We start from the raw sequence: 57,671 nt of genomic DNA, 5'->3' as shown, positions 1-57,671 counted from the left end.
AGGCCATGGTCACAATAGTCTCTTGCTCGATACCCAGCAGGTGGCAGAGACGGTTAGGATCGCGCACCGCATCAGCCAGGGTGTACTCGCCCAGCACTTCGAGGAAGGCGTTCATGGCGCGGCGCAGAATGCCCTGAATGCGGCAGCCACCGGAGAGACGGCAGTTTTCACGCTTGCAATCAACCGGACAGAGCACATGCTCCATGTCCATCACCACATCCCGCAGGTTGATGGAGACTGCAGAGCGACCGAGGCGGATGCCACCGTGCTTGCCGCGTACCGTCTCGATGTACCCCTTGATGCCAAGCTGGTGCACAATTTTGACCACGTGGTTGCGAGAGATGCCGAAGGTATCGGCCACTTCAGTAATGGTCGACAGACGATCCCCCGGCTGAACCGCCAGGAAGGTCAGGGTACGCAGGGCGTAGTCGGTAAATCGTGTCAGTTGCATGGTCGCACTTGCCTCTTACTACAAGCCAGGAATCAGGACGACAACATTGAGCTAAGAGGCAGGAGACAACCGGTTTGCCTCTGTTTGCCCATTGGTTCGCCAGAGGGGGGCCTGTCTCTTAATCTGAGTTGCGGAGTGACAGGTTAAGAGCAGCACAACCGGGTGTCGATGAAGATGCACATAAATCGACACTTTCTTTGATTGATCGCAAACTTGCCGGGTTAGCCCGGCGTTTACCCGCTTTATGGCGGGTAAATCTCCCGAATAGTCCCCCTCACCAAGCCCCTTCGACCAGCAGCCATATGGCCCGCAAACCGCCCCTCAATCGACCAGTAGAGAAGTGGTTCAGTGGGGTTGTTTCAGCCAGTTTTTCAGCGCGACCGAGGGAATGGAGCTCTCGGAGGCGACGGCAAACGCGCCCCAGTCCACCGCACACTGCAACGCATCCTTGATGGCCATGCCCCGCGCCAATCCGTGTATCAATCCGCCAGCGAAAGCATCTCCCGCCCCCGTGGTATCGACCACCGAGACGGGCCGAGCGGCAACCCGGATCTGCTCATCGCCGTGGATGGCCACTGCGCCCGCCTTCCCTTCGGTCAGCACCAGCCATTCGAGCTGCTCCCCCGCCAGCTGACGGGCATGTTGCCAGGGGTCGCTCACCTCGCCGAGATCGGAGCGGGAGGCCACCAGCACGTGGCAGGGACGGCGTGCCTGCCCCCCCTTGGGATACTGGGCCACTACAAAGCTCTTGCCGAGCATCTGGCGCATGTAGCTGATGATGGAGGTACCGGGATAGTTCACATAGAGGCAATCCACCCCCTCCAGCGGCAGGTCGCCGGGCAGATCGGGACGCCGCGGGCGGCGCAGTATGGTGCGCTCGCCGGTGGAGTCCACCAGAATGAGCAGCTCGCCGGTCTCGCCGCCAAAGCGCTCCACATGGCTGCAATCCAGCCCGTAACCGGCCGCCTGCTCCAGCAGCCAGTCGCCGGTCTCGTCCAGCCCGATACGGGAGGCGATGGTCACCTCATGGCCCGCCCATACCAGCCCGATGCCAGTGTTGGCGGCGCCGCCTCCCAGCCTGCGTCCCTGATCCACGTATTGCAGCCGGGCCCCCGCCACCAGCGGTTCGGAGAGGGAGAGCACATGATCACAGTTGAGATTGGCAAGCAGCAGAATGCGGGACATAGAGACCTCGGACGATGGAGATAGCCCAAAAGAGACAGGCTGAACCCCGAGTAGAGCCCAGCCTGACAGAAGAGACAACCGGCAGCGATCGGGAATCCGATCGGGATCAATAGATGGGCAGCTCCACCCCGGCCAGCAGCTCGTCGATACGCGCCTGACTCGGCTGCTGCATCACACTCTGGATCACCTCTTTGGTGAGGTGGGGCGAGAAGGAGCTGATGAAGTCATACATGTAGTTCTGCAGCAATATGCTCTTGCTGAAACAGATCTGCGCCGGACAGGGTTTGAACAGGTGCTCCAGATTGATGGAGACCAGCCCGGGGCTGTCGGTGTCGTTGGCCACCAGCGAGGAGATGATGCCGATGCCAAAGCCCAGCTCCACGTAGCGCTTGATCACCCCGGCGTCCATCACCGTCATGTAGTAGCTCGGGGTGAGACCGGCGGCATGGAACACCTCGTCCTGCACCTGACGGCCAGTGGCGCCACTCTCGTAGCTGAGGATCGGGTAGTGGCAGAGCTGCTCCAGCGTCGGCTTCTTCACCTTGGCCAGCGGGTGATCCTGCGGCACCACCAGCGAGAGGGTCCAGAGGTAGGCGGGCAGCGCGATCAGCTCCTTGTCGAAGCCAATTTCGTGGGCAACGATGGAGAAATCGGAGTAACCCTTGCTGATCTGCTCCTTGCTCGCCGACATTACCGGATGGAGGTGGAACGAAATCTTGGGATACTTCTTGGTGAAGTAGGTAACCGATTTGGGCAGCAGATAGCGGGCTATGGTGTGGGTGGTGTGAATATTGAGGGTGCCCACCGTCGGATCCAGATACTCGCGGGAGATCGCCTTGATCTTGCTCTCGATGTTGAGCATCGCCTCGGCACACTTGATGATCTCCTCCCCCACCGGCGTGATGCGGTGCAAATGCTTGCCACGGCGCTCGAAGATCCGCACCCCCAGCTCGCTCTCCAGCAGGCCAATCTGTTTGCTGACCCCGGGCTGGCTGGTATAGAGCGCATCGGACGCCACCGAGACGTTGAGGTTGTGGTCCCGGATCGCGATCAAATACTTCAATTGCTGTAGTTTCAAGGCTTCACCCTCTCAAGCTGGTGCGGCGATCACGCCAGACAAACAGGCCGCCACAAAGGGCGGCCAGTGTACCATCCGATCCCGACATCTCAGCGCTTGATCCTTCATTTTGCTACAAAATCTAGCATCCGAAGGGGTGGCTGACAAACCGGGCTCAGGCCGCGCCAGCCCGCAGCGGCAGGATCCCCAGAAACTGCAGCAGCCACTGCATCATGGTCGCCGAATCCACCTCCCCCTCCAGCGAGGAGAGGCTGCTCTGGTAACGCTCGTCGGGCAGCAGGCCACGGCGCCGTTCGATCAGCGCCCGGTTGTACTCCACCGAGAACTCGGGGTGCCCCTGAATGGCCACTATGTTGTTCCCCTGCAAGAACATGAAGTTGGGACAAAAATCGTTGCCCGCCAGTCGGGTCGCCCCCGGCGGCAGCAGGGCCACCTGATCCTGATGACTGGCCAGAATGCGGATCTGATCCCGCGCTGGCGCCATCCAGGGCTCATCTGCCAGCATGGGGTGCACCGACACACCCAGCCCCCACCCCTTGGTAGACTTCACCACCTCTCCGCCCAGTGCCTGGGCGATCACCTGATGACCGAAGCAGACACCGGCCAGCTTGACGTCGGCATCGTGCGCCTGACGGATCCACGCCCGCAGTGCCTGAATCCAGGGGATATCGCTGTAAGCATCGTGGCGCGAGCCTGTGATGAGCCAGGCATCGCACTCGTGCAGATCCTCCGGCAGCTCCCCATCGAGAGCCGACCAGACCCGAAATTCCAGTTCGGGGGCCAGGGCCGCAAAGCCCCTGATAAACATCTCGGAGTAAACGGGGCCAAAACGATCCGCCAGATCGGGATCGAGCCGGTCACAATCGAGAATTCCCAATCGCATCTGTTGTTCCTTTACAGAGTTCGCCCCCGCCAATCATTGACCGGCGAGGGCAAGAGGTTAGGCCATGAGCACGCGCCAGCGCGTCACTTCATGGTCGGCATGGAGAACTCGGCACCACTGCGCAGGCTCTGGGGCCAGCGCGCCGTCACCGTCTTCATCCGGGTATAAAAGCGAACCCCGTCCGGCCCGTGCATGTTGAGCGGCCCGAAGATGGAGCGCTTCCAGCCGCCAAAGCTGTGAAACGCCATCGGCACCGGAATGGGGACGTTCACCCCTACCATACCGACCTGCACCCGCGCCGTGAAGTCCCGCGCAGTGTCGCCGTCACAGGTAAAGATGGCGGTGCCGTTGCCGTACTCGTGCTCGTTGATGAGCCGCAGCGCCGTCTCGTAGTCCGGTACCCGCACGATGGAGAGCACAGGGCCGAAGATCTCCTCGCGATAGATACGCATCTCGGGGGTCACCTCGTCAAACAGGCAGCCCCCGATAAAGTAACCCTCGTCGTGGCTCAGCGTGCGACCATCGACCCGCAGCGCGGCCCCTTCGGCCACCCCCTGATCCACGTAGCCACGCACCTTGGCCAGATGCTCCTTGCTGATGAGCGGCCCCATCTCGTTCTCCGGGCTCTGGCCCAGCCCCGGGCCCACCCGCAGTTTTTCCACCAGCGGCGTCAGTTTGGCCACCAGCGCATCGGCGGTCTCGTCACCCACCACCACAGCTACCGAGATCGCCATGCAGCGCTCGCCCGCTGCCCCATAAGCAGCCCCCATCAGGGCGGAGACCGCCTGATCGAGATCAGCATCTGGCATCACCACCATGTGGTTCTTGGCACCGCCCAGCGCCTGCACTCGCTTGCCGTGGGCCGAGGCGGTGGCATAGATGTACTGGGCGATGGGGGTGGAGCCGACAAACGACACGGCTCCGACCCGCGGGTCGGTCAGCAGCACATCCACCACCTCCTTGTCACCGTTCACCACGTTGAGCACGCCATCCGGCAGACCGGCCTCCTTGAGCAGCTCGGCCATCCGCAACGAGAGGGAGGGATCCTTCTCGGAGGGCTTGAGAATGAAGGTGTTGCCGCAGGCGATAGCGACCGGGAACATCCAGAGCGGCACCATGGCCGGGAAGTTGAACGGGGTGATACCGGCGCAAACCCCGACCGGCTGCATCATGGAGTAGCTGTCTACCCCACGGCCGACGTTGAGGGAGTGCTCCCCCTTGAGCAGATGGGGAATGCCGCAGGCAAACTCCACCACCTCCAGCCCGCGGGTCAGCTCACCCTGCGCATCGGAGAAGACCTTGCCGTGCTCGCGGCTGATGAGCTCGGCCAGCTCGTCCCTGTGCTGCTCCATCAACTCCTTGAAGCGGAAAAAGACCCGGGCCCGCACCAGCGGCGGGGTTTGCGACCAGTCGGCAAAGGCGCGCTCGGCGATGGCGATCGCCTCCTGACACTCGGCGGCGCTAGAAAGCCCGACGCTCCCCTGCTGGTTGCCGCAGGCGGGATTGAAGATGGCACCCTGGCGCTCGCTGCGACTCTCCTGCGGCTGGCCGTTGATGAAGTTGCTGACCCTGTATGTCATGTATCCTCCGTGATAACTGATGTGGTAAATGCGCTGAGCAAACCAACGCAAGGCCCCGCCAGTGCGGGGCCATCAAATGGGTTAGGGTTGTGCCTGCAGGGCATCCTGCAGCAGGGTGAAGAGATCGTCGATCTGGCTGCGCTCGATGATGAGGGGCGGCGACAGGGCGATGATATCGCCGGTCACCCGGATCAATGCCCCCTTCTCGAAGCAGCGCACGAACACCTCATAGGCGCGCTTGCCCGGTGCATCCGGCATCGATTCCAGCTCGATACCCGCCACCAGCCCGTAGTTGCGCACATCCTTCACATGCTTGCAGCCCTTCAGCGAATGGGCCGCCTCCTCCCAGTAGCCCGCCAGATCGGTGGCACGGCTGAGCAGGTTCTCGTTGCGATAGATCTCGAGGGTCGCGAGCCCGGCGGCAGCAGCCACCGGGTGACCAGAATAGGTATAGCCGTGGAACAGCTCGATGGCCCCCTTGCCTGCCGCCATCATGTCGTCATAAATGTGCTTCTGCACCAGCACCGCCCCCATCGGGATGGCGCCGTTGGTGAGCCCCTTGGCGCAGGTGATCATGTCGGGAATGACATCGAACTCCTGCGCGGCGAAGGGGGAGCCAAGGCGACCGAAACCGGTGATCACCTCGTCAAAAATCAGCAAGATGCCGTGCTTGGTGCAAATCTCCCGCAGCCGCTTGAGGTAGCCTTTGGGGGGCATCAGCACGCCGGTACTGCCAGCGATGGGCTCGACGATCACCGCCGCAATATTGCTGGCATCGTGCAGAAAGACGATCTTCTCCAGCTCGTCGGCCAGCGCTACATCCTCCTCGGGCAGCCCTTTGGTGAAGGCATTCTTGGCGATGTTGAGGGTATGGGGCAGATGATCCACCCCGGTCAGCAGGGAGCCGAACCACTTGCGGTTGCCGGGAATCCCCCCCACAGAGATGCCGCCAAAGCCGACCCCGTGATAGCCACGCTCGCGGCCAATCAGCCGGGTGCGGGTGCCCTGACCGCGAGCCCGCTGCCAGGCCAGCGCGATTTTGAGCGCGGTATCGACCGACTCGGAACCGGAGTTGGTATAGAAAACGTGGCCAAACCCCTTGGGAGCGATCTCCACCAGCCGGTTGGCCAGCTCAAACGGCAGGGGGTGGCCCATCTGGAATGTGGGAGCGAAATCGAGGTGGGAAATCTGCTGGGAGACCGCCTCGGCAATCTCGCGCCGACCATGGCCCGCGTTGCAACACCAGAGTCCGGCTGTGCCATCCAGTATCTTGCGGCCATCCTCTGAGTGATAATACATCCCCTCTGCCGACTTCAGGATACGCGGCGCCGCCTTGAACTGCTGGTTGGCGGTGAACGGCATCCAGAACGCGGACATGTCGGAGGGCGTATTGATGTCGCTGATCGGTTTCATGGTCACCTCATCCTTAAGGTGTTTAGCAACTGTCGGCCAATGCCTATTAAATTAAACACCTAAATCCATAAAAAAGGGCCCGTTATCGCCCTGTCTGGTGCCACCCCTAGCTAGACGCATCAGCAGGGTGGTGTAAGATATTTAACACAATTTTAATAATAGTAAACAGTCAAGGAGTGTCTATAGATGGATATCGGTCACCGCCTCAAGGCGGTTCGCACCAAGGCAGCCCTCTCCCAGCGCGAGCTGGCCAAGCGCTCCGGTGTGACCAACGGATTTATCTCCCAGATCGAGAAAAATCAGGTGAGCCCCTCTGTCGCCTCCCTGCGCAAGGTGCTGGAAGGCATCCCCATGTCGCTGGCCAGCTTCTTCACCGAAGAGACCGAAATGGGCACCGAAGTGATCTTCCGCGCCGCCGATATGCCGGATCTCGGCACGCATCCCATCAGCTACCGGCTGGTCGGGCACAGCCGTGCCAACCGCGCCATCGGCATGTTGCAGGAGGTGCTGCCACCGGGCGCCGACACCGGCGACGACATGCTGAGCCACGAGGGTGAAGAGTGCGGCATCGTCATCAAGGGCGAAGTTGAAGTGACCGTGGGCGAGCAGATCTACCTGCTGGGCGCCGGGGATGGCTACTACTTTGACAGCCGCACCCCCCACCGTTTTCGCAATAGCGGCGAGCAGGAGTGCGTGCTGATCTCGGCCAACACCCCCGCCAGTTTCTGACATTCAGACGCGCATCGGCAGGGGAGCAGTGTTTAATGAATTGTTACAAGATGGATTTACAAGCGGCAGGATGTTTAGCATATTGATACGCGAAAACTGACTTTTGCCGGTTCAAGGAGTGAACATGAGTGACCTTACCCTGGCCCAGTGGCAACACAAGGCCGCCCATCTGACCCTGCCCTCGCAAGCCTTTATCAACGGCAGCTATCGGGATGCCGTCAATGGCGCCACCTTCGATTGCATCAACCCGGCCAACGGCAAGCTGCTGACCAAGGTGGCAGCCTGCGATTCCGCCGATGCCGAACTGGCGGTACAGGCTGCCCGTGACGCCTTCAACGACAAGCGTTGGAGCGGCCTGCCGCCGAAACAGCGCAAACAGATCATGCAGCGCTTCGCCGAGCTGATGCGCCTCAACAAGGTGGAGCTGGCGCTGCTGGAGTCGCTGGATATGGGCAAACCCATCGGCGACGCTATGGGCTATGACGCCCCCGCCGCCGCCAACTGCATCGCCTGGAACGCCGAAGCGATCGACAAGATCTACGATCAGGTCGCCCCGGTGGAGGAGTCAGCACTGGCGCTGGTGACCCGCGAAGCGCTCGGGGTGGTTGCCGCCATCGTGCCGTGGAACTTCCCGCTGGTGATGGCCTGCTGGAAGCTGGGCCCGGCGCTCGCTACCGGCAACTCGGTCATTCTCAAACCTTCCGAAAAATCGCCCCTGACCGCCCTGCGTATCGCAGGTCTGGCCAAGGAGGCGGGTATTCCGGACGGCGTGTTCAGCGTGCTGCCGGGCTTTGGTCATACCGTGGGCGAGGCGCTAGCCATGCACATGGATGTGGACTGCATCACCTTCACCGGCTCCACCAAAATCGGCAAACATCTGGTGGAGTGCTCCGGCAAGTCCAACCTCAAGCGCGCCTTTATGGAGTGCGGCGGCAAGAGTCCCAACATAATACTGGCCGACGCACCGGATCTGGACGCTGCGGCCAAGAGCGCCGCTGGCGCCATCTTCTACAACCAGGGCGAGGTGTGCACCGCCGCCTCTCGGCTGCTGGTGCAAAACAGCATCAAGCCGCAATTCATGGAGCGACTGCTGGCCCATGCCCGCGAGTGGATCTCGAGCAACCCGCTCGACCCTGCGACCCGTATCGGCGCCATGGTGGATCACATCCAGATGGAGCAGGTGCTGCGCTATATCGAGATTGGCAAGCAGGAGGGGGCCAAGCTGCTGCTGGGTGGCAACCGCACCAATATGGAGAGTGGCGGCTTCTATATCGAACCCACTATTTTCGACGACGTGACCCCGCAGATGCGCATCTTCCGCGAGGAGATCTTCGGCCCTGTGCTGGCGGTGACCGGCTTCGATACGCTGGAGGAGGCCATTGCGCTGGGTAACGACACCGACTATGGGTTGGCGGCGGCGATCTGGACGGCGGATCTCAACAAGGCGGTGAAAGGCTCCCGCGCCCTGCGCGCTGGCACCGTGTTCGTCAACAACTGGGACGGTGGTGACATGACCATGCCATTTGGCGGCTTCAAACAGTCCGGCAACGGTCGCGACAAGTCACTTCATGCGCTGGAGAAGTACACCGAGCTGAAAAGCACCTGGATTCAGCTGGAATAACACGACAAAGCAGCAGTATCGGATCAAAAAGGGGGAGAAATCCCCCTTTTGCATTTTTGGCCTTCCATCACCGGGCTCAATCCTTATAATGATAAAAAAGCCAACATGTTAAATATAAAGACAAAAATGCTATTTTTTCTGGGAAGCGTACTTTTTCTGGTGATCGGTTTGCCCCTGCTGTTCTTCGTGCTGGGGCACGGCGAGGCCTACGTGACCTGGGGCCCCTGGATCTCCGCCATCGCCCTGATGTTGTGGCTGTTGATGGACGTCGACAAGATCCGCCGCGGTAAAGGCTGACCGGCCAGTCACCCACCTCCTATCCCTCAAACTTTGTTTATTCGCTTCTTTCCCCGCAAAAGGATCGCTACACTGATTTTTTGCGATGTTTTCCCGCATCCAACGCAGTAAAGGTCATCCGCATGCCGCAACAGATCCAGCGTCAGGGCGTCATCTACGCCCTGTGCGCCTATACCCTTTGGGGCATAGCCCCCATCTATTTCAAGACCATCTCTGCCGTCCCGGCCGCCGAGATCCTGACCCACCGGATGATCTGGTCCTGCGTGCTGCTGATGGTACTCACCCTGGCAGGACGCCAGTGGCACAAGGTGCAGGCGGTGCTGCGCCAGCCAAAAGTGTTGCTCACCCTGGCGTTTACCTCGGTTACCGTCGGCGGCAACTGGCTGCTGTTCATCTGGGCCATCAACAACGGCCATATGCTGGATGCCAGCCTCGGCTACTACATCAACCCGCTGTTCAACGTACTGTTGGGAATGGTGTTTCTGAGCGAGAAGCTGCGCCGCCTGCAGTGGTGGGCGGTGGCGCTGGCCTTTGCCGGGGTGGCCATCCAGCTTATCGCCTTTGGCTCCTTGCCCTGGATTGCGCTGGTGCTGGCGTCGAGCTTTGCCATCTATGGGCTGGTGCGCAAAAAACTGGCCCTCGATGCCCTCACCGGTCTGCTGATCGAAACCATGATCATGCTGCCGCCAGCGGCCATCTATCTGTGGGGCTTTGCCGACAGCCCCACCAGCCATCTCACCCAGAACGACTGGCACCTCAACCTGCTGCTGATCGCCGCAGGCGCCGTCACCACGGCCCCCCTGCTCTGCTTCACCGCCGCCGCGACCCGGCTCAAGCTCTCCACCCTGGGCTTCTTCCAGTACATAGGCCCCAGCCTGATGTTCATCCTCGCGGTCACCCTCTATGGGGAAGCGCTGGCGATGGACAAACTGCTCACCTTTGCCTGCATCTGGAGCGCGCTGGTGCTGTTCAGTCTGGATGGGCTGCGCAGCGGCAAAGCCGCGCCAAGCCGGACCTGACACCGCCTCACCACCATCGACCCCGGCTCATCAGCCGGGGTTCTTTTTCGTGTCACCAGCGGTCTTCTGACTGCGACTTCCCCTTCTCCAGAGCCGACTCGCCATCAACAAGCCATACCCGAGTCGCACCATCCCGCCAGAGAGCTATGCTATCCATGGAACGGAGCCGAATGGAGGCAACATGCTCAAGCACATTCACGACAGATCCCTGCTTTTTGGTCAGGTTCTGGGGATCATGGTCATAATCACGCTGATCTCCATCAGCTTTTTCGGGCTTTATTCGGTCCGGAGCGCAGCCGATCAGATGGGACAGGGGAAGGATGTGGTAGCCGATATTCTGCCGCCGCCTCTCTACCTCATCGAATCCCAGTTGCAGGTCTACACCCTGCTCCATGCCAAACCGGAGGAGCGGGAGGCCCTGCTGCAAACCCTCGCCCGACTGCAGCAAGAGTTCGAGAGCCGTAACCGCTTCTGGCAAGAGAGCAGCCTGAACGAGCCCCTCAGGGAGCTGCTGCTGGGAGAGCAAAAAGTGCAGGGGGAGCTGTTCTGGCAGTTGCTCAACGACAAGTTTGTCCCCGCCATCAAGGCGGGGGATCTGGCGCAGGCGGGCGCGATTGCGGCGCGCCTGCACACCCTCTACAACGCCCACCGGCTAGGGGTGGACGCCACCGTCATCCGCGGCAACGAGTATGCCGCCGAGCAGATGGCCCATCTCGCCAACACCACCCGACTCTGCTACGGACTGCTGTTGTGCGCCGCACTGCTGGGGGCCGGACTCATCTTCTGGCTGGGACGCCCCACCCAACAGCGGCTGCTGGCCGCAGGCAAAGCCACCGCCGCCATCGCCGAAGGGGAGTTGAACCGCCCCATGCCGGAGCCGGGCCTCGATGCCATCGGCGAGCTGATCCGCCAGATCGGGGCCATGCGTGACCAACTGGCAACCCTGGTGGAGTCCCTGCAACGCAGCGCCAGTACGCTGGATGATCGCGCCACCAGCCTGACCGCCATGGCACAACGGCACACCGATGACAGTCAGGCTCAGGTCGGGGCAGCCCACCATATCGAACAGGCCATCGAACAGCTCACCCACTCCATTGAACAGGCGGGTAGCCAGCTGCATCAGGTGGGGGAGCAAACCCTGCAGTCAGCAGAGCGGGCACAAGAGGCGACACTCGCCATCCACACCGTGGAACAGGTGATCGGGGAGCAAGTCACGGGAGTGAAGCAGGTCTCCCAGACCATTTCGGATCTGGCTGGCCTCTCGCAGCAGATTGCCGGGCTGGCGGGTGCCATTCACGATATTGCGGAGCAGACCAATCTGCTGGCGCTGAACGCCGCCATTGAAGCGGCGCGGGCAGGCGAACAGGGACGCGGTTTTGCCGTGGTGGCCGATGAAGTACGCTCGCTGGCGACCCGCACCGGCAGCGCCACCACCGAGATCAACACCATCATCGGCAAGATCCAGGATGTCAGTCTGCGCGCCGCCAGCGAGATGGATACCGAGCTGGCCCGGGTCGAACAGGCGGTCACTCACACGATGACAGCGCGCCAGAGAGTCGCCCGGATCGCGCAGAGCTGCGAGGAGATCAACCAGCACATCGCTCAGGTCGATCAGTTGATGAGCGATGAGACACGGCTGGTGCAGGGGATCCACCATCAGGTCGGGGAGATGTCGCGGTTGGCGGCCGAAGTCAATCAGAGCGCCAGCCACGCCGCCGAAGAGGCGACCATGGTCGCCCAGCACGCCCGCATCCTGACCAGGCAGACTCACCACTTCCATCTCGACACCACCCGCCATTGATCCCCGGCGCTGACGGGAGTCAGCGCCCCCCTTTTTCTCTGCATTGACTAAATGGGTAGCATTGGACTCCACGAGGGAATAGGATCCGCCCCTCTGAAAACCAACTGCAAGGATCAACAGACATGAATCGAAAATGGTCGCTCCCCATCGTGGCAATCGCGGGGGGAGCGTTACTCTGGCTTGGCAACACCTTTGGTATGAAATGGGCTCTGATGGCCCTGATCGGATTCGGCTTCGGCTTCACCCTCTCCTTCAGTCGCTTCGGCATCGTATTCGGTTGGCGCGAAATGCTGACCAAGCGCAACAGCTACTACGTGCGGGTTCACCTGCTCACCATCGCCATCGAAATTCTGCTGTTCACCACCTTTCTCTCCTTTAGCCACGCCCTCTTTGGCGATGCCATGGTGGGTAACGTGATGGCTATCGGCATTCCCTTCATCGTCGGTGCCTTCCTGTTCGGCATCGGCATGCAGCTGGCTGGCGTCTGCGCCACCGGCACTCTTTACTGCTGCGGTGAGGGGCAACCCCGCTTCTGGCTGGTGCTGATCTGCTACGGCATTGGCACCCTCATCAGCAACCAGTTCCGCCCCGAACTGGAGGCTACCTTCTCCAGCCATGTGGTATTGGCCCGGGATCTGACCGGCAATATCTGGAGCGGCATGCTGCTCAACCTGGCGCTGGTCGCCGCGCTGTTCCTGCTGTTTCGCAAGAGCGAACTCAAGCGCACCGGCGAGCTCAAGCCCCTCTTCAGCGGCGGCAACCTGTTCTGGCGCGATGGTCGCTTCACCGTGCTGACCGGCGGCATCATCATCGCCCTGCTCAACTCGTCCGTGGTCGCTCTGCACGGCTCGGCCTGGACCATCACCGGCGCCGTCTATGACATGGCGCTGCGCGGCGCCTCTCTGTTCGGCCTGTTCGAGGGGAACCCGAAACTGGCCCAGCCGCTCTTTATCAACCCCATGGTCGGCATGTTCTGGCTCGGAATTCTGGGGGCCATGCTGGCGCGCAGCCTGAGCGGTGGCGGCAACTTCGCCCCGATGCGGCTCGGCAACAGTCTGGCCTCCATCCTCGGCGGCCTGCTGATGGGAATGGGCGCCATGTACGCCGCCTGCAACCTCGGCGGCTTCTTCGATGGCACCGCCTCTGGCAGCCTGCACGGCTGGGTCTGGATGCTGATGGCCCTCGCTGGCAGCCTCATCGGCATCCGCCTGCGCCCGCTGTTCGGGCTCTGAGGCACGACATCGTAAACACCCCATAAGAAACGGGAGGCCAAGCCTCCCGTTTTTACATTTATTGCTCCCGTCGCTCTGCTTATTGGACAGGCTGGGAAACCCCTTCCAGATGGATTTCTACCCGGCGATCCGGTGCCAGACAGGCGATCAGCTCCTGCTTGGAGCGGCTGGCACAGCTGCTGCCAGTGACCGGATTGGCCTTGCCACGTCCCTCGACTCGTACCTTGTCGGCATACAAGCCTTTGGATACCAGATAGCTGGCCACGCTCTGGGCCCGCTTCTCGGATAGCGCCAGGTTGTAGTTGTCGGAGCCGATCCGGTCGGTATAACCGATGACAGTTGCGACGCCATCTTTCGGATTGGCCGCCACAATCTGGCTGAACAGGGCATCGAGCGCCTGATTGGCAGCCGGCTTCAGGGTCGCCTTGTTGAACTCGAACAGCACATCGGAACTCAGACTGAAGGTCTTGGGCTCAACCACGGCTACAGGTGCCGGTTCGGCGGCCGGAGCGGGCGCCGGTGCAGCGACCTCGCCACCTTGCTGACCGAAACGATAGAGCATCCCGAACGAAATCAGGCCGTTATCCATCTCGATACCGGAGCGATCGAGAGACGCATCACCCAACGGCGTAGTGTACTGGTACTCCAGACGGGCAGCCCAGTCACGATCGATGGCATATTCGGCACCCAGCGCACCAACGAAGGCGGCGCCATGCTTTTTGCCGGTCTCGCTGGTATTGGCGAAGCTGATCTCGCTATCCGTCCAGGCATAGGCGCCGCCCAGTCGGCCATAAAGATCGAGCACGTTCGTTGCCGGGAAGCTGATCTTCATGGTGGCCTGAATCATCTGGCTCTTGGCTTCGGTCTTGAGGGTATTGGCGCCAGTGCCCGAAGTGGTGTCGTATTTGCCAAGCCAGTCATAACCCAGCTCGAAACCCAGGTTGGGGTTGAGCTGGTAACCGGCGAACAGGCCCAGACCCAGATCATCCGTGTTCTCGCTGGTATTACCCAACGTCTGGGCAATCGACTCGGCATACTGGTTGTGGTCAACGCCATAGTAATTGGACCAACCGGCCTTGCCACCGACATACCAGGTATTGTCCTGAGCGGCGGCCTGTACGGCTCCGGCCGCCAGCAAACCACTGACCAATACGGCAAGCATGGATTTATTCATATTTTCGCCTCTGCAATAAGTCGTTATGGGCGCCTGAGTGCGCACTTTCCCTGTGTGAAGCCGTCAGGCGGCCTCTCCGCTATTCAGGGTATCCCATCCGAACGCAGCCTCAAATGACCAAGCCATCAGGAGTGTGAGCTTGCCAGCAATATCCGGCGTAAAAATCACCTGTGTACCTATTCACACTGTTTTGCCAGTTAAACCATGACTTTGCGTCGTACGGAGTGGACCTATCCACACGCAGCAATAGAAAAGGGAGGCATAACGCCTCCCTCCCGGTGAGTTGTTGCAGCCCCCTTGCTCAACTAGCCAGGAATAAACGGTAGGCGGGGTCGTCGCTCACCTCTTTCCAGCCGTAACCAATCTCGCGCAGGTAGTCGTGGAAGGCGGCCACGTCTTCGTCTGGCAGCTCAAAGGCACACAACACCCGGCCGTAGTCGGCACCGTGGTTGCGATAGTGGAACAGGCTGATGTTCCAGCGACAGCCCAGAGTCTCGAGGAAGCGCATCAGGGCGCCCGGCTGCTCCGGAAACTTGAAGCTGTAGAGCCGTTCACCAAGGGGCCGGGCCGGGCGGCCGCCAATCATGTAACGCACGTGGTTCTTGGCCAGCTCGCTCTCGGTCATGTTGACCACCGGGTAGCCGTTGCCACCGAGCTGATCGATGATCTGGCCCAGCTCCTCGTCACCGCCGGTGAGGCGCACCGAGACGAACAGCGACGCCTGCTCGGCATCGGCGTAGCGATAGTTGAACTCGGTCACCATACGGGGGCCAAGCTGACGGCAGAAGTCGAGGAAGGCCCCCTTACGCTCGGGGATGGTCACCGCCAGCATGCCCTCGCGCTTCTCGCCGATCTCGCAGCGCTCCGACACGTGGCGCAGGCTGTGGAAGTTGACGTTGGCACCGGAGAGAATGGCCGCCATCCGCCCCCCTTTGACCTGCTCCCGCTCGCTGTAGGCCTTGAGGCCCGCCAACGACAGGGCGCCCGACGGCTCGGCAATGGCGCGACAGTCGTCGAAGATGTCTTTCAGCGCGGCGCAGATCTGGTCGTTGGAGACGGTCACTACCTCGTCCAGATACTGGTTGCACAGGCGGAAGGTCTCCTCGCCGATGCGCTTGACCGCTACACCATCCGCAAACAGCGAGACCCGCTCCAGATTGACCGGCTCGCCAGCAGCCATGGCTGCCTTGAGACAGGCGGAGCCTTCAGCCTCCACCCCGATCACCTTCACATCCGGCAGCAGCTGTTTGATGTAGACCGCCACCCCGGCGGCCAAGCCGCCGCCACCCACCGGCACGAACACGTGGGTGAGGTGGGTATCCTGCTCCAGCAGCTCCTTGCCGATGGTGCCCTGCCCGGCGATCACCTCAACGTCGTCAAACGGCGGGATCAGGGTGTAGCCCTCAAGCGTGGAGAGGCGGCGACTCTCGCCATAGGCCTCGTCGAAGCTGTTGCCGAACAGCATTACGTTGCCGCCCTGACGGCGTACCGCATCGATCTTGATGTCCGGCGTGGTCTTGGGCATCACGATGATCGCCTTGATGCCGAGCTTGGCGGCAGACAGGGCGACCCCCTGCGCGTGGTTGCCCGCAGAGGCGGCGATGACGCCGCGCGCCTTCTGCTCCTCGGTCAGGGTGGCGATCTTGTGGTAGGCACCGCGTAGCTTGAAGGAGTGGACCGGTTGCAGATCCTCCCGCTTCAGGCTGACGTGGTTGCCGAGCCGCTCGGAGAGTTTCTTCAGGGTTTGCAAAGGGGTCACCCGCGCCGCCTCATAGACGGGGGAGAGCAACACCTTGCGTAGATAATCCGCCGCAGAGACCATGATTTATTCCCCCAGCATCGAGCGATCGCGCACCGCGCCTTTATCGGCGCTGGTGGCGAACATGGCGTAGGCACGCAGGGCAAAGGAGACCTGACGCTGACGATCGAGCGGCTTCCAGCCACGGGCTTCCACGGCGATACGGCGGGCGACCAGCACGCTGTCGGCCACCTCCAGCACCATGCTGCGGGCCGGGATGTTGATGCTGATGATGTCGCCATCCTCCACCAGACCTATGGTGCCACCAGAGGCAGCCTCCGGCGAGACGTGGCCGATGGAGAGGCCCGAAGTACCGCCGGAGAAGCGGCCATCGGTGATCAGGGCGCACGCCTTGCCGAGCCCCATGGACTTGAGATAAGTGGTGGGGTAGAGCATCTCCTGCATGCCGGGGCCCCCTTTCGGCCCTTCGTAGCGGATCACCACTACCTCGCCCGCTTTCACTGTGCCATCGAGGATGCCGCTCACCGCGCTCTCCTGACTCTCGAATACCCGGGCCGGGCCACGGAAGGTGAGGTTCTCCTCATCCACTCCGGCAGTCTTGACGATGGCACCGTTGACCGCGAGGTTGCCAGAGAGCACCGCCAGACCGCCCTCCTGGCTGTAGGCATTTTCCAGCGAGCGGATGCAGCCCTCGGCGCGGTCCAGATCCAGCTCCGGCCAGCGGCAATCCTGACTGAACGCCTTGGTGGTGCGGATCCCAGCCGGGCCAGCGCGGTAGAAGTCCACCACCTCCTGACTCGGCTGGCGGCTGACGTCATACTCATTGAGCTGTTCGACGAGGGAGCAACCCAGCACGGTACGGGTATCCCCATGCACCAGACCCGCTTTTTCCAGCTGGCCCAGAATGGCGACCACACCGCCGGCGCGGTGCACATCTTCCATATGGTATTTCTGGGTGGAGGGCGCCACCTTGCAGAGCTGTGGCACCTTGCGCGACATGCGGTCGATATCGGCCATGGTGAAGTCGACGCCCGCCTCCTGCGCCGCCGCCAGCAGGTGCAGCACGGTATTGGTGGAGCCGCCCATGGCAATATCGAGCGCCATGGCGTTCTCGAACGCCGCCTTGGTGGCGATATTGCGCGGCAGGGCGGTCTCGTCATCCTGCTCATACCAGCGCTTGGCCAAAGTCACGATGCGCTGGCCCGCCAGCTTGAACAGCTGCTCACGATCGGCGTGGGTCGCCAGCATGGAGCCGTTACCCGGCTGGGAGAGACCCAGCGCCTCGGTCAGGCAGTTCATGGAGTTGGCGGTAAACATGCCGGAACAGGAACCGCAGGTGGGGCAGGCGCTGCGCTCCACCTGTTCGCTCTGGGCGTCCGACACCTTGGGATCGGCGCCCTGGATCATGGCATCCACCAGATCCAGCTTGATGATCTGGTCGGAGAGCTTGGTCTTGCCCGCTTCCATCGGGCCGCCGGAGACAAAAATGACCGGGATGTTGATGCGCAAGGCGGCCATCAGCATCCCCGGGGTGATCTTGTCGCAGTTGGAGATGCAGACCATGGCGTCGGCGCAGTGGGCGTTGACCATGTACTCCACCGAGTCGGCGATCAGCTCGCGCGACGGCAGGGAGTAGAGCATGCCGCCATGGCCCATGGCGATGCCGTCATCCACAGCGATGGTGTTGAACTCCTTGGCAACGCCACCCGCGGCTTCGATCTCGCGGGCCACCAGCTGGCCCAGATCCTTGAGGTGGACGTGGCCCGGCACGAACTGGGTGAAGGAGTTGACCACGGCGATGATGGGTTTGCCGAAATCCTGATCGGTCATTCCGGTGGCACGCCACAGGGCGCGGGCCCCGGCCATGTTACGTCCGTGGGTGGTGGTGGCGGATCTCAACTTCGGCATGTCTCTACTCCCTGAATGCCCATATGGGCTCGATGCGTTATGCAGTGATGATACGAGTGGATCGGAATCGATCCTGGTGAAGGCACCGCCAGGCACCCTCACCGGAAGCGACTCGGGGAGGCATGACGCCTCCCCTCTCTTATCAGTCGTTGACGGGCGTCAGCCAGCCCCACTTGTCTTCGGTCTGGCCATTGAACAGGCCGAAGAAGGCGTTTTGCAGCTGCTCGGTCACCGGGCCACGGCTGCCAGCGCCCACCTTCATCCGATCGACGGAGCGCACCGGGGTCACCTCGGCGGCGGTGCCGGTCATGAAGATTTCGTCTGCCACATAGAGCGCCTCGCGGGGCAACGCCTGCTCACGCACCTCGTAACCGAGATCGCGGGCCAGCGTCATGATGGTGTCGCGGGTGATGCCAGGCAGGATGGCGGCGGTAGCCGGCGGGGTAAACAGCACGCAGTTCTTCACCAGAAACAGGTTCTCCCCCGCCCCTTCGCTCAGGTAGCCGTTCACATCCAGCGCCAGCCCCTCGGCAAAGCCGTTGCGCTTGGCCTCGCGGCTGATCAGCTGGGATGACAAATAGTTGCCGCCCGCCTTGGCGCCGGTGGGAATGGTGTTGGGCGCGAGCCGGTTCCAGGAGGTGACGCAGACATCCACCCCGTTTTTCAGCCCCTCTTCCCCCAGATAGGCGCCCCACGGCAGGGCAGCCACCATCAGGTCGGCCTTGGCATCCAGCGGCGGATGCAGCCCCAGCCCCACGTTGCCGACAAAGGCCAGCGGGCGCAGGTAGCCGCTCTTCAGGCCGTTCTCGCGCACCACGGTGCGACAGGCTTCATTCACGTCGGCCTCGCTGTAGGGAACGTCCATCCAGTAGATTTTGGCGGAGTCGAACAGGCGGCGGGTGTGCTCCTGCAGACGGAAAATGCAGGTGCCTTTGGGGGTATCGTAGGCGCGTACCCCCTCGAACACCGAGGAGCCGTAGTGCAGGGCGTGGCTCATCACGTGCACCTGGGCATCCTGCCAGGGCACCAGTTTGCCGTTGAACCAGATGTATTGGGGGTGAGTGGCGGATTGGGAAGGCTGTGACATTGGCTTGGCTCCTTAAGCTCTGATCCGGGGTTGCTGTTCCAGTGCATCGACCCGGGAGACGTCCACCAGCTTCACCAGCTGGCTCCACAACTGCTGGATGGGACGCACCGACTCGACAGTAACCGTGATCCGCAGCTGTTGGCAATCCTGCTCCATATTAAGGGCGCAGAGATTGAAGCCGCGGTGACGCACCACCCGCAGCACCCGCTCCATCACTTCAGGTCTGGGCTGGGCGTGGATATGCAGGGTGTGCTGTGCAAATGCTGGCTGGGCAAGGGTGTGCGGGTTCATGGGCGTTGCTCCATCATCTGGTGGTTGGCGACTCCCGGCGGAACCAGGGGCCAGACGTTTTCTTCCTCTGAAATGGCCACATGCAGCAGATAGGCGCCGTCGTGCGCCAGCAGGCGGTCAAGCGCAGGCGCGACCTCCTCCTTGCATGTGATGGTCTCACCCGGAATGCCGAAAGCGGCAGCCAGGGCGACGAAATCGGGGTTATCGGAGAGGATGGTCTCGCTGTAGCGGCCATCGAAAAACAGCTCCTGCCACTGGCGTACCATGCCGAGGCGCTGGTTATCCAGCAGCACCATCTTCACCTTGAGCTGAGCGCGGCGGATGGTGCCGAGCTCCTGCACGTTCATCATGAAAGAACCGTCACCGCTCACCAGCACCACTTCATCCTCCGGGCGCGACATCTTGGCGCCGATGGCGGCGGGCAGACCGAACCCCATGGTGCCGAGACCAGCGCTGGAGAGGTGGTTGCGCGGGCTGGTGAAGCGCATATGCTGGGCCACCCACATCTGATGCTGACCCACGTCGCAGGCCACTACGCTGGTCTCTGGCAACCTGGCGGAGAGCTGCTTGAGCAGCGCCGGGGCATAGATGGGCTGGCCGGGATGGTCGTAGCGAAATGCATACTCGCGGGCCATGTTCGCGCAATGCTCACGCCATGGGGCGATGGAGAGGGACATGGCTAGGCGTGGCAGCACCAGCTTGATATCCGTGGTGATCCCCACCTCGGCGGCGCGGCGCTTGCCGAACTCGGCGGCATCCACATCGAGATGGATCACCTTGGCCTCGGGGGCGAACTCTTCCAGCTTGCCGGTCACCCGATCATCGAAACGAGCACCCACCACCAGCAGCAGATCGCACTGCTGCACCGCGTAGTTGGCCGCCTTGGTGCCGTGCATGCCGAGCATGCCCAGATAAACGGGGCTGTCGGGGTCGAGCGCACCGATCCCCTTGAGGGTGGTGACCGCAGGCATGCCGGTTGCGGCAGCAAAGTCGCGCAACTGCTGCTCGGCATTGGCCATGCCCACCCCGCCACCGACGTAGAGCACCGGACGCTCGGCGGCGGCCAGCAGGGTACGGGCGGCCGTCAGCTCGGCCGGATTGAGATGCTCGGGCTCCTCCACCGCAAACAGCGGGCTCTGGAGCGGCACGGCGGCCAGCTGCACATCCTTGGGGAGATCAATCAGCACAGGGCCGGGGCGCCCTTCGGTGGCGATGGCGAAAGCTTCTGCCAGCACCCGCCCCAGATCGGCGGCATCGGTCACCATGAAGGAGTGCTTGGTGCAGGAGAGGGACATGCCGAGCACGTCGACCTCCTGAAACGCATCGGTGCCGATGGCGGAACAGGGCACCTGTCCACTGATGGCCACCAGCGGCACCGAATCGAGCAGAGCCTCCGCCAGACCGGTTACCAGATTGGTAGCTCCGGGGCCGGAGGTGGCAATGCAGACACCCACCTGACCGGAGGCGCGGGCATAACCCACCGCCGCCATGGCGGCGCCCTGCTCGTGGCGGCAGAGCTGATGGGCCAGACCACCGTCATACAGGGCATCGTAGACCGGCATGATGGCCCCGCCCGGGTAACCAAACACCTGGGTCACACCCTGTTTCTTGAGAGCCTGTACCAAAAACTGCGCGCCATTCATGTGGAAAATCCTGTCCTTTGGTCGAAAAAAAACCCCCGGGCTGTGAGGCTCGGGGGTCGCTTGTTTCGTTCTGTCCGGTGGTGGGTCTATCCCTTGTTCCGTGCAGCTAAACGAGCCCCGAGCGGTGAGATAATAATCACCACTAGGACCACAATAATGCTGACGAAACGGGAGGCCATGTTCATAGTTACAACCGGAAATCCTGTGAAATTGGGGCGGTTTCTACCGCGAATGGCTATTAGAACTAGCACGGTGATTTTTATTGGGCAAGCCTTTTTTCTGTGACAACCCACTGATTTTGGCTATTCCTCAGCCGGAACTCTGGAATAAAAAACCAACAACAAGCAGTTAGTCAGAACATATATCAACTCAAGGACGGGATTTATGTCATTAGCTGTGGTTTATAGCCGTGCCAGCCTCGGGATCGCGGCCCCGCAAGTTACAGTGGAAGTTCACCTCTCCAACGGCCTGCCCGCCTTCAACATGGTCGGCCTGCCGGAAACCTCGGTGAAAGAGTCGCGAGATCGGGTGCGCAGCGCCCTGCTCAACGGCAATTTCGAGTTCCCGAGCAAACACATCACGGTCAATCTGGCCCCCGCCGATCTACCCAAGGAGGGGGGCCGTTTTGATCTGGCTATCGCCATCGGCATTCTCGCTGCTTCCAAGCAGATACCGGCAAAATACCTGCTCGATCACGAATTTTTAGGCGAGTTGGCTCTGACCGGCGAAATTCGCCCTGTGCTCGGGGTGCTGCCCGCCGTGCTCGCCTGCCGGGATGCGGGACGCACCCTGCTGGTACCGCGGGAGAACGGCCCGGAAGCCTCTCTCATTCAGGATGCCGAGGTGCGCACCGCCCATCAGCTGCTGGCCGTCACCGCCTGGCTGGCAGGCCAGTACGAACTACCACTGCCAGATCCCCAAAGCGCGGAGAGCCTGCCAGATGTGCCGGACCTGCAGGATGTGATCGGCCAGTCACAGGCCAAGCGGGCGCTGGAGATCGCCGCCGCCGGCAGCCACAACCTGCTGTTCATCGGCCCGCCCGGCACTGGCAAGAGCATGCTGGCGAGCCGACTGCCCGGCATCTTGCCGCCGCTGAGCGAGCAGGAAGCGCAGCAGACCGCCGCCATCCACTCCATCGGCGGCCTCACCCCACGCGCCGGCCACTGGCACCACAGACCCTATCGCACGCCCCACCACAGTGCCTCCGCAGTGGCGCTGGTGGGTGGTGGCAGCCACCCGCGGCCCGGCGAAATATCGTTGGCCCACAACGGGGTGCTGTTTCTCGACGAGCTGCCCGAATTCGAGCGCAAGGTGCTCGACTCCTTGCGCGAGCCGCTGGAGACGGGCCACATCACCATCAGCCGGGCCGCCCGTCAGGTGGATTTCCCCGCCCGCTTCCAGCTGGTGGGCGCAATGAATCCTAGCCCCTGCGGCCACTATGGCGATGGCCAGACCCGCTCCAGCCCGGATCAGATCCTGCGCTACCTCGGCAAACTCTCCGGCCCCTTTCTCGACCGCTTTGACCTGACGGTGGAGGTGCCACTGCTGCCCAAGGGGAGCCTGACCGGCAAGGCGGAGCGGGGGGAGTCTAGTCAACAGATCCGCGATCGGGTACTGGCGGCGCGAGAGCGCATGCTGAGCCGTAACGGCAAGCTCAACAACCTGCTGGATAGCCGTGAGATAGAGGATATTTGCCGCTTATCAGCGCAAGATGCCGAATTTTTGGAGAATGCTATCCAGAAGCTGGGGCTCAGCATCCGGGCCTGGCATCGCATCCTGCGGGTGTCACGCACCATCGCCGATCTGGCCGGGCAACCCGCCATCGGCAAGGAGCATCTTATTGAGGCGCTCGGTTATCGCGCCATGGACAGGCTGCTGTCGCGATTGCGCAGCAGCTGACAGAAGGGAAAGGGTGAGTCCAACCCCGTAACGGCTCTGAATGGTCTCGCAGGCAATCGGCTGATATTATGGCCACAGATCTGACCACTTGATGGCCCTTTATCGACAGCAAGACGGACCCGACTCATGCCCAACAAGCTGACAGAGCGACTGCGCGGCAGCCTCTCCACCCTGCTCTATTTTTTCAACACCCTCTTCTGGTTTGTCCCCATCTTCTCGCTGGGTCTGCTCAAGCTCCTGCTCCCCCTCAAGGGGTGGCGCACCCTCTGCAACTGGCTGCTCGATGGCTGTGCCAGCTGCTGGATCGGTTTCAACAATCTGATCCAGAAAACCATCATCAAAACCCCTTTCGAGGTGGTCGGAGTGGACAAAGGGCGCCGGAATGAGTGGTATATGGTGATTGCCAACCATCAATCCTGGGTCGACATACTGGTACTGCAGCGGGTTTTTAACCAAAAAATCCCCTTCCTGAAGTTTTTCCTCAAGAAAGAGCTGATTTGGGTACCTTTTCTCGGTCTGGCATGGTGGGCGCTCGACTTCCCCTTCATGCGGCGATATTCCAGAAAATTTCTGGAAAAGCATCCCCATCTGAAGGGAAAAGACATAGAAACAACCCGTAAGGCCTGCGCCAGGTTCCGCCACATTCCGGTGAGTGTGATGAACTTCGTCGAAGGCACCCGCTTCACCGGCAGCAAGCATCAGAAGCAGGGCTCGCCCTATCGTCACCTGCTGCTCCCGAAAGCGGGGGGCATCGCCTTTACTCTGGCCGCCATGGGTGATCAGTTGCATCAACTGGTGGATGTCACTATCGCCTATCCGGACGGCATCCCCAGCTACTGGGACTTCATGTGTGGCCGGGTCGGGCAAATCAAGGTTCAGGTCCGCTATTTGCCGATCGACCGCAAGCTGGTGGGGGATTACTTCAATGACCCCGAGTTCCAACAAGAGTTTCAACAGTGGTTGAACGGGATCTGGCACGAAAAGGACCAGACCCTGAGCCAACTGCTGGCAACCAAGGCGCAGTAAACATTCATGCTATCCCTGCTTCCCGGCCCGCTGATGCTGATCATCAGCGCGGGCCTGACCATCCTTTTCACCGCCTTGTGCGCCAGTCTGATCCTGCTGGTGTCGCTGGCCAAACTGTTGCTGCCGATCCCGGCCTTTAGCCGCGCCTGCAGCCGGCTCAACAACCGCTTCATGAGACTGTGGCTGGCCTGCAATGCGCTGGTGATCCGCCTCACCACCCGCATTGACTGGCAGGTGGAGGACAATACCAAGCTGCGCAAGGATGGCTGGTATCTCATCATCAGCAACCATATGAGCTGGACCGATATCGTGGTGCTCGGCCACCTGTTCCGCGATAGGCTGCCGGTGCCCAAGTTCTTCATGAAGCACGAGCTCATCTACATCCCGCTGCTGGGGCTCGCCTGCTGGGGGCTCGATATGCCCTTTATGCGCCGTTATTCGAGAGAGTTTCTGTTAAGAAATCCGCACCTGCGCGGCAAAGATATAGAAACCACCCGCAACGCCTGCGAGAAGTTTCGCCACATCCCCACTACCGTCATCAACTTCGTGGAAGGAACCCGCTTCACCGAGCAGAAACGGGATGCGGCCCGCTCCCGCTACCGCCATCTGATGCCCCCCAAGGCGGCGGGGCTGGCCTTTACGCTGGCAGCCATGGGCGAGCAGTTCGACAGCCTGATCAACGTCACCATCCGCTATCCGGACAACGCCGAGACCCCGTTCAAGGACTTCCTGATGGGACGGGTAAAACGCATTCAGGTGCGGATTGAGGAGCTGCCGGTGAATGAACAGCTGATAGGAGATTACTTCAACGACAAGCAGTTCAAGCGCGGTTTTCAGGAGTGGCTAAACCAGCGCTGGCAGGAGAAGGACGAGGTGCTGGAGGGGTGGCAGAGCGGTCAGGTGCCGCTGCCGGTTGCCGCCAAATCCGGGGAAGAATCCAAAGAGAGCGCAGAAGCCAACTCGGCCAACTGATTTTCGGAAAAGACAGCAATCCCGTGGCGGCGCAGCAGGGCGGTGGTCTTGCCCTCGCCCGCCACAGAAACACCTTCGAAGCGGCCGTTATAGATACGGCCGCTGCCACATGAGGGGCTCCCCTCTTTCAGAAGGGCAAAGCGAATGCCCTGCGTCTGACAGATTTCCAGCGCCAGCTCGGCGCCACGGTCGAACTCAGCAGTCACATCCAGCCCGCTCGCCGTCACTACCCGTTCGCCCTGTCGCTCGGCAGGAGGACGCGGAGTTGGCAAACCGCCCGCCACTTCGGGGCAGAAGGCCAGCACCTGCCCCTCGGCACCCAGCGCACTCAGCCAGTCGCTGACAATCCCCTTGCTCTGACCGTCGTAACGCACTGGCTGACCCAGCAAACACGCGCTGACCAGCACACGAACGGGATTCGCACTCACGCTTCCGCTCCGTGCATCACTTGATCGAACATCACGCAGCAGGGGCTCTCCAGCCGGTAGAGGATGGCAGGGCGCTGTTTGCCGGTGCGTTTGCGGCCGGTATCCACCAGAATGTCGGCGCGATGGATCCGCTTGCGAAAGGCGGCCGTATTCATGGGTGTTTGCAGGATGATTTCGAAGGCACGTTGCACCTCTGAGAGGGTGAACTCGGGCCCCAGCAGTTGCAGCGGCAGGGTGCTGTAGCGGCTCTTGATCCGCAACCGCTCCAGCCCCTTGGCGATGAGCTGAACATGGTCGAAGGCGAGGCTCAGCCCCGGCAGGTTGGCGAGCGGATGCCAGCAGCCGTGGATCGCTTCCACTTCCGGATCGACCAGACAGAGATAGACCAGGGTCGTGGACCAGCCGCGGGGATCCCGCTCCAGATTGCCGAGGGTGCAGACCTGCTCGCTGTAGCAGTGACCGAGCCCCCACTCCGCCAGCAGGCGGCGCTGGGCGGCATCAAGATCCCGATCCCGGGTCTCATCGATACGCAGCGCAGGCAGTTGCCAGCAGTGGGCAAAGGGGGGGCGATCGCGGGTCTCGAGGAGCAGCTCGAGCCGCTCCTCATGCAACCGCAGCACCACCATATCCAGACTCATTCTCAGCATGCCGATCGCCCTGCTCGCCTTCCATTAATGTTTGGTAGATAATATCACACGAATAGTATGTGCAGGAGCCAATCATGGGAACCGTCGCCAGCCTGGATATTGATGCGCAGAAGGGCTTTACCCCCCTCTGCCCGAACGAACTGCCCGTCGCGGGCGGTGATGATATTGTGGCTGCGCTAAACGCTCAGGCCACCCTCGCCACGCTGCGGATCGGCAGCAAAGACTCTCACCCTGCCAATGCCGACTGGGCCGTCTCTGACCCCGCCGGCATGCTGCTGCCGCTGGATCTGCCCAATGCAGACCTCACCTGGCCGGTACACTGCGTTCCGGGCAGCAAGGGCTTCGAGCTGCTCGACGGCCTGCCCGCTCCCATCGACTATGACTTCTTCGTCTGGAAGGGGGTCGAACCGGATCTCCATCCCTACGGCACCTGCTTCCACGACATGGCCGAACGGCGCAGCACCGGACTCATCGAATTCCTGCAAGCCCGCAAGGTCGATACCGTACTGGTCGGCGGCCTCGCCACCGACTACTGTGTCAAAACCAGCGTGCTGCAACTTCGCCGCGCCGGTTTCCGGGTGATCGTCCATCTCGATGCCTGCCGTGGCATCGCGCCCGCGACGGTTGCCAGCGCCCACACCCAGATGATCGAGGCTGGCGCCGAACTGGCCCAGACCCTGATCGATGTACAACGCCTGCTGGACGCCTGATATGCCACCGATTTACCAGCCTGCTCGACACCGATGCCTACAAGCTGCATATGCAGCAGGCGGTGTTCCATCGCTATCCGGATGCCGAGGTGGTGGCCGAGTTTCACAGCCGCAATGAAGAGGATCTGCTGCCCATGATGGGCCAGATCGAGGAGCAACTGCGCCTCGCCGGTTCCCTGCGACTGACCAGGCCAGAGCTCGATTTTCTGGCCGAGCGCCCCTTCTTCACCCCTGACTACCTCGACCACCTGCGCCGCAAGCCGCTCGACGCCTCCCTGCTCAAGGTGTTCGAGCAGGATGGCCGCATCAATGTGCGGGTCGAGGGCCCCTGGCAGGATGTGATCCTGTGGGAAATCCCGGTGCTCGCCATCATCAGCGAGATGCGCAACCGCTTCCGCTACCCCCAGTTCGGCGTCAGCCACGCGCTGGAGCGGCTCGATCAGAAGATCGACAAGCTGGAGAAGGAGCTGAGCCGCGATGAGATGAGCGAGTTCAACCTCATCGACTTCGGCACCCGCCGCCGCTTCTCTCACGCGGTACAGGATGCGGTAGTGGGTCGCCTCAAGGAGCGGCTGCCGGCGTTTCGCGGCACCAGCAACTACATGCTGGCCCAGAAGTACAAGCTGCCCGCGGTCGGCACCCAGGCCCATGAGTGGTTCCAGGCGCACCAGCAGCTCGGCTTCCCGCTGGAGCACAGCCAACGCGCTGCCCTCACCAGCTGGCTGGACGAGTTCACCGACCATCTCGGTATCGCCCTGACCGACTGCATCACCATGGATGCCTTCCTGCGGGACTTCGACTTCGAGCTGGCCAGCAGCTATCAGGGCTTGCGTCACGACTCCGGCGATCCCGTGGTGTGGGGCGAGAAGGCGATCAGCCACTATCAGCGCCTTGGCATCGACCCCACCGACAAGACCCTGGTCTTCTCCGACGGGCTCAACCTCGACAAGGCGGTGCAGCTGTTCCGCCACTTCCGTGGCCGCATCAACACCAGTTTCGGCATCGGTACCAAGCTCACCTGCGATCTGCCCGGTGTCAGCCCGATGAACATCGTCTTCAAGCTGGTGTCAGCCCGATGAACATCGTCTTCAAACAGGCGTTCCACGATCGAGTGCAATGGCGGCCCGGTCGCCAAGGTGATCAATCCGACAGCCCAGGCAAGACCCTCTGCCGGGATGCGGAGTTTTATCCGCAACCTCAAACAGGCGTTCCACGTCGGGGTCTGATCTTCCCGAACACCAGAAAACAAAAAGCCCGCCGGTTCGCACCGGCGGGCTTTTTTATCGACTCAAGGGGTATCAGTCTTTCTTGGCCAGCAGGAACTGCACCAGCTTGTTGAACTGCTCTTGAGAGGTGATGGATTCAATCTTCACCATGTACTTGCCGTTCACCAGGAAGGCCGGTACACCGCGAATGTTGTAGCTCTCGGTGTTGCGATCGAACTGGGAGACCATGCCAGAGACGGCAAAGCTGTCGACGGCACCGTCGAACTCTTCAGCCGGTACGCCGTTGTCCACGAAGACTTCTTCACGTCGTCACGGCTCATCGGCGGCTGACGCTGGGTGTGGATCTTGGTGAAGATGGCAGGAGTCAGCTTGGCTTCGGCATTGAGCAGGCTGGCAACGGCATAGGCACGCTGCATCTCGGGGCCCATTTCGCGGCCGAGGAAGGCAACCGGGTTCTTCTTGAGGGGCACACCCTCTGGCAACCCGGCCTTCAACTGTTCAACGATCGGTTCGAAGGTAGCGCAGTGCGGGCAGTAGTAGGAGAAAAACTCCATCACTTCCGGCTGGGCACTGCCAGTCTGTTTGACCACATCGTAGTTGACGCCTTCCTTGAACTCGGGGGCGGCGTGAACCATGGGGATCATCAGCATGGCAGCAAGGAAAAATAGAACTTTTTTCATGATGTTTCCTGTTAAGGGATCACTGTGAGGCACGCCCGGCGAACCGAAGCAGTGCCAAGCCTATTGTTTCGCCATGCTGACGTCAATGGTCAGGGCTGGAGATCGAGTCCCCCTTGCCGCGCAAGATCCCTTCTATTTCACCAGTTTGGCATCAGGCTCAACGGTGGTGCCTTGAGTGCCTCCGGCTAATCGTGCCAAAGGTGGGGCTATCTGCTGGCCGCCGGATAAGTTACCACCCCGGCATCAGGGTCAACGGCGGTGCCTTCAGCGTTTCCAGCTGATCGTGCAGGGTCGCAATCTGTTGACGCCAATAGTGATCGGTATTGAACCAGGGGAAGTGACGGGGGAAAGCGGGATCTTCCCAGCGCCGTGCCAGCCACGCCATGTAGTGAACGATGCGCATCGCCCGCAGCGGCTCGATCAGCGCCAGCTCCCGCGAGTCGAACTCCATAAACTCCTCGTAGCCCGCCAGCAGGGTGTCGAGCTGGATCTGCTGCTCGTGGCGCTCGCCGCTGAGCATCATCCAGAGATCCTGAATCGCGGGGCCGGTGCGGCAATCATCGAGATCGACAAACATGGGGCCATCGCGCCAGAGGATGTTGCCCGGGTGGCAGTCGCCATGCAGGGAGATCTGCGCCACATCGAGGGTCATGGCGTCGCTGACATGCTTGATCAGCTCGTCCAGCACCCCGAAGAATTGCTTCGCCAGCCCGCTTGGCAGCCACTCGCCAGACGCCAGCAGCTGACGCGGTTCGTGCAGCATGCTCTCCACATCGAGCCGCACCCGATGATGAAACGGCTTGCTGGCGCCGATCTGATGAATGCGGCCGAGGAAACGCCCCACCCACTCCAGTTGATCGAGATTATCCACTTCGAACTGGCGGCCACCGACGCTTTGCCAGATGGCAAAGGGGTAGCCCTCGTGCTCCAGCAGGGTCTCGCCCGCGAAGGCGAGCGGCGCGGCGACCGGGATCTCAGCCTCTGCGAGACGGGTGGCAAACTCGTGCTCCTCGAGGATCTGGGCCCGGCTCCAGCGGCCGGGACGGTAGAACTTCACCACATAGCGGCGACGATCCTCATCCTGAAACTGATAGACCCGGTTTTCGTAGCTGTTGAGCTCGATAAGGCCGGAGTCGAGCCGCAGGCCACTGAGATCGAGCGCATCCATGATGAGGTCGGGATTGAGGTCGGAATAGTTGAAACGCATGTCATCCACCATAAGAAAGGGGCGCCGTTGCGCCCCATTCTATCACTACTGCCCGCCATTGCCGTGCTCGCTGGTGACCGGACTGGTGTCACGCCCGGCCCGCAGCCACACGCAGTTACAACCGGCTGATAAACTTGCTGCCCTGGCGCAGGTTGCCCTTGCTGTCATCGGGCGCCGCCCCCTCCCGTTTCAGCACGAACTGGATATCCAGCGCCGGCCGTTTCAGGTTGTAGGGATCGACCGCCAGACTGACCGGCAGGGTGTAGATCTCACCCGCCTTCAGGGTCACTTTACGGGGGCCGAACCACTGATACTCAGGCAAGCCCTCCACATCCAGCTGGTAGGTCTGGGACTGCAGGGTCTTGTTGAGGATCTTGAGGGTGTAGGTGTTCTCAATCAGCCCCTCGCTGTTTTCGCGGAACAGCTGGTTGCGATCCCGCAGGATATCGAGCCCCATCGGCATGATGGACATGGCGTTGTAGACAAATACCCCCAGCATCACCGCCATCACCAGCCCGTAACCAATCAGCTTGGGCCGCGCCACATGGGTCGAGTCGTTGGCCAGCTTGTGCTCTGTGGTGTAGCTGATGAGCCCTTTCGGGTAGCCCATCCGCTCCATGGTTTGGTCGCAGGCATCGACGCAGGCGCCGCAGTTGATGCACTCGTACTGCAGGCCGTCGCGGATATCGATACCGGTCGGGCAGACCTGCACGCAGAGATCGCAGTCGATACAGTCACCCAACCCCATCGCCTTGGGATCCGCCTTGCGGGAGCGGGCGCCACGGGTCTCGCCACGCTTGGTGTCATAGCCGACGATGAAGGTGTCCTTGTCGAACATGGCGGACTGGAAGCGGGCATAGGGGCACATGTGGATACACATGATGGCACGCATCCAGCCTGCATTGCCGTAGGTGATAATGGTGAAGAAGAGCACCCAGAACAGCACCCATCCGCTGGCCTGCAGGGTGAAGAGATCCGGCACCAGTTCAGTTACATCCTGGAAGTAGGCGACGAAGGTCAGGCCGGTCACCAGCGAGATCGCCAGCCAGGCCAGATGCTTGGCCCCCTTGCGAGCCAGCTTCTCGCCGCTCCAGGGCGCCTCGTCCAGCTTGCGCCGCTTGTTGGCGGGCCCTTCCAGCTTCTCTTCAAACCAGATGAACATGAAGGTCCAAACCGTCTGCGGGCAGAGATAGCCACACCAGACCCGACCGAGGAAGGTGGTAATAAAGAAGAGTCCGAAGGCGGCGATCATGAAGAGCCAGGCGAGCAGGGTCAGATCCTGCGGCCAGATGGTGGCGCCAAAGATATGGAACTGCTGGTGACCGAGGTCGAACAGCACCGCCTGTCGCCCGTCGTAACGCAGCCAGGGCAGCAGCACGAACAGCGCCACAAAGAACCAGCCCATGGCCTTGCGCATCCGCTGCCAATACCCTTTCTGGGCCCGCACATAGATGCGGTTACCCGGGTTGAATCTGTCGTCGCTGGCTTTGAACGTATTGGGGTTGAAGGTCCCGGTTACGCCCTTGTCGGTGACGTCCTTGATATCGATTTTATCGTGGTCGGCCATTGCAAGACATCGCTCCCTTATTTGTTATGGAGCGGATTATATCTTAAACAGCATGCTAATTGTGTGGATTAGATGTATCTAATATTGGGGTTGGATCGCAATTTTCGGCAACAAAAAAGCGCATCACCCCGAGGTGATGCGCTTCCGCTAAAGATTCACTTGATTCCGCGTGCCTTGAGCAGTGCCTCTTTGAAATCGGGCACATGATCCTTGGCCAGACCGGGGATCATCGCCTGCTTGTCGGATTCCCGCATTTTGAGGTGATAGATCAGCATGTCGTCGGTCAGCTCGGACAGAGGCCCTTCAAATCCCGCTTCTTGGGCCAGTTTGGCAACAAACTGCACCAGGCTGAGATCCTGTTCCTTGATCCAGGCAGGCTGCAACAACTCCAGCAGCTCTTCGATACGATGACATTGCATAGACAACCTCTTTAATCTGTCACGTTAAATTCAGGCAACCTTACCCATCAAGGCTACTTCGATTCGATCCCGCCCATTATGCTTGGCCTGATAGAGTGCCGCATCCGCTTTTTGGATCAAATCGGCGATTTTCATGCTGTTGTCCGGTATCAGTGTCGCAACACCAAAACTACATGTGACCCGACCGGAGACCAGTGACTTCTGGTGCGGGATGGCCAGCTCCTTGAGCGCCTGCCGCACATTGTCCGCCACCTGCAACGCCCCCTGCATGCCGGTGCAGGGCAGCAGCAAGGCGAACTCTTCGCCGCCATAACGGGCCGCCAGATCGTCCTCGCGCCGCTCCACCTCGGCCAGCAGCCCCGCCACCTGTTGCAGGCAGTCATCCCCCAGCTGATGGCCGTAGAGATCGTTGAACTGCTTGAAATAATCCACATCCACCAGCACCAGCGACAACGGCGCCCGGGCGCGATGGCAGCGCCGCCAGGCCCGCTCCAGAGAGTCGTCGAGATGGGCGCGGTTGGCGATGCCGGTCAGGCCGTCGAGGCGGGAGGTGAGGCGCAAATGCTCTGAGACCGCCTTCAGCTCGGCCACCAGTTCGGCGTTGGAGAAACGGTGGTGGAGCGAGGCGATCTGATCCCGCCGCATCCGGCGCAGCAGGGTCGGCAGAAAGACAAACAGATAGCCCGCCAGCATGCAGGAGACGATCCGCTCCTGCTCGTTGCCATTGCCCAGCTCGAACAGCATCGCCATGCCCAGCGGCAGGGCGGAACCATAGAGGGTACGGCGGCTGCCAAACAGCATGATGGCGCTGCCGGTAAGAATGAGGCTGGAGAGCATCATCATGGCGGCCCGGTAGGTATCGGGCAGCTTGTCCATGTAGAGCAACACACCCAGCGCCCAGATGATGGAGGTGATGGTGGCTCCGATAAAGAGCTCCCGCTCCAACACCGGCAACGGTGTCTGGTGCAGGCGGGCTCGGCGCCAGCGCAGGTGCCAGCCCCGACCCAGCAGCCACAGGAAAGTGCCTGCCAGCCAACCGAGCGCTTCGATGGCGGGTAGATAGTCGTGAAACAGCAGACTCCAGCCAAATGCCAACACGCCCAAACAGGGGAGACTGAACGATGCATGGGTATAGAGCTGGGCCATAATGGCCTGCTTAACCTGGCGTGTCACACTCTGGGTCAACTGAGTACTCCTGTACAAGAGCCGAGCAGTCTACCATTACCCCCTGACCCGCAACAATAAAGCGCCGCTTATTAAGAAGTTAATCAATCAATAACGATTTCTTCTGCGCTGGCAGGTGAGTCCTTGCTCACCCCTTCTCCAATTCGTCGAGGATCGGGCACTCGGGATTTTCATCCCCGTGGCAGCAGCAAACCAACCCTTCCAGGGAGGTAAGCATGGCCTGCAAGCCGGCAATGCGAGCCCGCAGATCGACGATCTTCTCCTGCGCCAGCTTCTTAACCTGGGCACTGGTTCTGTGCTCGTCCCGATAGAGCGCCAGCAGCTCCTGACACTCCTCCAGATTGAAGCCGGTCTCCCGCGCCCGTTTGACGAAACGCAGCTCACGCAGCGCCCCCTCGGTGTAACTGCGATAGCCGTTGTCACTGCGTACCGGGGCTGTGATGAGGCCAATGCTCTCGTAATAACGGATGGTCTTGGCGGTCAGCCCAGTGGCCTTGGCAACCTTGCTGATGTTCATTTATGCCTCCTTACTGATCGGGTTGGATGCTGGCCCGTGCGCCGCCTTGGGCTGCCAGCGTTTCAATAACAGGGAATTGCTCAAAACGGTGATGCTGCTCAGGGCCATGGCCGCCCCCGCCAGCTCGGGGCTCAGGTAGCCCAGCGCCGCCAGCGGAATGCCGATGATGTTGAACACGAAGGCCCAGAACAGATTCTGCTGTATGGTGCGCCAGGTCGCCGCCGAGATGTCGATGGCATCGGCCACCAGCCGCGGGTCGGATCGCATCAGGGTGATGGAAGCGGTCTCCATCGCCACGTCGGAGCCGGAGCCCATGGCGATACCGACATCCGCCGCCGCCAGCGCCGGGGCGTCGTTCACCCCGTCCCCCACCATAGCCACCAGCCCGCGGGTTTGCGCCCGCAGCGCCTCCACTTTCTCCACCTTGCCCGCTGGCAGCACGGAGTCAAAGGCCCCGTCCAGCCCCAGCTTGGCGGCGATATGGGCCACCGGCGCTGGTGCATCGCCGCTCACCAGCCAGCTGGCGATGCCGCGCTGACGCAGGGTGGCGATGGCTTCCGGACTCTCGGGGCGCAGGGTATCAGCCAGCGCCGCGATACCAGCCACCACGCCGTCGATGGCCACCCAAACCCGGGTCGCGCCATCGGCGGCTTGTTCATCCTGTTGCGGCTGATCAATGCCCAGCTGGGCCAGCAGGGAGCCATTACCGATGGCGACCCTGTGGCCCGCCACCTGACCGACAATACCGGCACCGACCCGCACCTCGACCGCGTCGGGCTGAGGCAGTGCCACCCCGCTGCCGACCGCCTCGCGCATCGCCAGCGCCAGCGGGTGTTCGCTCGCCTGCTGCAGGGCGGCGGCCAGATGCAACTGCTCGTCATTGCCGCTCCAGCTAGCCAGTACCGGCTTGCCCTGAGTGAGCGTGCCGGTCTTGTCGAAGATCAGCGCCTTGATGGCGTGGGCCTTCTGCAGGGTATCGACATCCTTGATCAGAATGCCGTGACGCGCCGCGACGCCGGTACCGGTGACGATGGCCGCCGGTGTGGCCAGCCCCAGCGCACAGGGGCAGGCGATCACCAGCACCGCCACCGCTGCCAGCAGCGCCTGACCGAAGTCGTTGCTGATGGCGTACCACACCAGCAGGGTGAACAGGGCGATGGCCATCACCACCGGTACGAACACGGCAGAGACCTTGTCCACCAGCTGTTGCAGCGGGGCCTTGCCCATCTGGGCGCTCTCCACCAGCGCGATGATCTTGTTGAGGCTGGAGTCCTCCCCCACTGTCGTGGCTTCGATCTCCAGCACGCCGGAGCGGTTGATGGCACCGCCCAGCACCTTGCCGCCCACACTGCGCGGCACCGGCAGGCTCTCGCCGGTGAGGATCGATTCGTCCAGTTCGCTGGCGCCGCTCACGATTCTGCCATCCACCGGCACCCGCTCACCCACCAGCACCCGCAGCCGATCGCCACGTAGCACCTCGTCGATAGCGACGCTCTGCCAACTCTCGCCACGCCAGACGGTGGCAGTTTCCGGTCGCAGCGCCATCAGTTCGCGAATGGCGGACTGGGTGCTGCGTCTGGCCCGTGCCTCCAGCAACTTGCCGAGAGAAATCAGGGTGATGATGATGGCGCTCGCCTCGAAATAGAGCTTGCCGCTGGCAGCCATCCCCAGCGTCAACAACAGATAGAGGCTGTAGAAGTAGGCCGCACTGGTGCCGGTGGCCACCAGCACATCCATATTGGCTGCGCGGTTCTTGATGGCGAGCCAGGCGCCGCGATAGAAACGGGCCCCGATCCAGAACTGCACCGGGGTGGCGAGCACCAGCTCCAGCCAGGCGGGTAGATGCCAGGGGAACAGTCCGGCCATGGCCAGCATCCCCACCAGCAGCGGCAGAGTCAGCAGCGCCGAGATGATGACCCGGGTCTGCGCCTGACGGGCTGTGGCGGCTTCCTGCGCTTCCCGCTCCAGCAACTGTTGGCGGCGGCCGCTGGCCGAGCCTTGTGCCAGCTGGGCGCCAAAGCCGAGCGCCTCGATCTGCTCGCGCAAAGCGGCGGGCGTCTGCATCCCGGGGACCAGTACGATCCGGGCCTGCTCGATAGAGAAGTTGACCTCGGCCGAGATAACGCCGGGCAGCGCGGCCAGCATCTTGTTCAGCCGAGCCGAGCAACCGGCACAGGTCATGCCGGTGATTTGAAACTGGATGGTCTCGCTGCCGTAGTCGTAACCCTGACTCTTGATGCTGTCGAGCACCGCAGGCAGGCGATCGGGGCTGGCCAGCTCGATGGCAGCCTGCTCCAGCGCGAAGTTGACGGTGGCCGATACCCCGTCGAGTTTGTTGAGACTGGCTGCGATGCGGCCTGCGCAGTTGGCGCAGCTCATGCCGCTGAGCGGCAATTGCAGATGAATGGGTGATTGAAGATGAGTGGTCATGTTGTTCCTCCCCGGAACCCGTCGGCACCACAAAACGCCGACTGGCAAACCCTAACCTTTACTGCAAGGGTAAACTCAAGCCACATGATCCACTTTTTGCAGATGAAAAAAACGGCGCCCGTTTGCTGCCAGAGAGCCAACGGGCGCCGCCTTCAACTATTGTGCGGTGTGAACTGCGACTCAGATACCGTACTGGGCGCGGTAAGCCTTCATGGCAGCCAGTTGCGCCGCCAGATCCGGCTGCTCGGCCTGCTTCTCTTCCAGATAGGCAATCAGGTCGCTCATCTGAATGATGGCGATGATGTGGGCGCCGTAGTCACGCTCCACCTCCTGAATGGCGGAGAGCTCGCCCTTGCCCTTCTCCTGACGGTCCAGCGCGATCAGCACGCCCGCCAGCGAGGCGCCGTTGGCCTGGATCAGATCCATGGATTCGCGGATGGCGGTGCCGGCGGTGATAACGTCGTCCACCAGCATGATGCGCCCCTTGAGCGGGCTGCCCACCAGATTGCCACCCTCGCCGTGATCCTTGGCCTCCTTGCGGTTGAAGCACCAGGGCACATCCACATCGTGTTGCTCCACCAGCTGCACGGCGGTGGCGGAAGCGATGGGGATCCCCTTGTAGGCCGGGCCAAACAGCACATCGAACTCGATGCCAGCATCCATCAGGGCGGCGGCATAGAAGCGGCCGAGACGGGCCAGATCGCGGCCGCTGTTGAACAGACCGGCGTTGAAGAAGTAGGGGCTTTTACGACCGGATTTCAGGGTAAATTCACCGAATTTGAGAACCTGTTTCTCCAGGGCGAACTCGATAAATTGACGCTGGTAGGCTTTCATTCTGGCTCCTTGCTTGGCTTGTCGTTGTCTTGTGTGGGGGTATAAAAAAACGCGGTCAATGCCGCGTTTTTAAAATCAGGAGAGCGACTGCTTCTGCAGCGCAATGATGTCGGCGATGCCGCCCTTGGCGAGCGCCAGCATCGCCAGCAGCTCTTCGTGGGTGAAGGGCTCGGCCTCCGCAGTGCCCTGCACCTCGATGATGCGACCATCTTCGGTCATCACCACGTTCATGTCGGTCTCGGCGGCGGAGTCTTCGATGTACTCCAGATCGCAGATGGCTTCGCCCTGATACATGCCGACGGAGACGGCGGCGATCATCTGCTTGAGCGGGCTCTGCTTGATCATGCCCTTCTCGACCATCCAGTTCAGCGCATCCACCAGCGCCACGCAGGCACCGGTAATGGAAGCGGTGCGGGTGCCGCCATCGGCTTGCAGCACGTCACAGTCAACTGTGATGGAGTGCTCGCCCAGCGCAGTCAGGTCTACCGCCGCGCGCAGGGAGCGGGCGATCAAACGGGAGATCTCCAGAGTACGGCCACTCTGCTTGCCGGAGGCCGCTTCGCGGTTCATCCGGGAGTGAGTGGAGCGCGGCAGCATGCCGTATTCGGCAGTCACCCAGCCCTGGTTCTTCCCTTTCAGGAAGCGCGGCACGCTGGTGTCAACGCTGGCGGTGCAGAGCACGCGAGTGTTACCGAACTCCACCAGCACTGAGCCTTCTGCATGTTTGGTGAAATTGCGGGTAATGGTAACCGGGCGAAGTTGCGCGGCACTGCGATCGCTTGGACGTGACATGGAACGGACCTCTGGGCTGGCTCAAATTGGCGGGGGATTATAAGTGATCCCGCCCCAAATATCAGCCGCTAAAACCACGGCATCGGCTGACGAGCAGGGCCGGGCTGAGTATACTGGCCGCACACTTCATCAAGCCCGGAACAATCAATGATTCACAGCATGACCGCCTACGCCCGCAAGGAATTCAAGGGCGACTGGGGCACAGCCGTTTGGGAAATTCGTTCGGTAAACCAGCGCTATCTGGAAACCTACATTCGCCTGCCGGAGCAACTGCGCAGCCTGGAACCGGTTCTGCGTGAGCGTTTCCGCGCCAAGCTGCAGCGCGGCAAGGTGGAGTGCAACCTGCGTTTCGAGGCCGCTCAGGCCGCAGCCAGCCAGCTGCACATCAATGAAGAGCTGGCCAAGCTCATCATCGACAGCGCCAGCTGGGTAATGAAAGAGGCGGGTCAGGGCCAGCTCAACCCGGTCGACGTGCTGCGCTGGCCGGGCGTCATGGCTGCCGCCGAACAGGACATGGACGCGGTCGCCACCGAGCTGCTCGGCGGTTTTGACCAGACCATGGAAGATTTCCTCGCCTCCCGCGCCAGCGAGGGGGCCAACCTCAAGGCGCTCATCGAACAGCGTCTGGCCGGTATTCAGGTGGAAGTGAAGAAGGTGCGCGTCCACCTGCCGCAGATCATCGAGTGGCAGCGCCAGAAGCTCACCGACCGTCTGGCCGAAGCCAAGGTGGAGCTGGACCCGGCTCGCATCGAGCAGGAGATCGTGCTGCTGGCCCAGAAGATCGACGTGGCCGAAGAGCTGGATCGTCTGGAGATGCACATCAGCGAGACCAACAAGATCATGAAGAAGGGTGGCGCCTGCGGCCGTCGTCTCGACTTTATGATGCAGGAGTTCAACCGCGAGTCGAACACGCTTGGCTCCAAGTCCATCAACGCCGAAGTGACCCAGTCCGCCGTCGAGCTGAAAGTCCTCATCGAACAGATGCGCGAGCAGATCCAGAACATCGAATGATGGGTCGCTGACTATCCGGTTGTTACCTGCAAAAGAGCCCTTGATTCCTCAAGGGCTCTTTTATTTTCCGGCCATCGCACCTGTCGCCCGCCGCCGGTGAGTCAACGGCTGGGGAGCGCCCTAGCCTATCGGCATCACCAGTGTCGGTTGGTGCGGGTCGCTCAGCCGTTCGGCCAGATAGTCCACCAGCAGCCGCACCTTGGGGGAGAGGTGGCGGTTGTGGGGATAGAGGGCCCAGATCCCCTCTGCCGGAGCCCGCAGTTCGGGCAGCAGCTCGATCAGCTCCCCCCGGGCCAGATGGTCGCTCACGTAGTAGTCCGGCAGCTGGATGATGCCGATCCCCTTGAGCGCCGCATCCAGCAGGGCATGGCCGCTGTTGCACTGCAACAGGCCGCGCACCCGCACGCTGTGGGGGCGACCATCCAGGGTAAAGTGCCACTCGTCACTGTTGCCCACCAGACAGGTGTGGCGGGTCAGCTCGGAGAGGCTATTGGGTATGCCGTGGCGGGCGGTGTAGGCCGGTGAGGCGCAGACATAGGGCACCCGCTGCGCCAGCTTGCGCGCCACCAGCGTCGAATCCTTGAGATGGCCTAGCCGCAGCGCCAGATCGTAGCCTTCATGCACCAGATCCAGCAGCTGGTTGGTGAGGTTGAGGGTCACCTCCAGCTGGGGGAAGCGCACCATAAAGTCATTCACCAGCGGGGCGATGCGGCTCTCGCCGTAGGAGACGGGTGCCGTGATGCGCAGGGTGCCTTGCGGTACCGCCTGATGGCGCCCCACCGCCAGCTCCGCCTCGTAGAGGTTATCGAGCAGCTGACGGCAGTGGCGATAGTAGATCTCGCCAAGCTCGGTGAGTCGCACCTGACGGGTGGTACGCAGCAGCAGCTTGGCCTGCAGCCGATCTTCCAGCTGTGCCACCTGCCGGCTGACTTGCGCCACCGACACCCCCAGCTTGCGCGCCGCCGGGGTAAAGCCCCCCTGCTCCGCCACGCTGACAAATTCACAGATCCCTTCCCAGCCGAACATTATTACCTGTGTGTAAAAGTGATTTGAGATTTGCCCTCATTATCACCAAATCGGCGGGAAACTACACTGAATGCCCGAACTCATCTCTGTTCACCCTGCTCAACAAGAAGGATGTCATTCATGGCACAGGTTCAAAGCATCAAGTGTAAAGCCGCCATCGCCTGGGGTCCGGGTCAGCCCCTCTCCATCGAAGAGGTCGAAGTCATGCCGCCACAAGCGGGCGAGGTGCGGGTGCGCATCGTCGCGACCGGTGTCTGCCACACCGATGCCTTCACCCTCTCCGGTGAAGATCCGGAAGGGGTCTTCCCCTGCATTCTCGGCCACGAGGGGGGCGGCATCGTCGAATCGGTCGGCGAAGGGGTCACCAGCGTCAAGGTGGGGGATCACGTGATCCCGCTCTACACCCCCGAGTGCGGCGAGTGCAAATTCTGCAAATCCGGCAAGACCAACCTCTGCCAGAAGATCCGCGCCACCCAGGGCAAGGGGCTGATGCCGGACGGCACCACCCGCTTCTCGAAAGATGGCCAGCCCATCTATCACTACATGGGCACTTCCACCTTCAGCGAATACACGGTACTGCCGGAGATCTCCATCGCCAAGGTAGACCCGGCCGCCCCGCTGGAAGAGGTCTGCCTGCTCGGTTGCGGCGTCACCACCGGCATCGGTGCCGTGATGAACACCGCCAAAGTGAAAGAGGGTGAGAGCGTCGCCATCTTCGGGTTGGGCGGCATCGGCCTCTCCGCCGTGATCGGGGCTCGCCTGGCCAAGGCCGGCCGCATCATCGCCATCGACATCAACGAGAGCAAGTTCGAACTGGCCCGCAAGCTGGGCGCCACCGACTGCATCAACCCGAACGACTACGACAAGCCCATCCAGGAGGTGATCGTCGAGCTCACCGACGGCGGCGTCGACTTCTCGTTCGAGTGCATCGGCAACGTCAAGGTGATGCGCGCGGCGCTGGAGTGCTGCCACAAGGGCTGGGGCGAGTCGGTCATCATCGGCGTGGCCGGCGCGGGTCAGGAGATCAGCACCCGTCCGTTCCAGCTGGTCACCGGCCGGGTCTGGCGCGGCAGCGCCTTCGGCGGCGTGCGCGGTCGCAGCGAGCTGCCGAGCTACGTGCAGCGCTACATGCAGGGCGAGTTCAAGCTGGACGACTTCATCACCCACACCATGGGGCTTGAGCAGATCAACGAGGCGTTCGATCTGATGCACGAAGGCAAGAGCATCCGCAGCGTCATCCACTACTGAGCATGATCACCCCGCCTGCCACCGTGGGCGGGGTGCAGGAGTTCCCCCGATGAATCTGGACATAATCAGCAGCAACAAGAGCTTCGACGGCTGGCACAAGCGCTATCGTCACCGCGCCAGCGTGCTCGGCTGCGAGATGAATTTTGCCATCTATCTGCCGCCTCAGGCCCTCACCGGCCAGAAGGTGCCGGTGCTCTACTGGCTCAGCGGCCTCACCTGCACCGATGAGAACTTCATGCAGAAGGCGGGTGCCCAGCGCATCGCCGCCGAGCTCGGCATCGCCTTGGTAGCGCCGGACACCAGCCCCCGCGGCGACGGCGTGGCCGACGATCCCGGTTATGACCTCGGCATGGGCGCAGGTTTTTACATCAACGCCAGCCAGAACCCCTGGCAGGCGCACTACCAGATGTATGACTACGTCACCCGCGAGCTGCCTGACTTGATAGAGACTCACTTCCCTGTCTCGACCCGACGCGCCATCAGCGGCCACTCCATGGGCGGTCACGGAGCGCTGATCGCCGCGTTGCGGGAGCCGGGTCGCTACCGCTCGGTGTCGGCGTTCAGCCCGATCTGCCACCCGAGCCGCTGCCCCTGGGGCCAGAAGGCGCTCGGCGCCTACCTCGGCAGCAATCCGCTGTTGTGGCAGGAGTGGGATGCCTGCCAGCTGCTGCGCCACCAGCCAGTCACGCCGCTACCAACCTTGGTGGATGTGGGGCTGGATGATCCCTTCCTCGCTGAGCAGCTGCATATCGATGCGCTGGCCGAGGTGGCGGCCAACAAGGAATGGCCGCTGGAGCTCAACCGCCATGAGGGCTATGACCACAGCTACTACTTCGTTGCGAGCTTTATCGAGGCGCACCTGCGCTTTCACGCCCGCCACCTCTGATCAAAACAGGCCCGTAACGGGCCTGTTTCAGTTGGTGTTGTGGTGATCGGAAGCGTCAGCGGCCGGCGCGGGTCACCCCGCCGGAGCCCACGATCTGCTGCTCCACCTCGGGGTCACCCCAGTAGGTGATGTTGCCAGTGCCTGCGATGCCGATCTTGAGCGTTTTCTGGGCCCGCACCTCCACATCACCGCTGCCGGCGATATTGACCTCGACCTCGTTGCCACGCATCTCGCTGCCCAGCACATCGCCAGCACCGGCAATGTTCAGCTCGATGCTGGCGGCAGAGCCACTCCCCAGATCCAGGCTACCTGCACCAGCGATATTACCTTTCAATCGCTGTACCTCCAGCTGGCTGGCGACGATACCACCTGTTCCTGCCACTGACAGCTCCAGCGCCTCGCCCTTGAAGCCGTGCAGATCGCCGTTGCCGGTTCCTGCCAGCGCCATTTCACTGAGCTCCGGCAGGGTGATGGTGATCTCCAGCAGTTCGGTAGGCCGCAGTCGGTAACCATCCTTCACCTCGATCTCCAGCTTGCTGCCGCGCTCACTCAGCTCCAGATAGGGCAAGAGGTTTGCCTGCCCCTTGATGAGGATCCCGCGCTGCTCGCCCGCCACCAGATGGAGGGTGGCCGGAGTTCCCGCCAGCACCCGGGTCACCCGCTCGCCCAGCGCCTGCTGGCGCTCGACCGGGGCGCCTTCCCCCTTGATCTCGGTGTCGGCAAAGACATTACAACCGCCCATCACCAGCGCCACCAAGATGCCAATCATCCACCGCATAACTGTTCTCCTTTTTATTTATTGATAAGCCACCTGACAGGCCCTGTTCGAAACCACAAAAACAAGGACCGTATGAAACCACAGGTAGCAATGGCTATGCCAGAAGCTAACCATATGATTTTAAATAAAAAATAAAATTAACAGTAAGAGGTGACACGCATAGAAAAGAGCCATTTAGACCACTATTCAGCGAATCTGACCACCCCCTAACGGGCAGGTGGAGAGCTGGCTGGCGAGCCGTTCGCGAGGTCGCTACGCTGACAAGCCGTGGAAGTTTTTGATTGCCGCACCGGTCTGTTGAGCCAATAGTGGTACTTCGTGCGTACCAAGCTCTCCATTGCGGTAATGTCATTACCACCGTCTTGTCAGTCTTTACTGCCAACAAGGAGGCAGAGCGTGACCCAAGCAAGCCCTCTCTATTCCACTGCCGTCGGTCTGCCGGAACCGACTCGCACCCCGTTGCTGACCGGCAGCGATCCCGAGCAGAAACGGCGCGAGCTGCTCGCCTACTTCTGCCAGACCTTCGATCTCTACGACTCGCTGTTCGACTGTCTGGCCGATGAACGCGCCTGGTTCAACAAGGCTATCCCGCTGCGCCACCCGCTCATCTTCTACTACGGCCACACCGCCGCCTTCTTTATCAACAAGCTGCTGGCGGCACGCCTGATCGACCAGCGGCTGGATGCTCGCATCGAGGCCATGGTCGCCATCGGGGTGACGAGATGAGCTGGGACGATCTGGACGAGACCCACTACGACTGGCCCAAAGTCAGCGAGCTACGCAGCTATCGGGCCAAAGTCCGTTCGCTGGTGTGCGATTTTATTCGCCAGATGCCGCTCACTCTGCCCATCGACTGGCAGAGCCCGGCCTGGGTGATCCTGATGGGGATAGAGCACGAGCGCATCCACCTCGAGACCTCCAGCGTGCTCATCCGCCAGTTGCCACTCGCTTGGGTGCGGCCGCAGCCTTATTGGCCCACCTGTACCGAAGCCCGCCACCGCATTGATCAGGTGCCCACCAACAGTCTGCTGCCGGTGGCCGGCGGCAAGGTGCGCCTTGGCAAGCGTGACGCCACCTACGGCTGGGACAACGAATATGGCGAGCGCCATATCGAGCTGGCCCCGTTTCAGGCCAGCCGCATGCTGGTGAGCAATGCCGAGTACCTCGCCTTCGTCCAGGCGGGCGGCTACGGCCAGCAACAGTGGTGGGATGAGGAGGGATCGGGGTGGTGCCAGTACGCCAAGGCGCAGATGCCCACCTTCTGGGTGGGTGACCCCGCCGAGCCCGAACAATTGCAGCTGCGGCTGATGACCGAGCAGATCGCCATGCCATGGGACTGGCCGGTCGAGGTGAATCAGCTGGAGGCGGCCGCCTTCTGTCGCTGGAAGGCGGCCCGGACCGGACTCCCCATCCAGCTGCCGAGCGAGGTGGAATGGATGCTGCTGCGCGAGCAGCTACCCGGCGATCAGCCGGACTGGACGGAGGCCCCCGGCAATATCAATCTGGCCCGTTTCGCCTCCTCCTGCCCGGTGGATGCCTGCCCGCAAGGGGAGTTCTTCGATCTGGTGGGCAATGTCTGGCAGTGGACCAGCACCGCCATCGATGGCTTCGACGGCTTTAAAATCCACCCGCTCTACGACGACTTCTCTACCCCCACCTTTGATGGCAAGCACACCCTTATCAAGGGTGGCAGCTGGATCAGCACAGGTAACGAAGCGCTTAAATCATCCCGTTACGCCTTCCGGCGTCACTTCTTCCAGCATGCGGGTTTCCGCTATCTGGTCTCCCGTTATCAGGAACCCGTTATCGTGAATCCCTATGAAACCGACACGCTCGTCGCACAGTACCTCGACTTCCAGTACGGCCCGAACCACTTCGGGGTAGCCAACTACGCCAAGACGCTTGCTGATCTTGCTGGCGAACTGTGCAACAACCACCAGCGGGCGCTGGATATCGGCTGTGCCACCGGCCGCGCCAGCTTCGAGCTGGCCCGCCACTTCCAGCATGTGGACGGGGTGGACTACTCGGCCCGCTTCATCGATGTGGCGCTGGCCCTCGCCAGCCAGGACAGCTTCCGCTACGCCATTCCGCTGGAGGGTGAACTGGTGGAGTATTGCGAGGCACGCCTGTCGAGCCACGGGCTGGGGGCGAGTCAGGCTGAGCGCATCCACTTCAGTCAGGGGGATGCCTGCAACCTCAAGCCCAAATATGACCACTACGATCTGGTGCTCGCCTCCAACCTGATCGACCGGCTGCGGGAGCCCGCCCGCTTCCTGCGGGACATCGCTCCCCGGCTGCGCAGCGGTGGCCTGCTGGTGCTCACCAGCCCCTATACCTGGCTGGCGGAATATACCCCGCCCGCCAACTGGCTCGGCGGCATTCGCGAAAACGGCGAGGCGCTCACCACCTATCAGGCGCTGCAACGGCTGCTGGCGGCGGAGTTCGAGGAGCACTGCCCGCCCCGGGATGTGCCCTTCGTCATCCGCGAAACCGCCCGCAAATACCAGCACACGGTGGCGCAGCTGACCGTCTGGCGCAAACGCTAGCACGCCGGTCGGCATGCAGATGAGAAGAGGGAGGCCAACGGGCCTCCCTCTTGTTATGGCAGTCAAAACGGCGCGAGTATCAATGCCCCTGCTCATGATAGCGGCGGGCCAGCACGGCGCAGACCATCAGCTGGATCTGGTGGAAGATCATCAGCGGCAACACCATCACCCCGACGCTGGCGGCGGGGAACATGACGTTGGCCATCGGCACCCCGTTGGCCAAACTCTTTTTCGAGCCGCAGAAGACGATGGTGATCTCGTCCGCCTTGTCGAAGCCGAGACGACGGCTGATCCAGACGTTCCAGCAGAGCACCAACGCCAGCAAGACACAGCTCAGCAGCACGATACTGGCCAGATCGTACCAACTTACTTGACGCCAAATCCCCTGCACCACCGCCTCGCTGAAGGCGACGTATACCACCAGCAGGATGGAGCTCTGATCCAGCTTGCCGATGAGCGGACGGTGGCTGTCGACCCAGCGACCGATGAGCGGGCGCGACAGGTGGCCCACCACGAACGGCAGCATCAGCTGCATCATGATGGACTGGATGGAGTGCCAGGTGTCGATCCCCTCCCCCTGCACGTGGATCATCATCCCCACCAGCACCGGCGAGAGGAAGATGCCGAGGATGCTGGAGGCCGAGGCGCTGCACACCGCCGCCGACACATTGCCCCCTGCCATCGAGGTAAAGGCGATGGCCGACTGCACGGTGGCAGGCAGGGCGCAGAGATAGAGGAAGCCGAGGTAGATAGCCGGGCTCAGCCAGCTCGGCACCAGCGGGGTGAGCAGCAGCCCGAGCAGCGGAAACAGCACGAAGGTGCTGAGCATCACCACCAGATGGAGCCGCCAGTGACCGAGGCCCGCCAGCAGGTTCTGGCGCGACAACTTGGCGCCATGCATGAAGAACAGGAGCGCCACCGCCAGCTTGGTCAGCAGACCGAACCAGACGGCCACCTGACCCTCGCAGGGAAAGAGGGAGGCCAGGGTGACCACCGCAATCAGCACAACAGTAAAGGGATCCAGACGCACGAAAGGTCTCCATCAGAAAGGCATCCTGCTGCCATGGTGACAGTCAGGATTGGGGAGGACAAGAAACAGAGCGGGAGATGTCTGGCACCTCCCGCTAAAACGAACCTCCAGCTTACCCCGATAACGGAGAGGCGCAACGTTGTGCAGCGGTTAATTGTTCATCAATGCTTAACGCCTTTGCTTTGTTGAATAGCGGAAGTTGCTGACCCGCGGCCAGATAGCGCCAAACCGGCGCGAAATGGATAAAAAAACGGGCGACCAAGGCCGCCCGTCACGCTTTTTCACCCAGCCGATCAGCGCTGGCTGGCCAGCTTGCCGTTGCCGCTTTTCTTCTCATTGCCGGCGAGCTTGCGGGCCTGCCGCTTCTCGAAGCGGGAGATCCACCAGTAGGCCAGCGCCGAGAAGACCGCTGTCATGAAGACGTTGATGAAGAAGGCGCGCACCAGATCCACTCCGGCCGGGAAGGCGGAGGCGCTCATGCTCACCACGAAGATGGCGATCAGCACCGACACCACGCCCATCCCGAACTTGCGCGACCCCATGCGGAAATCGCGGGGGGTGTCGTCATGTTTCCAGCGGAACACGAAGTAGGCCACCATGATGAAGATCGGCGGCAGCATGGCAGTCCCTGCAGTGAGGTTGATGGCGGTGTTCATCATCTGCTGCACCGACTCGGAGCCGAAGCCGTTGACCACCAGCATCGCGAACACGAAGACAAACTGCCACCAGGCGGCGCGCACCGGCACGCCGTGCTCGTTGAGCTGGGTGGTCTTCTCGCCGTAAACCCCCTGCGGGATCTCGGAGAAGTGGATCTTCACCGGCGCCGAGGTCCACATCATCATGGAGCCGAACATGGCGATAAACAGCACCACGCCGACGAAGCGGCCAACCAGCGCCTCGGAGAGCCCGAAGTACTGCGCCATGCCGGTGAAGATCTCCACCATGCCGCCGGCATAGGTGAGGCTCTCGCGCGGTACGAACACGTTCACCAGCAGGGAACCAACCGCATACATGGCACCGATGACGATACCCGCACTGATGATCACCTTGATAAAGGACTTCTGGCCGCCCTTCACGTCATTGAGGTAGGCCGCTGCGGTCTCGGCACCGCCCGCCGCCTGGAAGATCCAGCACATGATGCCCAGCGTCGCCCAGTTGACGGTGGGAGTCATCGCCTCCAGCGTGATGGGCTGGGCCGGCACATGATCGCCACTCAGGGCCATCAGGGCGCCCAGCACATAGATGGCGAACAGGGCAAATACCCCGTAGGCCACGATCTCGGCAATCTTGCCGAGCCAGCTCGCCCCCTTGGTGGAGATGTGGGTCGCCGCCGCAAACAGCACGATGGAGATGATCGAGGTGACCATGGGCGAGAAGCTGTACTCATAGCCCAGCATGGCGTAGGAGGCGTAGGCGATGACGTTGGGTAGCAGGGAGACGAACCAGAACAGGTTCACGAACCAGTAGAGAAACGAGCCCAGATAGGCCATCCGGGTGCCGAGCGGTTTTTTAAGCCAGTCGTACATCCCCGACTCGGAGTTTTTGTTGGCCGAGACGAACTCGGCGATGATGAAGACGAACGGAATGAAGTAGACGATGGTCGCCAGCAGGAAGATGGGGGCTGAGCTGAGCCCCAGCTCGATGTTGTTGTTGACGATGTTGCGCACGTTGAACACGGCGGCAAAGGTCATCGACAACAGGGCAAACTTGCCTATGGTGCCGCGTACGGATTCAGACATGGTGTCCTCCAGTGGACTCGCGCTCCCTGCGGGTAACGCGGTGACTCTGTGATGTGTTCGGCAAGGGTCTGTCGGCCCCGCGCTTTACTCTCTTGTTATGATCGGGCCGCGTGGACGACCTCCTTGGTGAACCGGTGCAGTCTCCCGCACCGGCTCGCAATACCGTTCAGACGATCGGGGTGCCCGGCGCCATCGGCACCCGCGGCTGCAACAGCACGCTCTGGCTCTCGTCCGGCGTCTCGGCGCAGAGCAACATGCACTCGGAACGCTCACCGCGCATCCTGGTGGGCTTGAGGTTGGTCAGTACCACCACCTCGCTGCCCATCAGATCCTCTTCGCTGTAGTAGGGCACCAGACTGGTGACGGTCTGCAGCGGCCGCTCGCCCCCCACGTCGATCTGGACGATGTAGAGTTTGTCAGCCCCGGGGTGGCGCACCACCTCCAGCACCTTGCCCACCTTCATCTCGACCCGTTTGAATTCGGCAAACTCGATCGTCTCGCTCATGCTCTTTTCCTTTTCTGGTTCAACGGTTTGCGGGTGGCCAACGGCCACCCGGTTTGATTGGGATTCAATGCCGTGCTTATGGCGTCTGCATGGCAACCTGCGCTGTCGGCTGGGCCTCTTTGGCGCGCGCTTCGGCGCTGAGGGAGGCCTCGTATTTGTTGTATTTCCACCAGGCGAAGCCGAGGAAGATCACGATCCCGCCGACGTTGTAGAAGATGATGGTCATGATGTCGGCGCCGGTCGGGAAGGTGGAGGCGAGGAAGCCCACCGAGAAGATGGCGATCAGCACCGAGACCACAGCGATGCCGGTGGTACGTGAGCCCATCTTGAAATCCCGTGGCAGGTGGTCGAGCTTCAGGCGCAGATTGAGGTAGGCCAGCATGATGAACAGCGGCGGCAGCATAGAGGCGGCGGCGGTCATGTTGATGACGGTGTTCATCAGATCCTGCGCTGTGTTGGAGCCCAGAGTCGGGATCACCATCAGCGGCAGCACGATGAGGTACTGGATCCAGGCTGCACGGGCAGGCACGCCGTTCTCGTTGAGCTCGACCGTCTTCTTGCCGAAGATGCCGGCCGGGATCTCGGAGAAGAAGATCTTCACCGGGGTCGCCGTCCACATCAGCAGGGAGCCGAACATGGCGGTGAAGGAGACCAGCCCGACGAAGCGGTTCATCAGGATCTCCGGCAGGCCGAAGTAGGCCGCCAGCCCTTCAAATACCTGCACCGAGCCGCCGGTATATTTCAGGGTCCCGCTCGGTACGAACACGTTGATCAACAACGACGCGATGGAGTAGAGCACCCCGATAAAGATCCCGGCGATGATGATCACCTTCACGAAGGACTTGGAGCCGCCCTTCACGTCATTGACGTAGACCGCCACCGACTCGGCGCCACCGGCTGCCATAAAGATCCAGGTGGTGATGCCGAGGAAGGCCCAGCTGAAATCGGGGATCATCGCCTCTACAGTGATGGGGTCAGCCGGTTGCACGCCGCCCACCAGTGCCGCACCCGCCAGCAGAATGTAGGAGAGGGTCAGCAGCAGCATCAGGGACGAGGTCACCGAGGTGATGGGGCCGAGCATCTTGGCGCCGTTGGTGGAGACGTAGGTGGCAAAGGCGAACAGCACCATGCTCAAGGCCGTGGTCGCCACCGGGGTGAGAATGTACTCGTAGCCGAGAAAGGCATAGGAGGCGTAGGCGATAACCCGCGGCAGCAGCGAGGTGAAGAAGAAGAGGTTCACGAACCAGTAGGTGTAGGCGGAGATAAAGGCCCAGCGCCCGCCGAGGGAGCTCTTCACCCAGGCATACACCCCCGCTTCGGAGTTTTTGTTCAGTGACACAAATTCCGCAATGATCAGACAAAACGGAATGAAGTAGAAAATGGTGGCCAGAAAGAACATCGGGGCGGAGGCCAGACCAATCTCGATGTTGTTGTTGATGACGTTGTTGAAGCTGAATACCGCCGCGAAGGTGAGCGACAGCAGACCAAACTTGCCTATCGTATTCCGTTTGGAATCAGACATGGTGCATCTCCAGACCTGTAGTTATTGCAGCGAAAGAGCGGGGCATGATTTGTAGGGTGAGCCCCACCCTTCCGGCTTTTGTCAGTGCAGAACCGGCGGCTTGTTATTTGTTCTTGAAGTAGCCGCCTTCGACGGTGACCTTGATGATCACCTTGCGCACCGGCGCATCGCCGACAAACCGGTAAGCCTCGTCGTTCTCGAAGATCACTACCTGCCCGTTACCCACCTGCTGGCGCTCACGCACCTCACCAGCCAGCCACTCGCGGTCTGTGGTGTCGTCATAGGCCTGCTCGACCGCCAGCTCCGATTTGGGGGCCCACTCCACCGTCTCTGCTCCTTCCAGGTAGTAGTGGACGTCGAAGTAGCGGCGCTGCCCCTCGAACAAAGAGGCGGCCGGGCTGGCCCCCTCCTGCAAGCGATAGGTGAGGGAGTCACCGATGGAGTGGCAGATGCCGGGCTTGAGGTTTGGCAGGTTGTTGATGGCCTCCACGCAGCGGCCCCACTTCTTGCCCTCCCGGTAGATGTTTTTGAACAGGGTCAGGTTGTCCAGGGTGATCATGCGAGGTTCCTCCCGCCGTTGATGGTGAGGTCGAGCCCGGCCAGCGCAGCCGGATTGAGGTTGCCACGGGCGATGGGCAGCAGGGTCAGGCCGAAGCTGAACGGCTCGAAGCGCACCCGCCAGGAGTCCAGCACCTCGGAGCCCCAGGAGTTGGAGCCGAGCCCCAGTACCTTGTGATCCAGATTGAGGGTGAGATAACCACAGGGCTCCAGCTCGTTGATGTGCTGCGCCGCGTGGATATGCTCCCAGCTGTAGGGCCAGACGCTCAGGTTGATGGGGGCATCAGGTCGCACGTAGAGACCGGCGCCGTGGCGGTTGGTCAGGGTCGCCCAGCGCACCTGCTGGCGGTTGCCGTTGTCCTGCGGGAAGGGGTAGTGCTCCCACATCTCGCTGACTGTGCTCTGGAAGCTGTCGATCCAGTTGCTCTGGCGGCTGTCCTGATAGTTTTCGCCCGGCCCCATGCCGTAGTAGTGCACCCGGTCGAGATCCTGACGAATGCCCAGCTCGAAGCCGATCTTGGGGATGATGTCGTCATAACCGCCGTAGGGCTGACCGGAGAGTGCCACGTGCAGCTGACCGTTCGGGCTCAGGGTGTAGACGTAGCGGCAGCGCATGCCGAAGTCGAACACCGGCGGCGCGATCAGGCTCTCTACCGTCACCTCGACCGCCTCACCCAGCTGACGCCAACTCAGAGTGCGGAAGTGCTCCTGCATGATCTGCAGGTGGTTCGGGTGCCACAGGCTCTCGTACTCCTGCTTGTGGTTGTCGATCATCGGCTTGAAGAAGGTGAGGCGCGGCGCCCGCTCAATCAGCTCGATACCATCCTGCTGCCAGCTCACCAGCTTGCCGTCGAGGCGCGAGAAGCGCAGGACAAAGCCGCTGCCACTTAAGACAAGTGCGAGGCGTTCATCGGCAATCTGCAGTGCAGTAGCGTTGGGATTGGCAAAGGGTCGCAGCTGGCGAGTCGATGCCTTCAGTTGGAACTGGTACTGGCCCAGCTCGTGCTCCGCCGCACTGTAACGGGTGGCGGTGGCCTTGATGACCCGCAGCTGGACGAAGGTTTCCCGCCCATCGAGGGATGGCAGTTCGAGTTGCAACTCGGTGATGGCACCGGGAGCCACCCCTTCCAGCCGGATTTGCTGGCTGGCCAGCAGCTCGCCTTCGGCCTTCACCTCGACCAGCAGACGGATGTCGTCGAGAGTGGAGAACCAGTAGCGGTTTTCCACCGCCAGCTTGCCGCTCGCCAGATCCAGAGCGCGCACCTTGACCGGGCAGATCACCTGCTTGTATTCGCGCAGGCCCGGCCCCGGGGTCTGATCCGGATAGATGAGGCCATCCATGCAGAAGTTGTAGTTGTTGGGATAGTCGCCATAGTCGCCACCGTACTTGTAGACGGGGCGGCCCTGCTCGTCCTGATCCAGAATGCCGTGATCGCACCACTCCCAGATGTAGTGGCCCTGAATGTGGGGATGGCGGTCGAACACCTGCTGATATTCGCTAAGACCGCCCGGGCCGTTGCCCATGGCGTGGGCGTATTCGCAGAGGATACGCGGCTTGGCCATCGGGAACTCGCCGAAGCAGTTCATCTGGGAGACGCGGGAGTACATGGTGCTCACCACATCCACTACCTCGGCATCGCGATCCTCTTCGTAGTGCACCAGCCGGGTCGGGTCGATCGCCTTGCAGCGCTGGTACATGGCTCTGATGTTGCAGCCGTAACCGGACTCGTTGCCGAGCGACCAGATGATGATGGAGGGGTGGTTCTTCTGGGCGTGCACGTGGCGCTCGATGCGATCCACGAACACCGGCTCCCAGAAGGGGTCATCGGTGATGCGGCTGAGATCGCCGACGTTGGCAAAACCGTGGGTCTCCACGTCGGTCTCCGCCATCACGAACAGACCGTACTGGTCACACAGCTCGTAGAAACGCGGGTCGTTCGGATAGTGGGCAGTGCGCACCGAGTTGAGGTTGTGCTGCTTCATCAGCACGATATCGCGCTCCACCCGATCCATGCCGACCGCGCGGCTCTTGAGGTGGTCGTTGTCGTGGCGGTTCACCCCGTGCAGCTTGAGGTAGTGGCCGTTGACGTAGAAGAGGCCATCCTTGACCTTGATCTCACGCACCCCGACCCGCTGCGGGATCACTTCCAGCAGCTCGCCCTGACCGTTGTAGAGGGAGAGTTGCAGCTGATAGAGGTACGGATCTTCGGCGCTCCACAGATGGGGGCTGGCCAGATCCAGCGTGAAGCGGCAATCACACTTGCCGTCGATGGCGAGATGATCGAGCAAACCGCTGGCGAGCTCGTTGCCCTGATCCAGGAGCGACCAGACCAGACGGTGATCACGGACGGGCGTCCCCAGATTTTCCAGCTGGATATCACAGCTCAGGGTGGCGCTCTGGCCGGCAATCTGATTGTCATCGGCCAGCGCGGTGCGGATGAAGAAGTCCTGCACATGGGCGGCCGGTTTGCCCACCAGATAGACGTCGCGGAAGATCCCCGCCATCCACCACATGTCCTGATCTTCGATATAGGTGGAGTCAGCCCACTGCATCACCCTTACCGACAGCAGGTTCTCGCCGATGTTGGCGTAGGCACTGATATCGAACTCGGCGGTGAGACGGCTCCCCTTGCTGAAACCGACGTAGTGGCCGTTCACATAGACCTCGAAGTAGGTCTCCACCCCATCAAACTTGATGATCACCTGCTCGCCGTCCCAGGCCGGGCTCAGCGTGAAGCTGCGCTGATAGGCGCCGGTGGGGTTGTTGGTCGGCACGAAGGGCACGTCGATGGGGAAGGGAAAACCTTCGTCGGTGTACTGCAGCTGACCATGTCCTTCCATCTGCCACATGTTGGGCACGGTGATCTGGCCCCACTCGCTCATGGGGCTGTGATAGAAGGCCTCCGGCACCTGCAGGGGGTGGTCAAAGTAGTGGAACTGCCACTGGCCGCCAAGGCTCAGAAAACGACGGCTCAGCTCGCGCTGCATGGTTGCCGCCAGCGCGTGGTCGGCATAAGAGAAGAAGTAGGCGCGCGGAGCCAGCCTGTTTTCACCAACGAATTGGACGTTTTCCCAGTTATTCACATGTCCTCCCGGAACAAGGCAACGTTAACTGGGTAAACTCTAGATAAACATTTACTAAATATCAGCTTTGGATTGGTAAAGTTTTAACCTGATCACAATGAACAGATGGTTTTGTGAGCGAGATCAGAAGCGGGAGATAAAGGAGGGCAAGATATGGAGGAGTGGCATGGATGTTGATGACAGTTGGCTGACTAGCAATAAAATCAACTATAAAACAATATGATATGAAGTTGTTGGATGATATGGGAAAGAGGTTTGCTTGGGAGATGTGTCGCACCACCGCAAGATGGTGCGACTAAAAAGCAGAATGTTTTACTAAAATCAGCGAGTGGTGCCGCGCAGGGTCAACTTGCTCGGTACCAGCACCCGAAGGGGAATATCCCGCTCGTCTCGCAGCCGCTCAACCAGCAGATTGACCCCCTGGGAGCCCATCAACTCGGAGTGGATCCGCACCGTAGAGAGCGGCGGGAAGGTGAACTTGGCGGTCGGGATATCGTTGACGCTGATAAGCTCGATCTGCTGGGGAATCGCCAGTCCCTTCTCATGAATGGCACGCAGCACGCCAATGGCGATGGAGTCGGAGGCGACAAAGAGCGCTTTGGGCCAGTCACCCGCCAGCATCTCCTTCGCCAACTGGTAGCCGGAGGCGCTGGAGAAATCCCCACGATAGAGATCGTTCTCCTGCACCACCCCCAACCGCTGGCCATAATCCCGGAAGGCCAGTTCACGCAGATCCGGATTCTCATCCTGGCCACCGATATAACCGATGCGCTGGTGTCCCTGAGCGATAAAATAATCCACCACTTGCTGGCTGATCAGGGCGAGATCCACATCGACCGAGTCGAACTCTCCCTGTGAACGGCAGTCGACAAACACCAGCTGGCTGGAACAAGCCCTTAGCTGGACGAGACGTTCGGCTGTGAGTGTGCCGACCACCAGAATGCCATCCACGGCGCTCAGTTCGCGCCCTTCACCGCAGTTGTAGAGATGAGTCAGTTCGATATTGAGGCGGGCACTTTGGGTCTCGATGCCATAACGGATAGCGAGATAGTAAGGGTCGTTGACCTCGGTACTCTGGGGATAGGCATAGACCACCAGAAAGTGCAGCTTGCTCTTATGTACCCCCTTGCGGGCGCTGCTGGTCTTGTACTCCAGCCGTTCGGCAATCTCGAAGATCCGCTGCTTGGTCTCTTCCTTGACGCTCAGGCTGGGATCCTCGTTCAGTACCCGGGATACCGTGGCGAGAGAAACCCCCGCTTCCTGTGCAATTTCCTTCAACGTAGCCATCAATACCTCGCTGGCAGCATCACGTGTTAATCGGCAACGGCTAAAGAGTAACGGGCAATCCCTTGATAGCCCAGCACTTTTACTAAAATGCCGGCGGCATGGCAGATTTTTGGAAGTCAGAAATGCAAAAAGGCCTCCCGAATGGGAGGCCTCTTCTAAGTAGGTGCCTGACAGTGTCCTACTCTCGCATGGCGAATGCCACACTACCATCGGCGCTACCGCGTTTCACTTCTGAGTTCGGCATGGGATCAGGTGGTTCCACGGCGCTATTGCCGTCAGGCAAAAGCTTTTAAAACTAACTTGAAAATGGTGCTGATACCCAGAATCGAACTGGGGACCTCATCCTTACCAAGGATGCGCTCTACCGACTGAGCCATATCAGCACACTAACCGGTAAAGACCACGCTGGGCGTAATCTTGAAATTGGGTGCCTGGCAGTGTCCTACTCTCGCATGGCGAATGCCACACTACCATCGGCGCTACCGCGTTTCACTTCTGAGTTCGGCATGGGATCAGGTGGTTCCACGGCGCTATGGCCGCCAGGCAAATTCTTCAATCCAGAAAGCTGACGTGAATAACGATGTTGCTCGTGGCTTGTCGTTATCACTGAATTAGTAGTTCGCTTGGTATTTGCTACAAGCCTTAGAACACTTCTTGGGTGTTGTATGGTTAAGCCTCACGGGTAATTAGTACGGGTTAGCTCAATGCATCGCTGCACTTACACACCCCGCCTATCAACGTTGTGGTCTCCAACGGCCCTTTAGGACCCTCAAGGGGTCAGGGATGACTCATCTCAGGGCTCGCTTCCCGCTTAGATGCTTTCAGCGGTTATCGATTCCGAACTTAGCTACCGGGCAGTGCCACTGGCGTGACAACCCGAACACCAGAGGTTCGTTCACTCCGGTCCTCTCGTACTAGGAGCAACTCCCTTCAATCATCCAACGCCCACGGCAGATAGGGACCGAACTGTCTCACGACGTTCTGAACCCAGCTCGCGTACCACTTTAAATGGCGAACAGCCATACCCTTGGGACCGACTTCAGCCCCAGGATGTGATGAGCCGACATCGAGGTGCCAAACACCGCCGTCGATATGAACTCTTGGGCGGTATCAGCCTGTTATCCCCGGAGTACCTTTTATCCGTTGAGCGATGGCCCTTCCATTCAGAACCACCGGATCACTATGACCTACTTTCGTACCTGCTCGACCTGTCCGTCTCGCAGTTAAGCTGGCTTATGCCATTGCACTAACCTCCTGATGTCCGACCAGGATTAGCCAACCTTCGTGCTCCTCCGTTACTCTTTGGGAGGAGACCGCCCCAGTCAAACTACCCACCAGGCACTGTCCGCGAGCCCGATTCAGGGCCCTGCGTTAGAACATCAAACATACAAGGGTGGTATTTCAAGGACGGCTCCAGCGCAACTGGCGTCACGCCTTCAAAGCCTCCCACCTATCCTACACATGTAGGTTCAATGTTCAGTGCCAAGCTGTAGTAAAGGTTCACGGGGTCTTTCCGTCTAGCCGCGGGTACACCGCATCTTCACGGCGAATTCGATTTCACTGAGTCTCGGGTGGAGACAGCATGGCCATGGTTACACCATTCGTGCAGGTCGGAACTTACCCGACAAGGAATTTCGCTACCTTAGGACCGTTATAGTTACGGCCGCCGTTTACCGGGGCTTCGATCAAGAGCTTCGCTTGCGCTAACCCCATCAATTAACCTTCCGGCACCGGGCAGGTGTCACACCCTATACGTCCACTTTCGTGTTTGCAGAGTGCTGTGTTTTTGATAAACAGTCCCAGCCATCTGGTCACTGCGACTCCCAACTGCTCCATCCGCAAGGGACTTCACTGTCAAGAGCGAACCTTCTCCCGAAGTTACGGTTCTATTTTGCCTAGTTCCTTCACCCGAGTTCTCTCAAGCGCCTTGGTATTCTCTACCCGACCACCTGTGTCGGTTTGGGGTACGATGACTTGTAATCTGAAGCTTAGAGGCTTTTCCTGGAAGCAGGGCATCAATGGCTTCCACACCGTAGTGTGTTCGTCTCGTGTCTCAGTGTTGTGTCTCCGGATTTGCCTGGAAACACCACCTACGCACTTTCACCAGGACAACCGTCGCCTGGCCCACCTAGCCTTCTCCGTCCCCCCATCGCAATTACAAGTCGTGCAGGAATATTAACCTGCTTCCCATCGACTACGCCTTTCGGCCTCGCCTTAGGGGTCGACTCACCCTGCCCCGATTAACGTTGGACAGGAACCCTTGGTCTTCCGGCGAGGAGGCTTTTCACCCCCTTTATCGTTACTTACGTCAGCATTCGCACTTCTGATATCTCCAGCATACCTCTCGATACACCTTCGCAGACTTACAGAACGCTCCCCTACCACTCACACATAAGTGTGAATCCGCGGCTTCGGTGCCTGGTTTGAGCCCCGTTACATCTTCCGCGCAGGCCGACTCGACTAGTGAGCTATTACGCTTTCTTTAAATGATGGCTGCTTCTAAGCCAACATCCTAGCTGTCTGAGCCTTCCCACATCGTTTCCCACTTAACCAGAACTTTGGGACCTTAGCCGGCGGTCTGGGTTGTTTCCCTCTTCACGACGGACGTTAGCACCCGCCGTGTGTCTCCCGGATATTACTTACTGGTATTCGGAGTTTGCATGGGGTTGGTAAGTCGGGATGACCCCCTAGCCCAAACAGTGCTCTACCCCCAGTAGTATTCGTCCGAGGCGCTACCTAAATAGCTTTCGGGGAGAACCAG

Annotated in this window: 44 protein-coding genes, 1 tRNA gene, 3 rRNA genes and 3 pseudogenes (2 of these 51 running past the window's edge); 15 read left to right on the top strand and 36 right to left on the bottom strand. The window is 61.1% G+C overall.

Going from position 1 to position 57,671, the window contains the following annotated elements:
* From ACTG2O_RS04410 to ACTG2O_RS04385, 6 genes are all read right to left on the bottom strand, one after another.
* Nucleotides 1-451, bottom strand: partial view of an Rrf2 family transcriptional regulator gene (locus ACTG2O_RS04410; protein WP_005339654.1) — the 5' portion only. The gene continues 2 nt to the left of window position 1, outside the view; the window shows 451 of its 453 coding nt (coding positions 1-451); its start codon is at nt 449-451; the stop codon is cut by the window's left edge — 1 of its three bases falls inside, at nt 1.
* Between the two features lie 345 nt (nt 452-796).
* Nucleotides 797-1,636, bottom strand: coding sequence for a PfkB family carbohydrate kinase (locus tag ACTG2O_RS04405; RefSeq protein ID WP_043823201.1), 840 nt, complete (start codon nt 1,634-1,636; stop codon nt 797-799).
* Between the two features lie 106 nt (nt 1,637-1,742).
* Nucleotides 1,743-2,714 carry a LysR substrate-binding domain-containing protein gene (locus tag ACTG2O_RS04400; RefSeq protein ID WP_042012323.1) on the bottom strand — a complete coding sequence of 324 codons (972 nt, stop codon included), beginning with the start codon at nt 2,712-2,714 and terminating at the stop codon, nt 1,743-1,745.
* Nucleotides 2,715-2,868: 154 nt separating this feature from the next.
* Nucleotides 2,869-3,597 carry a glutamine amidotransferase-related protein gene (locus tag ACTG2O_RS04395; RefSeq protein WP_069527013.1) on the bottom strand — a complete coding sequence of 243 codons (729 nt, stop codon included), beginning with the start codon at nt 3,595-3,597 and terminating at the stop codon, nt 2,869-2,871.
* 83 nt (nt 3,598-3,680) lie between these two features.
* Nucleotides 3,681-5,177: a CoA-acylating methylmalonate-semialdehyde dehydrogenase gene (locus tag ACTG2O_RS04390; protein WP_429121298.1), complete on the bottom strand. Its 1,497-nt coding sequence runs from the start codon at nt 5,175-5,177 to the stop codon at nt 3,681-3,683.
* A gap of 81 nt (nt 5,178-5,258) precedes the next feature.
* Nucleotides 5,259-6,590: an aspartate aminotransferase family protein gene (locus ACTG2O_RS04385; RefSeq protein ID WP_047439025.1), complete on the bottom strand. Its 1,332-nt coding sequence runs from the start codon at nt 6,588-6,590 to the stop codon at nt 5,259-5,261.
* A 186-nt stretch (nt 6,591-6,776) separates the two neighbouring features.
* Between ACTG2O_RS04385 and ACTG2O_RS04380 the strand changes: the two genes are divergently transcribed.
* The 6 genes from ACTG2O_RS04380 to ACTG2O_RS04355 all read left to right on the top strand — a co-directional run bounded on the left by ACTG2O_RS04380 (nt 6,777) and on the right by ACTG2O_RS04355 (nt 13,289).
* Nucleotides 6,777-7,319 (top strand): cupin domain-containing protein, encoded by a 543-nt coding sequence (locus ACTG2O_RS04380; RefSeq protein ID WP_005339643.1) that lies wholly within the window; start codon nt 6,777-6,779, stop codon nt 7,317-7,319.
* A gap of 124 nt (nt 7,320-7,443) precedes the next feature.
* Entirely contained in the window at nt 7,444-8,940 is a 1,497-nt protein-coding gene (locus ACTG2O_RS04375) for an aldehyde dehydrogenase (protein ID WP_106844313.1), read from the top strand.
* Nucleotides 8,941-9,066: 126 nt separating this feature from the next.
* On the top strand, nt 9,067-9,237 hold the full coding sequence (locus tag ACTG2O_RS04370; protein ID WP_005341999.1) for a hypothetical protein: 171 nt from the start codon (nt 9,067-9,069) through the stop codon (nt 9,235-9,237).
* Nucleotides 9,238-9,359: 122 nt separating this feature from the next.
* Nucleotides 9,360-10,256 (top strand): EamA family transporter RarD, encoded by an 897-nt coding sequence (rarD, locus tag ACTG2O_RS04365; protein ID WP_005356175.1) that lies wholly within the window; start codon nt 9,360-9,362, stop codon nt 10,254-10,256.
* Nucleotides 10,257-10,437: 181 nt separating this feature from the next.
* A complete protein-coding gene (locus ACTG2O_RS04360) occupies nt 10,438-12,057 on the top strand; it encodes a methyl-accepting chemotaxis protein (protein WP_439975388.1) in 1,620 nt (539 codons plus the stop codon).
* A gap of 122 nt (nt 12,058-12,179) precedes the next feature.
* Nucleotides 12,180-13,289: a YeeE/YedE thiosulfate transporter family protein gene (locus tag ACTG2O_RS04355; protein WP_439975387.1), complete on the top strand. Its 1,110-nt coding sequence runs from the start codon at nt 12,180-12,182 to the stop codon at nt 13,287-13,289.
* 79 nt (nt 13,290-13,368) lie between these two features.
* Here ACTG2O_RS04355 and ompA read toward each other — a convergent pair whose 3' ends face one another.
* From ompA to ilvG, 6 genes are all read right to left on the bottom strand, one after another.
* Nucleotides 13,369-14,463: a porin OmpA gene (gene ompA / locus ACTG2O_RS04350; protein ID WP_111900973.1), complete on the bottom strand. Its 1,095-nt coding sequence runs from the start codon at nt 14,461-14,463 to the stop codon at nt 13,369-13,371.
* A gap of 301 nt (nt 14,464-14,764) precedes the next feature.
* Entirely contained in the window at nt 14,765-16,285 is a 1,521-nt protein-coding gene (gene ilvA / locus ACTG2O_RS04345; protein ID WP_439975386.1) for a threonine ammonia-lyase, biosynthetic, read from the bottom strand.
* Between the two features lie 3 nt (nt 16,286-16,288).
* Entirely contained in the window at nt 16,289-18,130 is a 1,842-nt protein-coding gene (gene ilvD / locus ACTG2O_RS04340; protein WP_019445757.1) for a dihydroxy-acid dehydratase, read from the bottom strand.
* Nucleotides 18,131-18,272: 142 nt separating this feature from the next.
* A complete protein-coding gene (locus ACTG2O_RS04335; protein WP_439975385.1) occupies nt 18,273-19,217 on the bottom strand; it encodes a branched-chain amino acid transaminase in 945 nt (314 codons plus the stop codon).
* A 12-nt stretch (nt 19,218-19,229) separates the two neighbouring features.
* The gene (gene ilvM, locus ACTG2O_RS04330) at nt 19,230-19,508 is read right to left on the bottom strand and encodes an acetolactate synthase 2 small subunit (RefSeq protein WP_005342011.1); all 279 of its coding nucleotides are present in this window, start codon (nt 19,506-19,508) and stop codon (nt 19,230-19,232) included.
* Nucleotides 19,505-21,151, bottom strand: a complete 1,647-nt coding sequence (ilvG, locus tag ACTG2O_RS04325; RefSeq protein ID WP_439975384.1) for an acetolactate synthase 2 catalytic subunit — start codon at nt 21,149-21,151, stop codon at nt 19,505-19,507. Before ilvG ends, ilvM begins: the two co-directional genes overlap by 4 nt.
* A gap of 384 nt (nt 21,152-21,535) precedes the next feature.
* Here ilvG and ACTG2O_RS04320 point away from each other — a divergent pair, with 384 nt between their 5' ends.
* The 3 genes from ACTG2O_RS04320 to ACTG2O_RS04310 all read left to right on the top strand — a co-directional run bounded on the left by ACTG2O_RS04320 (nt 21,536) and on the right by ACTG2O_RS04310 (nt 25,048).
* Complete coding sequence (locus ACTG2O_RS04320) at nt 21,536-23,050, top strand: YifB family Mg chelatase-like AAA ATPase (RefSeq protein WP_139400121.1); 1,515 nt, start codon at nt 21,536-21,538, stop codon at nt 23,048-23,050.
* 126 nt (nt 23,051-23,176) lie between these two features.
* Nucleotides 23,177-24,076 carry an acyltransferase gene (locus tag ACTG2O_RS04315; protein WP_043823224.1) on the top strand — a complete coding sequence of 300 codons (900 nt, stop codon included), beginning with the start codon at nt 23,177-23,179 and terminating at the stop codon, nt 24,074-24,076.
* A 6-nt stretch (nt 24,077-24,082) separates the two neighbouring features.
* Nucleotides 24,083-25,048, top strand: a complete 966-nt coding sequence (locus tag ACTG2O_RS04310) for an acyltransferase (RefSeq protein ID WP_439975383.1) — start codon at nt 24,083-24,085, stop codon at nt 25,046-25,048.
* Here the strand turns inward: ACTG2O_RS04310 and ACTG2O_RS04305 are convergent.
* Both ACTG2O_RS04305 and ACTG2O_RS04300 read right to left on the bottom strand, forming a co-directional pair.
* Entirely contained in the window at nt 24,973-25,476 is a 504-nt protein-coding gene (locus ACTG2O_RS04305) for a DUF523 domain-containing protein (protein WP_439975382.1), read from the bottom strand. The two genes, ACTG2O_RS04310 and ACTG2O_RS04305, sit on opposite strands and share 76 nt — an antisense overlap.
* Nucleotides 25,473-26,123 carry an NUDIX hydrolase gene (locus ACTG2O_RS04300; protein ID WP_005339607.1) on the bottom strand — a complete coding sequence of 217 codons (651 nt, stop codon included), beginning with the start codon at nt 26,121-26,123 and terminating at the stop codon, nt 25,473-25,475. The genes ACTG2O_RS04305 and ACTG2O_RS04300 overlap by 4 nt, the downstream gene beginning before the upstream one ends.
* Before the next feature lie 74 nt (nt 26,124-26,197).
* Here ACTG2O_RS04300 and ACTG2O_RS04295 point away from each other — a divergent pair, with 74 nt between their 5' ends.
* Nucleotides 26,198-26,833, top strand: coding sequence for a nicotinamidase (locus ACTG2O_RS04295; protein WP_439975381.1), 636 nt, complete (start codon nt 26,198-26,200; stop codon nt 26,831-26,833).
* A 1-nt stretch (nt 26,834) separates the two neighbouring features.
* Nucleotides 26,835-28,059 (top strand): annotated as a pseudogene (gene pncB, locus ACTG2O_RS04290) (nicotinate phosphoribosyltransferase).
* A 72-nt stretch (nt 28,060-28,131) separates the two neighbouring features.
* Here pncB and ACTG2O_RS04285 read toward each other — a convergent pair.
* The 9 genes and pseudogenes from ACTG2O_RS04285 to rph all read right to left on the bottom strand — a co-directional run bounded on the left by ACTG2O_RS04285 (nt 28,132) and on the right by rph (nt 37,690).
* A pseudogene (locus tag ACTG2O_RS04285) lies at nt 28,132-28,739 on the bottom strand (thiol:disulfide interchange protein DsbA/DsbL).
* Between the two features lie 229 nt (nt 28,740-28,968).
* Nucleotides 28,969-29,958 carry a serine/threonine protein kinase gene (locus ACTG2O_RS04280; protein ID WP_139438151.1) on the bottom strand — a complete coding sequence of 330 codons (990 nt, stop codon included), beginning with the start codon at nt 29,956-29,958 and terminating at the stop codon, nt 28,969-28,971.
* A 103-nt stretch (nt 29,959-30,061) separates the two neighbouring features.
* The gene (gene ccoG / locus ACTG2O_RS04275) at nt 30,062-31,513 is read right to left on the bottom strand and encodes a cytochrome c oxidase accessory protein CcoG (protein WP_257691084.1); all 1,452 of its coding nucleotides are present in this window, start codon (nt 31,511-31,513) and stop codon (nt 30,062-30,064) included.
* A 155-nt stretch (nt 31,514-31,668) separates the two neighbouring features.
* Nucleotides 31,669-31,932 carry a YihD family protein gene (locus ACTG2O_RS04270; protein ID WP_005339598.1) on the bottom strand — a complete coding sequence of 88 codons (264 nt, stop codon included), beginning with the start codon at nt 31,930-31,932 and terminating at the stop codon, nt 31,669-31,671.
* A 30-nt stretch (nt 31,933-31,962) separates the two neighbouring features.
* On the bottom strand, nt 31,963-33,117 hold the full coding sequence (locus tag ACTG2O_RS04265; protein WP_005339596.1) for a GGDEF domain-containing protein: 1,155 nt from the start codon (nt 33,115-33,117) through the stop codon (nt 31,963-31,965).
* 127 nt (nt 33,118-33,244) lie between these two features.
* Entirely contained in the window at nt 33,245-33,634 is a 390-nt protein-coding gene (cueR, locus tag ACTG2O_RS04260; protein ID WP_005356117.1) for a Cu(I)-responsive transcriptional regulator, read from the bottom strand.
* Nucleotides 33,635-36,064 (bottom strand): heavy metal translocating P-type ATPase, encoded by a 2,430-nt coding sequence (locus tag ACTG2O_RS04255; RefSeq protein ID WP_439975380.1) that lies wholly within the window; start codon nt 36,062-36,064, stop codon nt 33,635-33,637. It lies immediately after the preceding gene.
* A gap of 180 nt (nt 36,065-36,244) precedes the next feature.
* Nucleotides 36,245-36,898, bottom strand: coding sequence for an orotate phosphoribosyltransferase (gene pyrE, locus ACTG2O_RS04250; RefSeq protein WP_216952344.1), 654 nt, complete (start codon nt 36,896-36,898; stop codon nt 36,245-36,247).
* Nucleotides 36,899-36,973: 75 nt separating this feature from the next.
* On the bottom strand, nt 36,974-37,690 hold the full coding sequence (rph, locus tag ACTG2O_RS04245) for a ribonuclease PH (protein ID WP_266135709.1): 717 nt from the start codon (nt 37,688-37,690) through the stop codon (nt 36,974-36,976).
* 147 nt (nt 37,691-37,837) lie between these two features.
* Between rph and ACTG2O_RS04240 the strand changes: the two genes are divergently transcribed.
* Nucleotides 37,838-38,701 (top strand): YicC/YloC family endoribonuclease, encoded by an 864-nt coding sequence (locus tag ACTG2O_RS04240; protein ID WP_005342032.1) that lies wholly within the window; start codon nt 37,838-37,840, stop codon nt 38,699-38,701.
* 120 nt (nt 38,702-38,821) lie between these two features.
* Here ACTG2O_RS04240 and ACTG2O_RS04235 read toward each other — a convergent pair whose 3' ends face one another.
* On the bottom strand, nt 38,822-39,727 hold the full coding sequence (locus tag ACTG2O_RS04235) for a LysR substrate-binding domain-containing protein (protein WP_005356102.1): 906 nt from the start codon (nt 39,725-39,727) through the stop codon (nt 38,822-38,824).
* A gap of 120 nt (nt 39,728-39,847) precedes the next feature.
* Between ACTG2O_RS04235 and ACTG2O_RS04230 the strand changes: the two genes are divergently transcribed.
* Together ACTG2O_RS04230 and fghA are read left to right on the top strand one after the other, a co-directional pair.
* Nucleotides 39,848-40,975 carry an S-(hydroxymethyl)glutathione dehydrogenase/class III alcohol dehydrogenase gene (locus ACTG2O_RS04230; RefSeq protein WP_005307638.1) on the top strand — a complete coding sequence of 376 codons (1,128 nt, stop codon included), beginning with the start codon at nt 39,848-39,850 and terminating at the stop codon, nt 40,973-40,975.
* A 49-nt stretch (nt 40,976-41,024) separates the two neighbouring features.
* Entirely contained in the window at nt 41,025-41,861 is an 837-nt protein-coding gene (fghA, locus tag ACTG2O_RS04225) for an S-formylglutathione hydrolase (protein WP_236285036.1), read from the top strand.
* Between the two features lie 55 nt (nt 41,862-41,916).
* On the opposite strand, the gene ACTG2O_RS04220 is transcribed toward fghA, so the two are convergent.
* A complete protein-coding gene (locus ACTG2O_RS04220) occupies nt 41,917-42,639 on the bottom strand; it encodes a head GIN domain-containing protein (RefSeq protein WP_439975379.1) in 723 nt (240 codons plus the stop codon).
* Between the two features lie 396 nt (nt 42,640-43,035).
* Between ACTG2O_RS04220 and ovoA the strand changes: the two are divergent.
* Nucleotides 43,036-45,185: pseudogene (gene ovoA / locus ACTG2O_RS04215) on the top strand (5-histidylcysteine sulfoxide synthase).
* 79 nt (nt 45,186-45,264) lie between these two features.
* On the opposite strand, the gene ACTG2O_RS04210 reads toward ovoA, so the two are convergent.
* The 11 genes from ACTG2O_RS04210 to ACTG2O_RS04160 form a co-directional block, all read right to left on the bottom strand.
* Entirely contained in the window at nt 45,265-46,215 is a 951-nt protein-coding gene (locus ACTG2O_RS04210) for a bile acid:sodium symporter family protein (RefSeq protein ID WP_005339573.1), read from the bottom strand.
* A 293-nt stretch (nt 46,216-46,508) separates the two neighbouring features.
* Entirely contained in the window at nt 46,509-47,954 is a 1,446-nt protein-coding gene (locus ACTG2O_RS04205; protein WP_019446205.1) for an amino acid permease, read from the bottom strand.
* A 166-nt stretch (nt 47,955-48,120) separates the two neighbouring features.
* Nucleotides 48,121-48,459 carry a tRNA-binding protein gene (locus ACTG2O_RS04200; RefSeq protein ID WP_019446206.1) on the bottom strand — a complete coding sequence of 113 codons (339 nt, stop codon included), beginning with the start codon at nt 48,457-48,459 and terminating at the stop codon, nt 48,121-48,123.
* Between the two features lie 76 nt (nt 48,460-48,535).
* Nucleotides 48,536-49,981, bottom strand: a complete 1,446-nt coding sequence (locus ACTG2O_RS04195; protein ID WP_019446207.1) for an amino acid permease — start codon at nt 49,979-49,981, stop codon at nt 48,536-48,538.
* Between the two features lie 103 nt (nt 49,982-50,084).
* Nucleotides 50,085-50,540: a beta-galactosidase subunit beta gene (locus ACTG2O_RS04190; RefSeq protein ID WP_019446208.1), complete on the bottom strand. Its 456-nt coding sequence runs from the start codon at nt 50,538-50,540 to the stop codon at nt 50,085-50,087.
* Nucleotides 50,537-53,623, bottom strand: a complete 3,087-nt coding sequence (ebgA, locus tag ACTG2O_RS04185) for a beta-galactosidase subunit alpha (RefSeq protein ID WP_439975378.1) — start codon at nt 53,621-53,623, stop codon at nt 50,537-50,539. Before ebgA ends, ACTG2O_RS04190 begins: the two co-directional genes overlap by 4 nt.
* A gap of 321 nt (nt 53,624-53,944) precedes the next feature.
* A complete protein-coding gene (ebgR, locus tag ACTG2O_RS04180; RefSeq protein ID WP_019446210.1) occupies nt 53,945-54,910 on the bottom strand; it encodes a transcriptional regulator EbgR in 966 nt (321 codons plus the stop codon).
* Between the two features lie 165 nt (nt 54,911-55,075).
* A 5S ribosomal RNA gene (gene rrf / locus ACTG2O_RS04175) occupies nt 55,076-55,190 on the bottom strand.
* Nucleotides 55,191-55,217: 27 nt separating this feature from the next.
* Nucleotides 55,218-55,293, bottom strand: a tRNA-Thr gene (locus ACTG2O_RS04170).
* 46 nt (nt 55,294-55,339) lie between these two features.
* Nucleotides 55,340-55,454 (bottom strand): 5S ribosomal RNA (gene rrf, locus ACTG2O_RS04165).
* A 121-nt stretch (nt 55,455-55,575) separates the two neighbouring features.
* Nucleotides 55,576-57,671 (bottom strand): 23S ribosomal RNA (locus tag ACTG2O_RS04160) (it continues 794 nt past the right edge of the window).

The sequence above is a fragment of the Aeromonas sp. 61P genome, from assembly GCF_051919545.1.
Taxonomy (GTDB): domain Bacteria; phylum Pseudomonadota; class Gammaproteobacteria; order Enterobacterales; family Aeromonadaceae; genus Aeromonas; species Aeromonas veronii.
Note: the sequence above shows the minus strand (reverse complement) of the source record. Positions and strands in the feature narration are given on the sequence as shown.

Excerpts from the sequence above, each read along its gene's own strand:
- pyrE (WP_216952344.1), bottom strand. The coding sequence starts at position 36,898 with ATGAAAGCCTACCAGCGTCAATTTATCGAGTTCGCCCTGGAGAAACAG.
- ilvM (WP_005342011.1), bottom strand. The coding sequence starts at position 19,508 with ATGAACCCGCACACCCTTGCCCAGCCAGCATTTGCACAGCACACCCTG.
- ACTG2O_RS04220 (WP_439975379.1), bottom strand. The coding sequence starts at position 42,639 with ATGCGGTGGATGATTGGCATCTTGGTGGCGCTGGTGATGGGCGGTTGT.
- ACTG2O_RS04395 (WP_069527013.1), bottom strand. The coding sequence starts at position 3,597 with ATGCGATTGGGAATTCTCGATTGTGACCGGCTCGATCCCGATCTGGCG.
- ACTG2O_RS04380 (WP_005339643.1), top strand. The coding sequence starts at position 6,777 with ATGGATATCGGTCACCGCCTCAAGGCGGTTCGCACCAAGGCAGCCCTC.
- ACTG2O_RS04335 (WP_439975385.1), bottom strand. The coding sequence starts at position 19,217 with ATGTCACAGCCTTCCCAATCCGCCACTCACCCCCAATACATCTGGTTC.
- ACTG2O_RS04270 (WP_005339598.1), bottom strand. The coding sequence starts at position 31,932 with ATGCAATGTCATCGTATCGAAGAGCTGCTGGAGTTGTTGCAGCCTGCC.
- ACTG2O_RS04295 (WP_439975381.1), top strand. The coding sequence starts at position 26,198 with ATGGGAACCGTCGCCAGCCTGGATATTGATGCGCAGAAGGGCTTTACC.
- ACTG2O_RS04405 (WP_043823201.1), bottom strand. The coding sequence starts at position 1,636 with ATGTCCCGCATTCTGCTGCTTGCCAATCTCAACTGTGATCATGTGCTC.
- ompA (WP_111900973.1), bottom strand. The coding sequence starts at position 14,463 with ATGAATAAATCCATGCTTGCCGTATTGGTCAGTGGTTTGCTGGCGGCC.
- ACTG2O_RS04280 (WP_139438151.1), bottom strand. The coding sequence starts at position 29,958 with ATGGTGGATGACATGCGTTTCAACTATTCCGACCTCAATCCCGACCTC.
- ACTG2O_RS04205 (WP_019446205.1), bottom strand. The coding sequence starts at position 47,954 with ATGTCTGAATCCGTACGCGGCACCATAGGCAAGTTTGCCCTGTTGTCG.
- ACTG2O_RS04240 (WP_005342032.1), top strand. The coding sequence starts at position 37,838 with ATGATTCACAGCATGACCGCCTACGCCCGCAAGGAATTCAAGGGCGAC.
- ACTG2O_RS04315 (WP_043823224.1), top strand. The coding sequence starts at position 23,177 with ATGCCCAACAAGCTGACAGAGCGACTGCGCGGCAGCCTCTCCACCCTG.
- ACTG2O_RS04230 (WP_005307638.1), top strand. The coding sequence starts at position 39,848 with ATGGCACAGGTTCAAAGCATCAAGTGTAAAGCCGCCATCGCCTGGGGT.
- fghA (WP_236285036.1), top strand. The coding sequence starts at position 41,025 with ATGAATCTGGACATAATCAGCAGCAACAAGAGCTTCGACGGCTGGCAC.
- ACTG2O_RS04190 (WP_019446208.1), bottom strand. The coding sequence starts at position 50,540 with ATGATCACCCTGGACAACCTGACCCTGTTCAAAAACATCTACCGGGAG.
- ACTG2O_RS04360 (WP_439975388.1), top strand. The coding sequence starts at position 10,438 with ATGCTCAAGCACATTCACGACAGATCCCTGCTTTTTGGTCAGGTTCTG.
- ACTG2O_RS04195 (WP_019446207.1), bottom strand. The coding sequence starts at position 49,981 with ATGTCTGATTCCAAACGGAATACGATAGGCAAGTTTGGTCTGCTGTCG.
- rarD (WP_005356175.1), top strand. The coding sequence starts at position 9,360 with ATGCCGCAACAGATCCAGCGTCAGGGCGTCATCTACGCCCTGTGCGCC.
- ccoG (WP_257691084.1), bottom strand. The coding sequence starts at position 31,513 with ATGGCCGACCACGATAAAATCGATATCAAGGACGTCACCGACAAGGGC.
- ACTG2O_RS04300 (WP_005339607.1), bottom strand. The coding sequence starts at position 26,123 with ATGCTGAGAATGAGTCTGGATATGGTGGTGCTGCGGTTGCATGAGGAG.
- ebgR (WP_019446210.1), bottom strand. The coding sequence starts at position 54,910 with ATGGCTACGTTGAAGGAAATTGCACAGGAAGCGGGGGTTTCTCTCGCC.
- ACTG2O_RS04375 (WP_106844313.1), top strand. The coding sequence starts at position 7,444 with ATGAGTGACCTTACCCTGGCCCAGTGGCAACACAAGGCCGCCCATCTG.
- ACTG2O_RS04370 (WP_005341999.1), top strand. The coding sequence starts at position 9,067 with ATGCTATTTTTTCTGGGAAGCGTACTTTTTCTGGTGATCGGTTTGCCC.
- ACTG2O_RS04200 (WP_019446206.1), bottom strand. The coding sequence starts at position 48,459 with ATGAGCGAGACGATCGAGTTTGCCGAATTCAAACGGGTCGAGATGAAG.
- ACTG2O_RS04355 (WP_439975387.1), top strand. The coding sequence starts at position 12,180 with ATGAATCGAAAATGGTCGCTCCCCATCGTGGCAATCGCGGGGGGAGCG.
- ACTG2O_RS04385 (WP_047439025.1), bottom strand. The coding sequence starts at position 6,590 with ATGAAACCGATCAGCGACATCAATACGCCCTCCGACATGTCCGCGTTC.
- ACTG2O_RS04310 (WP_439975383.1), top strand. The coding sequence starts at position 24,083 with ATGCTATCCCTGCTTCCCGGCCCGCTGATGCTGATCATCAGCGCGGGC.
- ilvD (WP_019445757.1), bottom strand. The coding sequence starts at position 18,130 with ATGCCGAAGTTGAGATCCGCCACCACCACCCACGGACGTAACATGGCC.
- ACTG2O_RS04255 (WP_439975380.1), bottom strand. The coding sequence starts at position 36,064 with ATGACCACTCATCTTCAATCACCCATTCATCTGCAATTGCCGCTCAGC.
- ACTG2O_RS04235 (WP_005356102.1), bottom strand. The coding sequence starts at position 39,727 with ATGTTCGGCTGGGAAGGGATCTGTGAATTTGTCAGCGTGGCGGAGCAG.
- rph (WP_266135709.1), bottom strand. The coding sequence starts at position 37,690 with ATGTCACGTCCAAGCGATCGCAGTGCCGCGCAACTTCGCCCGGTTACC.
- ilvG (WP_439975384.1), bottom strand. The coding sequence starts at position 21,151 with ATGAATGGCGCGCAGTTTTTGGTACAGGCTCTCAAGAAACAGGGTGTG.
- ACTG2O_RS04390 (WP_429121298.1), bottom strand. The coding sequence starts at position 5,177 with ATGACATACAGGGTCAGCAACTTCATCAACGGCCAGCCGCAGGAGAGT.
- cueR (WP_005356117.1), bottom strand. The coding sequence starts at position 33,634 with ATGAACATCAGCAAGGTTGCCAAGGCCACTGGGCTGACCGCCAAGACC.
- ilvA (WP_439975386.1), bottom strand. The coding sequence starts at position 16,285 with ATGGTCTCTGCGGCGGATTATCTACGCAAGGTGTTGCTCTCCCCCGTC.
- ACTG2O_RS04320 (WP_139400121.1), top strand. The coding sequence starts at position 21,536 with ATGTCATTAGCTGTGGTTTATAGCCGTGCCAGCCTCGGGATCGCGGCC.